This window comes from Vreelandella songnenensis, from assembly GCF_003002925.1.
Classification (GTDB): Bacteria; Pseudomonadota; Gammaproteobacteria; order Pseudomonadales; family Halomonadaceae; genus Vreelandella; species Vreelandella songnenensis.
The window spans coordinates 57672-114237 of the sequence record NZ_PVTK01000009.1; the positions used below are offsets into that span (position 1 = coordinate 57672).

The window sequence follows — 56566 nt, forward strand, 5'->3', positions numbered from 1 at the left end:
TGGCTTTCACCAAGGCTGACATGGCCGGTAAAGCGGTTGCAGCCATCAAAGCCTGACACCGTGCCGTCGCGTGAAATCGTAAAAAATGGCGCTTCCGCGAACGATAGCCGTTCATCGGTGCCTACCAGCAGCAGGTTCCAGCGCTGCTCGACTACCGGGCCTGACAGACCTGAGTGGCGCGGCGTATCGTTGAGCTGCGGCGTCTGCGGCGTACTGCTACAGGCGCTGAGCAACAAGGCACTCAGTGCTAGAAACGGCAGCAGGCAGGCCCGGGTGCGGTATTTTTTCATGAGCATATCATTCCCCTTACCAGCTGCCGCTGTTTTCCATGGAGGCCCAGGGCTCCTGGGGCGGCAACGCATCGCCTTTCTGGAGAAGTTCTATCGAGATACCGTCCGGCGATTTAACAAACGCCATATGACCATCGCGAGGCGGCCGGTTGATGGTGACGCCATTATCCTGAAACGTCTGGCATAGGGCGTAGATGTCGTCGACGCGATAGGCCAGATGACCAAAATTGCGCCCACCGGTGTACTCCTCCGGGTCCCAGTTGTAGGTCAGTTCAAGCTCCGGGGCCGTCAGCCGAGTCGAGCGTGCCTCATCGTCAGGCGCGGCCAGAAAGATCAGCGTAAAGCGGCCCTTTTCGCTCTCCTTGCGGCGTACCTCTTTAAGCCCCAGCAGGTCGCAGTAAAAGCGTAGCGAAGCGTCTATATCCTTGATGCGCACCATGGTGTGTAAATATTGCATGCCAACTCCTGTCATAACGATCGGGTCGATTCAACGCTCATCATATCGCGGGAAGAGAGAAATTGCCCAGTTGCCAAACCTGCCTGCCCTGCCGAATCTGACCGGCCTTTTTTTTACAGCGCTGTGACAAAGGGGAACAAAACCAATAACCCTGTATAATAAAAATCAAGTCATCATCTTAGCGGGCAACCCCCCAAGGAGACACCAGTGGATTCAATCACGCAGGCGGCACTGGGCGCGGCGGTGGGGGGAGTGGTATTGGGCCGACGTCTGGGGCGCAAGGCCGTATTGATTGGCGCCCTGCTCGGCACCCTGCCCGACCTGGATGTTGCGCTGGATTATGGCGACGCCATTGCCAACGTTACCGAACACCGCGGTTTTTCCCATTCGCTGTTTGTACTCACCGGCCTTGCCACGCTTCTGGCACTTTCATGCAAGCGCTTTGCCCCGGCACGGGATATTTCACTGCTTCACTGGTGGGGCTTTTTTACGCTCTGCCTGATCACCCACCCGCTGCTGGATGCACTGACAACCTACGGCACGCAGCTTTTCTGGCCACTGGATATGCTGCCCGCGGCCTGGCCGATTATCTTTATCATCGACCCGGTATATACCCTGGCACTGCTGATTGGTCTGGGCATCGCGCTTGCATCAAAGCGAGTGCGCAAGTACTGCGCGTGGGGGCTTATGGCGTCGAGCCTTTATTTGATGCTGGCGGCAGGCGCCAAGTGGAACGTGGAGCAGCGCCTTGCCCCGGCGCTGGCGGCGCAAGGGCTGAGCCAGGCCCCGGTGCTGATCCAGCCAACGCCGTTCAATATTCTGCTATGGCGCGCCACGGTGGTAAATGAGGACCGCTACTACGAGAGCTTGATCAGCGTACTGGATGCGCCACGCCTGCCTCAACTGGAGGCGCTATGGCGCAATGCAGGCCTTGAAGAGCATGCGCTCGCCGGGGCACTGGGCCAGCGCCTGGCGTGGTTTAGCGGGCCATTTCTGCGCTACGACGTGCGTTTGCTCAACGGCCGGCAGACCCTGATAGCAACCGACATCCGCCTGGGCTTTCCCGGCTTTCATCCTTTCAGCTTTACGCTGGCAACGCTTGAGGATGGACGCTGGGTGCCGGTAGCCACCAGCGAGGCGGTCGAGTCGCCCCGAGGCATTAGCCTGGCGACGCTGTCACGACTTGCCGAACGCGCCACCGGTAACGTAACGGCCCTTTGCGCCAGCGACTTTGTGGCTTCGCACTGGCGGGTCGAGCGCTTTACGTACCGCTGCTAGGCTCGGCTTGATACTAAGGCGCGATGCCCTGCCCGCAGCCGCTGTACTGCTCGCCGGCATAGTTGAGCGTGACGCGGGCGGGGTAGGGTTGCCCACTCATGTTGTCGAAGCAGGCAGCGGCTTCGATGCGCAGCCGGAAGAAAGGCTCCACGCGGGAATTTTCAAGCACGACCCGGCCCGCGTCGTTATCCATGACGCTGATGATGTAGGGAAGCTCGATACGCTCGTCGCCGTAGTTGAGCTCCATCTTCAGCGTGGGCGCGTCGTGGGCGAGCGCAATCGTCCAGCCGGGCTCGTTGCCCTGGCCGAAGAACATTACACCCGGCTGCTCGGCGCGTGTCAGCGCTGTTCTCTGATCGCTCAGCGTGCACTGCAGCTGGCCACGCGGCGTTTCCACCATGGCTTGATCGCCACGGTTCCAGAAGCTGATCTCGCCATTCTGATAGCGTGCGCCGCTGGCAACCACGGCCTGAGGCAGGCGCCAGGCGCCGTGCAGCGACCACAGACGCAGATCCTGCGCGTTGGTGGCACTCACCAGATGCTGATTGGCTGGCGTGCAGTGCCAGCCCTGAAAGCGCTCGGCGGTGCCTGCAAACAACACCGAGGGCAACAGCGGTGCGCTGCTGTTCACCGTGGTCTTGGCGGGTGTGGCGTCAGGCGCCTGCGTGGTGGCACAACCGGCCAGTGCCACGGCCAGAACGCCCGCCGCCGTTATCTGAATAAGGTGTAACCCCCGCGTCATTCCCTGCTCCCTATACCCATGGTTTATTGTTGACTATCGTTTTGCGTCAGCTTCGCTTGAAAGCCTGCAGATCCTGCGAGTCAAAGCGCTCGACCCGGGCAGGCAGCCCAAGCGCTTCGCGCTTTTCAGCCAGGTATTTCGCTTCGGCAAGCCAGGCGGCATCCTCGGGCGGCGTGCGGCCATTAAGAGTGGCAAGCTGCGCAACCCCTGCGTGGTAGAACGTCACGATATCCAGCGCCGCGCGGTTATCCTCTTCTACCGCGCCGCGCAGCGTGGGCAAAAAGCCGCTGATCTGCGACAGATGCTGCCTGAGTTGCCACACGTAGCGCATCTCCGCCATCCACGGGCGCTCGCGCAGTACTGCAAACAGGGCGCTGGTAGCAAGAAGCCCCAGCACGATGCCCAGTGCGTAAAACCACAGGCTGTTGCCAAAGGTCGATGTCAGCAGCATCGAGAACAGCATGCCGAAAATGACCAGCTGACCCGCCATGGCAATACTGATCATGCGCGCCTTGCGGCGATACTTGCTTGAATCGTGCTGTTCCAGCGTAAAAACCATGCCCAACCTCTCGCCTGAACCAGGTGTCATCGCTGCCTATGATACGGGGCTGGCCGGGGCAGGCAAGCCCTCCTTTGGGTATCAGCCCAATCGTTCGGCGGCGGTTTTCAACAGCCGTTCGGTAGCCTCCCAGCCGATACAGGCATCGGTCACGGAAACACCGTAGCGTAGAGCACTGGGATTCAACGGCTGCTTGCCCTCGAACAGGTGGCTCTCCAGCATCAGCGCGACCAGATTGGCGTTTCCGGCCTGGCGCTGGGCCAGTACGTCCAGCATGACTTCATTCTGACGGCGGTGATCCTTGCGCGCGTTGGCATGACTGCAATCGACCATGAGCCGCGGATTCTGACCCGCCTGAGCAAGAGCCTTGACGGCCGCCTGAACGTGCGACGCCTGGTAGTTAGGCTCGCCATGCCCGCCGCGCAGTACCACGTGGGTGTGCGGATTGCCGGCGCTCTGCTGCATCACCGGGCGCCCGTTGGCATCCTGAGCAAAGCGCTGATGACCATGAGCGGCGGCCTGCATGGCGTCAATGGCGATTTGAACATCGCCGCTGGTGGCATTCTTGAAGCCGACCGCAGCTGCCAGATCGCTTGCCAGCTCGCGATGCAGCTGGGACTCGGTGGTGCGTGCGCCGATGGCGACCCAGCTCAACAGATCATCCAGGTAAGGCGCGAGCATGGGCTGTAGAAGCTCGGTGGCGACCGGCAGGCCGCGGGCGGCCACGGCGTGCATCAATTCCCGCGATAGCGTAATGCCCTTCGCCATATCGCCGCTGCCGTCCAGGTCCGGGTCGTAGGCAAGCCCCTTCCAGCCCACCGTAGTACGCGGTTTTTCAACGTAGACGCGCATCACCGGCAGCAGCCGCTCGCTTACCTGCTCGCTCAGTACCGCCAGGCGGTCGGCGTATTCAAGCGCGGCGTCCGGGTCGTGTATCGAGCACGGGCCGACGACTACCAGCAGGCGATCATCCTGCCCGCTCAGAATATCGTGCACCGCTTTGCGCTGGCTGGATATCTGCCGCGCGAGTGCTGCCTCTATTGCTACGCTCTGGCGCAGCTGGGCGGGCGTGGGTAACAGCGTGGCGGTACTGGCTTCAGGGGCCGAGGCAGTACGTTTCATGTTCAGGGCTGGGCTTATGGGGGCGTTCATAAAGGATTCTCCGGACTCGCATGACATCGTTGACTGGCGTTACCACCCAGGCTGGCGCGGTCGGAGGTGGCAGCTTGCACCGACCGCGCGTCGCTAAATCGCCAGCCATAGCCCACATAGCCGGTTGCAGTAGCGTATTGATAAGCGCGATAAGTCATGGTGCCGCTCCTTGATGACGTTTCTATGGCGTTGAAAAGCCGATAGCATTGAACAAAGGGTGCTAAACGCAAAAACCCCGGCTGGGTTACCAACCGGGGTTCAGACATTCGGCAGGCAACCTAGTGGGTGTGCCTGGTGGCGCGACGTCAGACGTCGGCCGCGGGCACACCGCCGCTAAACCAATATCCAAAATAGGCAACACCACGCGCGCTCGCGCCAACCGCCGCCAAGGGCAGGCATTTAGCACGGTGAGCAAAGGCGAGTGTTGGCATATCAATCCTGGTTATTGGCAGGCCGGAAGCGCTGCGAAAATAAGCGTTCAACGTGACGTTTGATGCCACGCATTGGTAAAGCGTTGCTTTATCCTGCCTTCAAGCGTGACAAATGGCAACTGTTCGTCGCGAAACAGTGGCGCTATTCGATCTTGGCAGGACGTTTAATGCCCCAGGCGTGTTCAAGGACGCGGGGCGTAGGCAAACACATCCGAGAAGACGCGCTCGGCCGTGGCGCCTTTGGCCTCCAGCACGTCCAGACAGGCGTATACCATGCCAGGCGAGCCTGACAGGTAAATGTCGTAATCGCTGAATGCAAGGCCCGACTTTTCCAGCACCAGGTCAACTCGGCCCTGATGATGGTGAATGCGCTCACCGCTTGCCAGAGGCTCGGTCAGAGGGAACTCGGTCACTGCCTGGAAGCTTACCTGGGGGTAGCGCTGGGCCCAGTCAGAGGCCAGGTTCTCGGCGTAGATATCCCGATGCTCGCGGGTCGCCCACCAGAGCGCAATGGAGCGCTTCGGCTGGTCGCGCAGCGTTGCCTCAATGATGGCCTTCATCTGAGCAAAACCGGTACCGGCGGCAATCAACAGAAGCGGACGCTCGCTTTGCGGGTCCACTACGCACGCGCCGCTTGGCAGTCGCAGGGTAAGCTGGTTGGCCACCTGAAGCAGGTTGCGCAGACGTGCCGAGTTGTCGCGCTCGGGCCAGTGCTGGATATGCAGCTCGATCACCCCATCACCCTTCTCGGCGCTGGCAATCGAAAACGGCACCCAGGTATTTTCGTCCAGTTGAAGCTCAAGATACTGGCCGGGCGCATGGGCCATCGCTTCGGCGCGGCCTTCCAGGGTGACGCCAAACACATCGGGATTCAAATCCTCAACGGCCGTTACCTGGCAGGTTAACGTCCTGCACGGAGCAGTCTCTAGTAACGTCCTTGCGCTCATGAAAGCCTCTTTGTAGAAAATCGATCCGTATGGGCGGCCGCGTTAGCCGCCGTGCCGGGGCGCGGGCAGCGGGATATCGATACCCAGCTCTTCCCAGCGCTCGTTCACACGGTTTTTTACCGCTTCGTCCATCACAATGGGAGTGCCCCACTCGCGATCGGTCTCTCCCGGCCACTTGTTGGTCGCATCCAGGCCCATCTTGGAGCCAAGCCCGGATACCGGGGAGGCGAAATCCAGGTAGTCGATGGGTGTATTTTCGACCATGACAGTATCCCGGGCCGGGTCCATCCGCGTGGTGATGGCCCAGATCACGTCTTCCCAGTTGCGCGCGTCCACGTCGTCATCCAGCACGATCACGAACTTGGTGTACATGAACTGACGCAGAAAGCTCCATACCCCCATCATCACGCGCTTGGCGTGGCCGGGGTACTGCTTCTTCATGGTGACGACGGCCATGCGGTAGGAGCAGCCTTCCGGGGGCAGATAGAAGTCGACGATCTCCGGAAACTGCTTGCAGAGAATGGGCACGAACACTTCATTCAGCGCCAGGCCCAGCACCGCCGGCTCATCCGGGGGCCGCCCGGTATAGGTGGAGTGATAGATCGCATCCCGGCGCATGGTCATGCGCGTGACGGTAAACACCGGGAAGTGATCCACCTCGTTGTAGTAACCGGTGTGATCACCGTAGGGGCCTTCCGGTGCCATGTCATCAGGATGAATGAAGCCTTCCAGAATGATCTCGCTGGAGGCCGGCACTTCAAGGTCTGAATGGCCGCACTTGACGAGTTCGGTGCGCGAACCGCGCAATAGCCCGGCAAACGCGTACTCGGAAAGAGAATCGGGAACGGGGGTTACGGCGGCCAGGATAGTGGCGGGATCCGCCCCCAGAGCCACGGCGACCGGGAACGGCTCACCGGGGTGGGCCTTCTGGAACTCCAGGAAATCCAGCGCCCCTCCCCGATGGGAGAGCCAGCGCATGATCAGGCGGTTCTTGCCGATCTTCTGCTGGCGGTAGATCCCCAGGTTCTGGCGCTTTTTATGCGGCCCGCGGGTAATGACCAAGGGCCAGGTCACCAGGGGCGCTGCATCGCCTGGCCAGCAGTGCTGAATGGGCAGCCGGCCAAGGTCGACCTCGTCACCTTCGTACGCGACCTCCTGCACCGGGGCGCGCTTGACGCTCTTCGGCCCCATGCTCAGCACCTGCTTGAAGATCGGCAGCTTGTCCCAGGCGTCTTTCAAGCCCTTGGGCGGGTCCGGCTCTTTCAGAAACGCCAGAAGCTTGCCCACTTCCCGCAGCGCTTCGACCGACTCCTGCCCCATCCCCAGCGCCACGCGCTTCGGCGTACCGAACAGGTTGCCCAGAAGCGGCATGTCGTGACCCTTCACGTTCTCGAACAACAGCGCCGGGCCACCGGCACGCAGCGTACGGTCGCAGATTTCGGTGATTTCCAGGTAAGGATCGACTTCGGCCTGGATACGCTTGAGCTCACCGCGCGCCTCCAGCGCCGCTACGAACTCGCGCAAGTCGTTATACTTCAAGACACACTCCCCGGTAGGCCTACGCCGCAACGCCCGGTGGCGTTAGCGGCGCTTCATCGCATCAAAGAATTCGAGATTCGTCTTGGTATCCTTCAGACGATCGATCAGGAATTCCGTGGCAGCAGTATCTTCCATGGGGTTCAAGAGCTTGCGCAGAATCCACATGCGCTGCATCTCGTCCTCGGAGGCCAGCAGATCTTCACGACGCGTGCCGCTGCGGCGAATGTTGATCGCCGGGAAGACGCGTTTTTCCGCCAGCTTGCGGTCAAGGTGCGCTTCCATGTTGCCGGTACCCTTGAACTCCTCGAAGATGACTTCGTCCATCTTGGAGCCGGTATCGACCAGGGCCGTGGCGATGATCGTCAGGCTACCGCCCTCTTCGATGTTACGTGCGGCACCGAAGAAGCGCTTGGGCTTCTCGAGCGCGTGGGCGTCGACACCACCGGTGAGCACCTTGCCGGAGCTCGGAACTACGGTGTTGTAGGCACGCGCCAGGCGGGTGATGGAGTCCAGCAGAATCACCACATCCTTCTTGTGCTCGACCAGACGCTTGGCCTTTTCGATGACCATTTCGGCCACCTGAACGTGGCGCGCCGGCGGCTCGTCAAAGGTAGAAGCAACCACTTCGCCACGCACGGTACGCGACATTTCGGTCACTTCCTCCGGCCGCTCATCGATCAGGAGAACGATCAGATGACACTCGGGGTTATTGCGCGTGATCGAGGTGGCGATGTTCTGGAGCATCAGCGTCTTACCCGCCTTGGGCGGCGACACCAGCAGACCCCGCTGACCTTTACCGATCGGCGCGGTCAGATCGATGATACGGGCCGTCAGGTCTTCGGTCGAGCCGTTGCCGATCTCCATGCGCAGACGCTCATCCGGGAACAGCGGCGTCAGGTTCTCGAAGAGAATCTTGTGCTTGGCGTTTTCCGGACGGTCAAAGTTGATCTGACTGACCTTGAGCAGGGCAAAATAGCGCTCGCCCTCCTTGGGCGGACGGATCTTGCCGGAAATGGAGTCGCCTTTGCGCAGGTTGAAACGGCGGATCTGCGAGGGCGATACGTAGATGTCATCCGGACCGGCAAGGTAGGAGCTGTCGGCGCTGCGCAGGAAGCCAAAGCCATCCTGAAGAATTTCCAGCACACCGTCGCCGTAGATATCCTCACCGCTCTTGGCGTGTTTCTTGAGGATGGCGAAGATGATGTCCTGCTTGCGCGAACGGGCCAGGTTATCGATACCCATTTCGCGGGCGATATCGAGCAGCTCGGGAACGGATTTTTGCTTGAGTTCAGTGAGATTCATCGGTGTGTTAGAAAATTGCTCATGGAAGCTAGGCGCGAAGCGCCGGAATAAGACAGGAGGCGTAGCGCGTGAAGATAAGGCTAGGCGCCGTGTGATGCGTTCAGATTCCGATAAGGCACGTACTCGAATGAGGCACTAAGCACAGGTTGGCTCATGGTGGCATACAGTAAGACAATGAGTATTGCTCAGCTCGAGGGTGCTAGCAGTTGTTTGCTCTGATTGGCATAAGGAAAGAACCAATCAACGGGCTATCTGACGACTTGGAGTTCTGGCTGACGGTATGTGGACAGGTGGTATCTAGTCAACACTAATCATCTAATCGGCATCGAATCACTTAACGAAGCGGCGCCCGTGCTCAATATTCAGAAGCGCCTGAAACTAGATCGCCACAGGATGACCATCACCTGCCCTCTTTAGCGAGGCTATTTTAAAAAGATGATTTTAAAATGACAACGCAGTGCTGCGACAGGCTGAATCAAGCCAGTAGTCCGATGGTAGTCAAGCGCCGCTATAAACGCAAGCCTTTGCCAATTGACAATAACTACCCCGCGCCGCAACCTTGGCATAGCCAATACGAAGGATAGCTCATGCCCAAGGACATTTCGCCCTCTCTTACCCCCCCGGCCAGCGAGCCAGAAGGCGCCACACCCCAGCGTCTGGCCGCCATTGACCTGGGTTCCAACAGCTTTCACCTGCTGGTGGCCAACTACCAGAACGAGCGGCTTCAGGTGGTCGCGCGGCTAGGCGAAAAAGTCCAGCTGGCGGCGGGTCTGGACGAAGACGGCAGGCTCAATGAAGCGGCCATGCAGCGCGCCCTGGACTGCCTGAGCCGCTTTGCGCCTTTTCTAAGCGATATCGAAAGCGCCAACCTGCGCGTGGTGGGTACCAATGCGCTGCGCGATGCGCGTAACAGCCAAGCCTTTATCGAGCGCGCCGAGGCGCAGCTGGGCCATGCCATCGAGATTATCGCCGGCCGCGAAGAGGCCCGGCTCATTTATCTGGGCGCAGCCCACGCACTGGCGGAAAACGGCCGCCGCCTGATCGTCGATATCGGCGGCGGTTCAACGGAGTTCATTATTGGTGAAGCCTTTGAGCCCAAGGCGCTGGAGAGCCTGCGCATGGGCTGCGTCACCTTTACCAGCCGCTTCTTTGCCGATGGCGAGCTAAACGAGAAGCGCCTGCGCCGCGCCGAACTTGCCGCTCTTTCAGAACTTGCCAACATCCAGCGCCCCTACCAGCGCCTGGGCTGGGACGACCCGGTCGGCTCAAGCGGCACGATCAAGGCGGCGGCCAGCGTGCTGCTGGCCTACGGCGATACGCCCAGCGAAGGCGTGATCACCCGCAGCGGGCTGAAGAAGCTGCGCGAGCGGCTGCTCAAGTGCAAACATCTGGACAAGGTGGAGCTTGACGGCTTGAAACCGGACCGCGCGCGGGTATTCCCGGCCGGCATTGCCATTCTGGGGGCGATCTTTGAAGCCTTTGAGCTCGAGCAGATGCGCTTTGCCGACGGCGCCCTGCGCGAAGGCGTGCTTTACGACATGGCCGGGCGCAACAGCGCCGAGGACACCCGCTCAAAAAGTCTTGAAGCCTTGAAGCGCACCTACGATGTGGACACACGCCAGGCGGATAACGTGGCCGATACCGCCAAGCGGCTGTTTCAACAGGTCAAGCGCGCCTGGGCCTTGACCCGGGAACACGACCATTATCTGCAGTGGGCAAGCCATATGCACGAAATTGGCCTGGCGATTTCCCACAGCCAGTTTCATCGCCATGGCGCCTACCTGCTCGAGCACTCGGACCTCGCGGGCTTTTCACGCCCGGAGCAGCATCAGCTGGCGTTTCTGGTGCGCGCCCACCGGCGCAAGTTTCCGCTCAAGGAGTGGCAGGCGCTTCCCAAGAGCCAGCAGCCCCACACCGCCAAGCTCGCCCAGCTACTGCGTCTGGCGGTACTGCTCAACCATTCGCGCCCCGAGAACGCCCCCGCGCTACCCGAGATCAGCGCCAGCGCCACCGGCCTGACGCTGACCCTGCCCGTCAGCGAAGAGCCGACGCTGCTGAGCACCGATATCGAGCAGGAGCAGGCCTACATGGCGGCAGCCGGCCTCACTCTGAACGTCGTGCTGGAGAACGACACGACTACCCCGTAGCCCGCGAGATGATCACGCCAGCCGCCTGCCAGAGCACACGAGCAGGCGGCTGGATGACCCCCAGGCACGTCTGTCCCTGCATGATCATCACCAGCCGCTCGCGCTCCCAGGGCGGAATACCGGCTTCCTGAAGCAGCCTTTTCACATCGCGCCGCCCCCGCTTGGCAAGCGTGATGATTTCCCCGCCCTGACGCCAGCAAAGCGTCAGTGGCGCTCTGGCGTTCATGGCAAGCTCAAGCGTGCCAAGCGGCGTGACAAGCCCCGGTTGGCCGTTCCAGGTAGCTTGCCAGGCGGCTAACGGTTCCAGTGGCGCCATCAGGTAAAGCCGCCGACGCCATACCCGGGCCTCGGCCCCGGGCCAGGCAACGCATACGCTCGCATCGGCCGCCGCGCCGAGCTGCACGACAAGCGTTTCCAGCCGCCGGCGTGGCGGTGTCGGCAGGTGCAGGGCCTGACAGAAAGTACGTATCAATAATCGCTGACGCGGGTGAGCGTGCGCCGATAGCGCGGCAGCATCCAGGCACGCCTCGCCTAGCCGCAATGTTTCCAGTTCGGCCCTGGCATACTCACCGAGCAGCGCATCCGCCTCGCTGGCGTGAGCAGCACTTTGCGCCAGCGCATCGCCGGCCTTGGGCCAGCGCGCCTTGACCGCGGGCAGGACTTCATGGCGCAAGCGGTTGCGGTCAAAGGTAAGGTCACGATTGGTGGGATCTTCGCACCAGCGCAGGTCACGCTCACGAGCGCAGGTTTCAAGCTGCTCGCGACCGATCGACAGCCAGGGGCGAATAAAACAGAGCCCCTCGGATTCACGCCGATACGGCATGCCTGCCAGCCCCCGAAGGCCGCTGCCACGAAGTACAGCCAGCAGCAGCGTTTCTGCCTGGTCATCCTGATGCTGGGCAAGCCAGATGTCATCGCCTTTCGGCACCTGAGCGCGAAATGCCGCGTAGCGCGCCTCGCGGGCCGCGGCTTCAATACCGCCCTTGCCGGAATCGACCGCTACGTGCACTACCGTCAGCGGTACCTCGAGCGACTCGCAAAGCGTCTGGCAGTGCACGGCGAAATCATCCGCAGCGGCCTGCAGACCATGATGGACATGAATCGCGTGAAGCGGACGCCCGGCCTGCCGGCAGACCCGGCTTGCCAGCAGCAGCAGCAGAGAGGAGTCCAGACCGCCCGAAAGGGCTACCCAAATAGAGCGCCCCGGCGGGGTTTCCGCCAGGGCGTCGTTCAGCAAGCGTTCAAGCGGTTCAGGCGGCCGGGGCGCCATAGCTCATCAGGCGCTTGTAGCGGCGCTCGATCAGCGCATCGGTATCCAGCGCCTGCAGGCGCTCAAGGCTCGCCGTCAGGGTCTCCTTGACCCGCTCTGCGGTGCTGATCGGGTGGCGGTGCGCGCCGCCCAGCGGCTCCTTGATCAGCGTGTCCACAAAGCCCAGCTCCTTGAGGCGCTCGGCGGTGATACCCATGGCTTGCGCGGCGTCCGAGGCCTTCTCGGCGCTTTTCCACAGAATCGACGCACAGCCTTCCGGTGAAATCACCGAGTAGGTGGAGTACTGGAGCATGTTGAGCTCATCGCATACGCCAATCGCCAGCGCCCCGCCGGAGCCGCCTTCACCCACCACGGTGGAGATGATCGGCGTCTTGAGGCGCGACATGACCGCAAGATTGTAGGCAATCGCCTCGCTCTGACCGCGCTCTTCGGCATCGATACCCGGGTAGGCACCGGGCGTATCGATGAAGGTCAGAATGGGCATCTTGAAGCGCTCGGCCATTTCCATCAGGCGGCACGCCTTGCGGTAGCCTTCCGGGCGCGGCATGCCGAAGTTGCGGCGTACCTTCTCTTTGACATCACGGCCTTTCTGGTGGCCAATCACCATCACCGGCTTGTCGTTCAGGCGCGCAATGCCGCCAACCAGTGCAGCATCGTCGGCGAAATTGCGGTCGCCGTGCAGCTCGTCAAAATCGCTGAACACGTGCTCAAGGTAATCCAGCGTATAGGGACGCTGCGGATGACGCGACAGCTGGGAAACCTGCCAGGGCGTCAAATCCTTGAAGATCGATTCTGTCTGCTTGCGGCTCTTCTCCTCCAGCCGGGATATCTCATCGGAGAGGTTGACGCTGTCGGAGCTGACCAAACGCAGCTCCTCAATTTTTGCCTGAAGTTCGGCAATGGGCTGTTCAAAATCGAGATAATTAGGATTCATCGGCTTTGCCTGTAAGCTGCCTATTAAAAAAAGAAGCCTTCGAAACGAGCATCAATTGGGGCGTATTATCGCACCCTGGCCCTGCCACGCAAGTTAAGGCCCGTTCAATTCATTGCCTGAGCGCCGATAACGCCCAGGGTTAGCGATAGCGAAGCTGAACCCCCGCCTGCCCTTGCACATCGCGAAGCGCCAGCAGCAGGTCATCGCTGGGCGCGACTTTCCACTCATCAGAAAGCTCCAGCCAGCCCACCGCGTCAACGTGGCGATACTGTACCCGTACCGGCAAACCCTCGCTATCCCGGTAGGGGCTCAGGCTATCGCGCAGGCTTTCAACCAGCCGCCCGTTGATCTGGCTGGCATCCAGCGCAAGCTCCACGGCCTGGCCGTAGCGAGTGCGGGCGGTCACCATCGGTGTGACATCCTTGCCCCGCAGCTTGAGCCCGCCGGAGAAATCGTCGCTGGAGACTTCGCCTTCCACGATCAGCACCTGGTCCGAGGCTATCTGGCCGCGCAGCTGTTCGAACATTTCACCAAACAGCGAGGCTTCGATACGTCCGGTGCGGTCATCCAGAGTGATGAACGCCATGGTATCGCCGCGCTTGGACTTCATGGTGCGCATGGCCACCACCAGTCCGGCCACCCGCTGGGGCTCGCGGGAGGGTTTGAGATCGCTGATCCGGGTCGAGACAAAGCGCTTCAGCTCGCGTTCGTACTCGTCGATCGGGTGCCCAGTGAGATAGAGCCCGAGGGTGTCCTTCTCACCGGAAAGGCGCTCGCGATCGGTCCATTCGCGCACGCCCCGGTACTCGGCGTAGACATCGCTGTCCTCGACCTCGGAAAAGGCTTCGCCGAACATGTCGAGCATGCCCAGGCTCTGGTTAGTGTGGTTCTGGGCGGCCGCTTTCAGGGCATCCTCCATCGAGGCTGCCAGCACCGCCCGGTTGGGGCCGAGATTGTCCAGCGCGCCGGAGCGGATCAGCGCCTCGAGGGTGCGCTTGTTCATGCGCTTGGGGTCCATGCGGCGGCAGAAATCGAACAGGTCGGTAAACGGCCCGCCGGTTTCCCGCGCCTCGACGATCGCCCCGATCGGGCCTTCACCCACACCGCGAATCGCGCCCAGGCCGTATACCACGCGGCCTTCGGTATCCACGGTGAACTTGTAGCCGCCCACGTTGACATCCGGCGGCGTGACGGTGAGCTTGAGGTTGCGACACTCCTCGATCAGCGGCACGACCTTGTCCAGGTTGTCCATTTCGGTGGACATTACCGCGGCCATGAAGGGCCCCGGGTAGTGCGCCTTGAGCCACGCGGTCTGGTAGGAAACCAGCGCGTAGGCCGCGGAGTGCGACTTGTTGAAACCGTAACCGGCGAATTTCTCTACCAGATCGAAGATGTTACCCGCCAGATCCTTGTCGATACCGTTGGCCGCGCAACCCTCCATGAAGCCGTCGCGCTGCTTGGCCATCTCTTCGGGCTTTTTCTTGCCCATTGCCCGGCGCAGCATGTCGGCCTGGCCCAGCGTGTAGCCGGCCATCACCTGGGCGATCTGCATGACCTGCTCCTGGTACAGGATAATCCCGTAGGTCGGCGCAAGTACCGGCTTCAACAGCTCGTGCTGGTAATCCGGGTGTGGATAAGAGACTTCTGCGCGGCCGTGTTTCCGGTTGATGAAGTCGTCCACCATGCCGGACTGCAAGGGCCCGGGGCGGAACAGTGCCACCAGGGCGATCATGTCGTCGAGGGAGTCCGGCAACAGGCGCTTGATCAGCTCCTTCATGCCGCGAGATTCAAGCTGGAACACCGCGGTGGTTTCGGCGCGCTTGAGCATCTCGAACGTCTTGCCGTCGTCCAGCGGAATGGCGTCGATATTGAGCGGCGCCTGACCATGCACGTCGCGCACCTTGTCGACCATCTCCAGCGCCCAGTCGATGATGGTCAGCGTACGCAGACCCAGGAAGTCGAACTTGACCAGCCCCGCGTCTTCGATATCGTTTTTATCGAACTGAACCACCAGGCCGTTACCGTTTTCATCGCACAGAAGTGGCGAGAAGTCGGTCAGCTTTGTGGGTGCGATGACCACGCCCCCGGCGTGCTTGCCGGTACCCCGAGTGGTGCCCTCAAGCTTGAGCGCCATCTCCCAGATCTCTTCGGCTTCTTCGTCGGACTCGATGAACTCCTTGAGCGCCGGTTCCTGCTCGATCGCCTTGCCAAGGGTCATGCCCACTTCAAAAGGGATCAGCTTGGAGAGCTTGTCACCCAGCGAGTAGGGCCGCCCCTGAGCGCGTGCCACGTCACGCACCACGGCCTTGGCAGCCATGGTGCCGAAGGTGACGATCTGGGAGACCGCATCGCGCCCGTAGCGCTCGGCCACGTACTCGATGACGCGGTCGCGCTTCTCCATGCAGAAATCGACGTCAAAGTCGGGCATGGAAACACGTTCGGGGTTCAGAAAGCGCTCGAACAGCAGGTCGTAGCCGATCGGATCAAGGTCGGTGATCTTCTGGGCGTAGGCAACCAGAGAGCCGGCACCGGAGCCCCGCCCCGGGCCCACGGGTACGTCGTTATCCTTGGCCCACTGGATGAAGTCCATCACGATCAGGAAGTAGCCGGGAAACCCCATCTGGATGATGACGTTGAGCTCGAACTCCAGCCGGTCACGATAGCGCTGGTCGATGGCCTGGTATTCTTCGCTGTCGCGCGGGTAGCGATCAGCGGGAAACAGAAAGTCGAGGCGGTCGGTCAGGCCATCGTGGGAAACCTTGCGGAAGAATTCGTCCTGGGTCATACCCTCGGGAATTTCGAATTCGGGCAGGAAGATCTCGCCCAGGCGTACATCGACGCTACAGCGCTCGGCAATCATCACGCTGTTTTCCAGCGCCTCGGGAATATCCGAGAACAGCGCGGCCATTTCCTCGGGGCTTTTCAGGTACTGCTCTTCGGTGTAGCGGCGCTCGCGGCGCGGGTCATCCAGCGCCTTGCCTTCACCGATGGACACGCGCGTTTCGTGGGCCCAGAAGTCTTCCCGTTCAAGGAAGCGCACGTCGTTGGTAGCGACTACCGGCGTACCGGTCTCGAGGGCAAGCGAGACGCTTGCGTGTACGCAGGCCTCCTCCAACGGACGGCCAGTGCGGATAAGTTCGAGATAGAAGCGGTCAGGAAACGCCGACTGCCACTCCTCCAGCAGCTGGCGCGCTTCGCGTTCGTGATCCGATAGCAGGTGGCGACCGATATCCCCTTCGCGCCCGCCAGAAAGCGCAATCAGGCCGTCGCTCTGTTCGAGCACCCAGCGCTTGTCGAGAATCGCCCGGCCCTGGCGCTGGCCGTGGGTCCAGCCCTTGGAGATCAGCTCGGTCAGGTTGCGGTAGCCGTCGGCATTCATCGCCAGCAGCGTGATGCGATACGGATGAGCTTCGTCATGAGGATTGGCAAGCCACAGGTCGGAGCCGATGATCGGCTTCAACCCGGCGCCCTGGGCACCCTTGTAAAACTTGACCAGGCCGAACAGGTTCGTTTCGTCGGTCAGTGCCAGCGCCGGCATGCCGCGATCAAAGGTGGTACTGACCAAGGACTTAAGTTTTACCAAGCCGTCGACCAGGGAGTATTCACTGTGCAAACGTAGATGAACAAACGGTACCGTCATGACACTCTCGGCAAAATCTCGGTAAAAAGGAACGGGCTTACAGCAGTGCCAGCTGGCGCTGAACCGGCGCAAAGCTGCGGCGGTGCTCGGCTAGTGGCCCGTGCGCCGCCAGCGCTTGAAGGTGTTGTTTCGTGGGGTAGCCCTTGTGGCGTGCAAAGCCATACTCAGGATAGCGCATATCCAGCGCCATCATCTGGGCATCGCGGGCTACCTTGGCGATAATCGACGCCGCGGCAATGGCCGGATGGCGGGCATCGCCCTTAACCACCGCCTGACCGGGAAGCGCATGCCCGGGCATCCGGTTGCCGTCCACCAGCAGATATTCGGCACCCGGCGCCAGGCCATCGATCGCACGACGCATGGCCAGGTGCGTGGCGTGGTAGATATTGAACTGATCGACCTCGGCGGCGCTGGCCTCGGCCACTACAAACGCCAGCGCCTGCTCGCGGATCAGAGCATCGAGCGCTTCGCGCTTGCGCGCGGTCAGTTTCTTGGAGTCGGTAAGCCCTTCGATGGGGCGCGCCGGGTCCAGAATCACCGCCGCGGCCACGACGCTGCCGATCAGCGGGCCGCGGCCCACTTCGTCCACGCCGGCCAGGCGCTCGCCGGTATAGGCAATCTCCAGCGGCGGATAGTCGAGCGGCTTACTCGCCATGGTGCTGCTCCAGCGGCTGACCGGCGGCGATGGCGGTGACCGCCTCGGCGGCGCGGCGGCTGGCATCACGCTGAAGCCCTTCGTGCATGGCGGCAAAGCGCGCCTCAAGAGCGGTTCGAGCGTCGTGATCTACCAGCAGCGCATCCAGCTGATCGGCAATGGCGTCAGGTGTGGCTGCTTCCTGAATAAGCTCGGGCACCAGGCTCTGCTGGGCGATCAGGTTGGGTAGCGATACCCAGCGCGTCTTGACCAGCCGCTTGGCCAACCAGTGGGTCGCGGGCGCCATCTTGTAGGCCACCAGCATGGCGCGATGGCAAAGCATCGCTTCAAGAGCCGCCGTACCCGAGGCCAGCAGCACGGCATCACTTGCCACCATGGCCTCGCGCGCCTGACCATCGAGCAAATGCACCCTTGACGCCAGGGCCGGGTAATCGACCAGCAGTGCCTGGATCTCCGCATGGCGCTGCGCCGTGGCGGCCGGGATCACCACGCTGAGCGTGGCATGGCGCTGGCAGAGAAGCTCGGCGGCGGCGAGGAAGGTATGGCCCAGAAAGCGCACCTCGTTGCCACGCGAGCCCGGCAGCATGGCCAGCACCGGCGCATCCGGCTCGAGCTTGAGTGCCTGGCGAGCAGCCAGCCGGTCGTTTTCCAGAGGCAGCTCATCGGCAAGCGGATGACCAACAAACGCCACGGGCACCTGGTGTTCGCGATAGAAATCCGCTTCAAACGGTAAAAGCGTCAGCATGCCATCCACCGACTGGGCAATGCCTTTCACCCGGCCCTGGCGCCATGCCCACACCGAGGGGCTGACGTAGTGCGCCGTCTTGATGCCTTCACGGCGCAGCTGCTTTTCCAGGCCAAGGGTAAAGTCCGGGGCATCGATACCCACCATGATGTCCGGCTGCCAGGCAAGCGCCTCGCGGCGCAGCGTGCGGCGCACGCCCACCAGCTCCGGCAGATGCTTGATCACCTCGACCAGCCCCATCACCGAAAGTGTTTCCAGCGGAAAGCGGCTCTGCATGCCTTCGGCGATCATGCGGGGGCCGCCGATCCCCTGAAACTCGACACCGGGATGGCGCGCCTTCAGCGCGCGCATCAGGCCAGCGCCGAGAATATCCCCCGACAGCTCGCCGGCGACGAGGTATACGCGTTGCAACGTCATGAGAGAAACACGCCTAGCGGATGATGCCGCGAGTTGAACGCTCGATGGAAGCGGCAAAGTGGCCCACTTCTTCCAGGTCAAAACGCGCGCGCATCTCTTCAAGCGCCTGCTCAACGGTCAGACCCTGACGATAGACCATCTTGTAGGCGGCGCTCAGCGCATTGATGGCCTCACGACTGAAGCCGCGCCGCTTGAGACCGACCAGGTTGAGGCCCCGCGCTTCTGCGGGATTGCCGTTGATCATGATGTAGGCAGGCGTATCCTTGGTGATGATCGAGCCGCCGCCGGCCATGGCGTGATCGCCAAAATGGCAGAACTGGTGCACGGCGGACAGCCCGCCGAGAATGGCGTGATCACCCAGCGTGACATGGCCTGCAAGCGTGACCTGATTGGCCAGGATGCAGTCGTTGCCGATCACGCAATCGTGACCGACATGAACATAGGCCATGAACAGGTTGCGCGAACCGATAGTGGTTTCACCGCGATCCTGAACGGTGCCGCGATGCAGCGTGACGCCTTCGCGCACCACGTTGTCATCTCCCATTACCAGGCGAGTCGGTTCACCGGCGTACTTCTTGTCCTGGCAATCCTCGCCAACGGAGGCAAACTGGAAAATACGCGTGCGCTTGCCAAGCACCGTGGGGCCTTTGACCACCACGTGCGGACCAATGACGGAGCCTTCGCCGATCGTGACGTCTGGCCCGATGACGCTAAAGGGGCCAACTTCGACGTCATCGGCAAGCCGGGCTGCCGGGTCGATCAGTGCAGTAGGGTGTATCAAGCAACCTTCCTCTCGGCACAGATGATTTCTGCTTCGCAGGCCAGCTCACCGTCAACGGTGGCGCGACAGGCGAACTTCCAGATACCGCGCTTGCCGCGAATCACGTTGGCTTCCAGCGTCAGCTGGTCGCCCGGCATGACCGGGCGCTTGAAGCGAACGTTGTCGCTGCCTACCAGGTAGTAGACGTAGCCGTCGGCGGGCAGCTTGTTGACCGTCTTGAAACCCAGAATACCGCACACCTGGGCCAGCGCTTCCACGACCAGCACGCCGGGCATGATCGGATGATGAGGGAAATGCCCGTTGAAGAAAGGCTCGTTGATGCTAACGTTTTTAAACGCAACGATGGATTCACCTACGGTCAATTGCGTTACTCGATCCACCAGCAAGAACGGATAGCGGTGGGGCAAGTATTCGCGAATTTCGTTAATATCCATAACCATCGTAACGACCTCAAAAATGAAAAACGCCTGATAGTCATCAGGCAAATACCAGCGCCCCGGCTGGTTAAAAGGCAGGGAATTATAACCCGTGGCGATAACGCCTCAAGCTACCTACCCAGCAAATAATGTGACCTTTATGTATCACCCGTGTTTTTTTCCAGCCGCGACAAGCGCTTGGCAATATCGTCAAGCTGTTTAAAACGTACCGCATTTTTACGCCACTGGGTGTTGCCCATGGCGCCGGTGCCTGACGAGTACACCCCAGGCTTGTGAATCGAGTTGGTAACCAGGCTCATGCCGGTTACCTGCACGCCATCACACAACGTCAGATGCCCGGAAAGCCCCACGCCGCCGCCCAGCATGCAGTGCTTGCCCACCTTGGTCGAGCCGGCAATTCCCACGCATCCCGCCAGCGCGCTATGCGCACCTATCGTCACGTTATGGGCAATCTGGACTTGGCTGTCGATCTTGACGTCATCACCGATCACGGTATCGCCAAGCGCGCCCCGGTCAATGCTCGAACAGCTGCCGACTTCCACGTCATCACCCAGCACCACGCCGCCCAGCTGGGCGATCTTGTGCCAGCCTTCACCATCGTGAGCAAACCCGAAACCATCGCCACCAATCACGCAACCGCTTTGCAGAATGGCCCGCTTGCCGATCACGACGCCATGGCACACGGTGACGTTGGCATGCAGCCGTGTGCGCTCACCAATGATGCAGTCGGCACCAATCACGCTGCCCGCACCTACCACGACGTCATCGCCCAGGGTCACGCCCTCTTCCACCACGGCATGCGCCTGAATGGAGACGTTCTTGCCCAGGGTAACGCCGGGTGCCACTACGGCGGTGGAATGAATGCCGGGCTTGTCACGCGCGGGAAGCGGGTCGAATAACTGCGAGAGATGGGCATAACCCAGATAGGGGTTTTCGATCTCAAGGCGCGGCACCGGGCAGTGCTTGGCGTGCTCTGGGTGAAGCAGCACGGCGGCCGCCTGGGTCGTGGCCAGATCCTTCAGATAGGCCCGGTTCGCCAGAAAGGCCACCTGGTCCGGCGTGGCCTCCTTGAGCGTTGCCAGGCCGCGGATAGGTTGGTCTGCATCACCTTCGAAGGTGATGTCCAGATGGCGAGCGATGTCCGCAAGAGTGAGATGGTCAGGTGCGTGCGTCATGGGAGCCCAGGAAACAGTGGTGCGGCAGCGCCGCACCGGCATTCATTGAGAATTAGTTACATTGAATCAAAGATTTGCGTAACCTCTTCGGTCACGTTGGGCAAATCCATTGACGAGTGGAGCACGCCTTGCGGCTCAACCAGCACGTCGATGTTGTGGCGCGCGAGCACCTGTTCGACCGCCTGCTCAAGCTTCGACTCGGCGCTTTCCAGGAACTGCTGCTCTGAGCGCTGCTGCGCCTGAATCACTTCACGGCGCAGTTGCTCAAAGCGGCTACCCTTCTGCTGAAGCTCGGCAATCAGCGAGTCGCGCTCGGACTGCGCCATGGACTGCCCATCGCGCTGCAAACGTTCCTGCAGCTGCTGCAACTCGTTCCCCAGGCTCTGGGCTTCCTGCTGCTGGCTGCCGATCTGGCCTTCCAGCTGGCTTAGCGAGGATTGGGCGGACTGGGTATTCATCAGTGCGGCACGCCAGTCGAGCACGGCCACTTCTGCAGCCTGGGCGGCATGAACCGGTAACACCATAACACCGAAAAGGCACACCGCCGCTGTCAGTTTACGCATCAAGTCAACTCCTTGTCATTCAGGCTGGAGCGCACTTTCAGATGCGCTCGCTGGCAATATTAGAACGTTTGTCCCAGAGAGAACTGGAAGAACTGCGTATCATCGCCGCTTTCATCATTGAGCGGCTCGGCGATGCTGAAGGTCAGCGGGCCCACCGGTGTCAGCCAGGACAGACCAACGCCCACACTATACCGCAAGTCGCCCAGGTCTACCCCGGAGCTGCAGCGCTGACGCCCCTGGTCCTCTTCCAGCACATCGTAGCAGGAGCTCAGGAAGGTGTTACCCGCATCCACGAACAGCGAAGGCTGTACCGAGCGCTGATTCTCGACAAACGGCATCGGGAAGATGATTTCTGCGCTGCCTTCTACCTGGACGTTACCCCCCAGCGTACGGTCACGACCGCCCTCGACGGCAGGCGTGGTGCGCTGGCCCAGCGTATTGGAGGTAAAGCCACGTACCGAGCCCAGACCACCCGAGTAGAAGTTCTCGTAGAAGGGGTAAGGATCGCTCGAGTTCAGCGTATTGGCGTAGCCCAGGTTTCCGCTGAATTTCAGCGCCCAGGTTTCGTCGTCATTGATCGGGAACAGCTGCTGGGCACGCGCGCGCAGCTTGTAGTACTCGGCATCGCTGCCCGGCACGCCGGTTTCAAGCGAAAGACGCTGATAGTTACCAGCGGTAGGCATCACACCCCGGTTCAGGTTGTTGCGCGTCCAGCTGGCGGTCAGCTTGAGAGCCTGGGCATCTTCGCCTTCGTCATCGACGTAGCGGCGAATTTCCGAGGCCGTATCGTTATAGGTTTTTACCGAGATATCTTCAATGCTCGCCCCGAAGTTGAGCCTTGAGAGTTCGCTGATCGGGTAGCCAAAGTTGATACCCGCGCCGTAGGCATCCGTCGAGTAGGTCGAGATATCCGAGTCGGCGTAGTCGGTTTCGCGGTAGAACACGTTATAGCCGCGGGAAATGCCGTCAAGTGTCCAGTAAGGATCGGTAAAGGCAAAGTTGACGCTGGTGAAGGTATCACTGCGCTGGGCGCCGATATTCACGCGGTTACCCGTACCCAGGAAGTTGTTCTGGGCAAGGCCCACGCCGTAGATCACGCCGGCACTTTGCGAGAAGCCCACGCTTGCCGAAACCGAGCCTGAGGGCTGCTCTTCGACGTTATAGGTCACGTCCAACTGGTCGGGCTGGCCCGGCACCTGCTGGGTATCCACTTCGACCTGGCTGAAGAAGCCCAGGCGCTCCAGGCGCTGGCGCGACTGGGTAATCGACTCGGTAGACGCCGGGGCGCCTTCCATCTGGATCATTTCACGACGCAGCACTTCGTCCTGGGTCGTGGTGTTGCCGAAGAACTCGATCCGGCGCACGTAGGTACGCTGGCCCGGGTCGACGGCAATGACCAGATCGACGGTCTCACCATCGTCGGCCATTTCCGGGATGCCCTGAATATCGGCAAAGGCAAACCCTTCAGCGCCCAGGCGCAGACGCAGCGCTTCGGTCGACGCATTGACCTGTCCACGCGAGAAGATATCGCCGCTCTTGATTTCCAGAAGCTCGCGCGCTTCGCTTTCACTGATCTGCAGATCGCCGGCAAAGCGCACGTTGCCCACGCGGTACTGATTGCCCTCGTCGATATTGAGCGTCACGAAGATCTCGGACTTCTCAGGGCCGATGGACACCTGCGTGGAGGTCACGTCAAAGTTGACGTAGCCGCGGTCAAGGTAGAAAGAGCGCAGCCGCTCGATATCGCCGGAAAGCGCCTCGCGCGAGTACTCATCGCTTGAGAACCAGCCGAAGAAGCGTCCGGGGCGGTCGTTCAGCTCGAATACTTCGCGCAGCGTTTCATCGTCAAAGTCTTCATTACCCACGATGTTGATCTGGCGGATCTTGGCCACTTCGCCTTCGTTGATATTGATGTTGACCTGAACGCGGCCTTCGTCGATCTGCTCGACATCGGTCGAGATACGCGCGCTGTAGCGGCCCTGGGACTGATAGACGCCTTCCAGCTCGCGCTGAATTTCTTCAAGGGTGGAAAGCTGTAACACCTGGCCTTCGGAGAGACCGGACTGGCGCAGACCGTTGCGCAGGTCTTCTTCCTTGAGCTGCTTGTTGCCGGTAAGGTTCAGGCGGGCGATGGTCGGGCGCTCCACGACCTGAATCACCAGGACATCGCCTTCACGGGCAAGGGATACGTCTTCAAACAGGCCGGTGGCAAAGAGATCGCGGGCGGCAGACGCTAGCTGCTGTTCGCTAACGCGGTCGTTAGCACTGACAGGAAACGCATTGAAGACCGAGGCGGCGGATACCCGCTGTAGTCCTTCCACCCGAATGTCCGAAACATCAAAGGATTGTGCCTGGGCGCCGCCGGCAGCCGCCAGCAAGAGTGCCGCCATTCCAAGGGTCTTGATTTTCATGCAGTCAGTTCGCTCGCGTTGGTCTGCCTATCGTTCCAGATAGGCACCATATACATTTGTGCAGGCAGATGACAAGGCATCCTGCGCGCTACACGCGTCATTACCAAAGGCGCATCAGATCGAAATACAGGGCCATCGCCATCAAGCCACCTACCATGGCAAGCCCGATGCGCAGCCCAATTGCCTGGGTTTGTTCAGAAACCGGCCGCCCACGCACGATTTCTAAAAAATAGTAAAGTAAATGTCCACCATCGAGCACCGGAATAGGCAGAAGGTTGAGCACTCCGAGGCTGATGGAGAGATAGGCCAGAAAGCCGACAAACGCTTCAACGCCTGCCCGGGCCGAATCACCGGAAATCTGGGCTATCGTGATCGGCCCGGACAAGTTGGAGGGCGAGATCAGCCCCACCAGCATCTTGCGAATCGCATCAACGGTCAACACTACCATATTGCCGGTACGCGAAAGCGCCTGGCCTACTGCTTCAATCGGCCCATAGCGAATTTCACGCTGCATCGATTCGGGCCAGGAAACCGGCTCGACGCCTGCTCCAATGTACCCAACCTCGCCGCCACTCTCCAGCGCCGTGCTGCCGGGTGTCAACGAAAGCTCACCCTGCTGGTCACCGCGCTGATAGGCCACACTCAGCGTTTCACCTGCGCTGCGCCGGATCATGGTGACAAACTGCATCCAGTCCTCCACCGGCGTGGCGTCAATCGCCATAATACGGTCGCCTGGCTGCAGGCCAGCATTGGCCGCCGCTTCACCCTCGACCACCTGGCCCAATACGGCCGGGAACTCGGGTTGCCAGGGCGCCATGCCGAGTGTTTCCAGCGGCTGCGGCGGGTCCTGACGGGTCAGGTAATTATCGACCTCAAGGGCGTAGCTGCGTTCACTGCTGCTGCCTTCGGGCAGGGCATTGATGGTGAGCGTGCCGCTGAAGCCGATCATGGAAACCAGCTTCAGATTGATCTCTTCCCAGGAGCGCACCGGATCGTTCTGGATGGCGGTGATTTCATCGCCATGGGCAAGACCTGCTTCGGCAGCCGGTGAATCGGGCAGAACGTCACCCACCATCGGAATGATCGTGGTCGTGCCGGAGACGAACAGCGCCCAGTAGGCAACGATGGCGAGCAGGAAGTTGGCCAGCGGGCCAGCGGCAACAATCGCAATACGCCGCCAGACACTCTTGCGGTTAAAGGCCTGATCGAGCTGGTCATCGGGCACCGGCGCTTCGCGCTCGTCTAGCATCTTGACGTAGCCGCCCAGCGGAATGGCCGCCACGGCGTACTCCGTTCCCTGACGATCCACGGTTGACCACAGCGGCTTGCCGAAGCCCACGGAGAAGCGCAGCACCTTGACGCCGCAGCGCCGTGCCACCCAGAAGTGCCCAAACTCGTGGAAGGTGACCAGAAGCCCCAGCACGACGATGACCGCTAAAACGTTTTGTAACAGGCCCACACTGTACTCCTTGGCACCATACCTACCAGCCGCCGATGCTCAAGCGACCAACTCTGTACCCATTAATTCTGTACCCATTAACGCTGTATCCAGCGCTCATGACCGCGAATGCCTGCCTAGCTGCTCTACCGCCTGCTGACGCGCCCACTGATCCGCCGCCAGAACATTCTCGATGGTGTCTGCGTTACCCGCGTAGGGCAGCGCCAGCACCTGGGCCACGACCTTGGCGATCGCCTCGAAGCCCAGGGTACCGGCCAGAAACGCCTCGACCGCTATCTCGTTGGCCGCATTGAGAATGGCCGGCGCCGCACCGCCTGTCTGCATGGCCTCTCGGGCCAGGCGCAGGCAGGGAAAACGCGCCTCATCCGGCGCCTCGAAATCCAGCCGGGCTACCTGAAACAGATCCAGCGTTTCCACCCCGGCATCGATACGCTCAGGCCACGCCAGTCCGTAGGCAATCGGCGTACGCATATCCGGATTACCCAACTGGGCGATGACCGAGCCGTCGGTGTAAGCCGCCATGGAGTGAATCACACTCTGTGGATGCACTACCACCTGAATTTGTTCGGGCGTGGCATCAAACAGCCAGCACGCCTCGATCAGTTCCAGCCCCTTGTTCATCAGCGTGGCGCTGTCGACCGAAATCTTGCGCCCCATCGACCAGTTGGGATGCGCGCAGGCCTGATCCGGCGTGACCTTGGCAATCTCCTCTGCGCCCCAGGTCCGAAACGGGCCGCCCGAGGCAGTCAGCAGAAGCTGGCGAACGCCGTAACGCTCAAGCCCACCGCGATGGACCGCCGGCAGGCACTGGTAGATGGCATTATGCTCGGAATCAATCGGCAGCAGCGTAGCACCAGCGCGCTCGACAGCCTGCATGAACAGCGCGCCGCTCATCACCAGCGCTTCCTTGTTGGCCAGCAGCACACGCTTGCCGGCTTCTGCCGCGGCCAGCGCAGGCATCAGGCCGGCAGCACCTACAATCGCGGCCATCACGGCGTCAACGCACGCCTCGCGAGCCACCTGACAGAGCGCCTCGTGGCCTGCGCGCACCGCTGTTGACTGGCCGGCGCCTTCAAGCGCCCGGCGCAGCCATTCAGCGTCGGCGTCGCTATCGAGGACGGCGACTTGGGGGTGGTGCGCCAGGCATTGATCGAGAAGTGCTTCTTTCGAAGTGTGCGCAGTCAATGCATAAACCCGATAGCGCTCGGGGTGGCGGGCAATCACATCCAGCGTACTGACACCAATGGAGCCCGTCGAGCCGAGTACGGTAACCCACTGACGGGGCAAAGCACTCATAGCGGCGCTACCTGTGCCTGAAGCACCAGCAGGTAAAGCAGCGCAAACAGCGGGATGGCGGCGGTAAGGCTATCGATACGATCCAGCACCCCGCCGTGGCCCGGCAGAAGCTGGCTTGAGTCCTTGATGTCCCGGTAACGCTTGAGCATGCTTTCGAGCAGATCGCCCAGCACCGAGGTAAGCGTGACCACGGCCGTCATGACCACCAGGGTGATACCGCCGGTGAAGCCCAGCGACTGCCAAAAGGCAAAGATAACCGCCAGCAGCGTGGTCGCCACCAGCCCACCGATCACGCCCTCCCAGGACTTGCCGGGGCTGACGCGCGGCGCGAGCTTGCGCTTGCCAAAGCGGCGGCCGGCAAAATAGGCGCCGATATCCGCCGACCACACCAGCAGCAGCACGAACAGCAACCATACCGCGCCGCTTTCGCGCAGGATATTGAACCCGACCCAGCAGGGCAGCAGCACCCAAAGCCCCATCGCCAGCCGGCGTGACGTTGCCTGCCACTGAGCCCCCTTCTCCGGGTACTGGGTGACCCAGAAAAGATTAAGCAGCCAGCCAAGGGCGGCGCACCACAAGGGCCACACGGCAAACGCGGCGCCGCTAAGCCACATCAGCAGCATGATGACGCCAAGCGCGGCCACCAGCTGGATACGCGAGGCTTGGCGCATGACGCCGGAAAGATTCGTCCACTCCCAGGCGCCAAGCAGCACCATGACAGCGGTAAAAAGCGCAAATGCGCCGCCTTGCAAGCCAAACAGGCCAGCCAGCACCAGCGGTGCCAGCCAGGCTGCGGTGATAATCCGCTGTCTAAGCACCTTGCGCCTCTATTTGTTGGTCGGTCATACCAAAGCGCCGGCGTCGCTTGCAGAAATCGTTTAGCGCAACGTCCAGGGCTTCGGCGCCGAAATCGGGCCAGAGTAAGGGCGAGAAATGCAGCTCGGCATAGGCCAACTGCCACAGCATGAAGTTGGAAAGCCGCTGCTCGCCGCTTGTTCGAATACACAGATCAATGGGCGGCACGTTGCTGCTGCCCATTGCTTCATCAAAGCAGGTTTCATCGATCTCGTCAGGTTTGAGCTCGCCCCGGGCTACCTGTTCGGCCAGCGTTTGCGCTGCCCGGGCGATATCCCACTGCCCGCCATAGTTGGCGGCAATCACCAGATGCATGCCGGTATTGTTGGCGGTCAGTGCCTCTGCACGATGAATATACTTTTGAATCGCATGAGAAAAGCCGCGCTGTTCGCCAATGATCGACAGCCGGATATTGCGGTCGTTGAGCTTCTTGACTTCGCGCTTGAGCGCCATCAGGAAAAGCTCCATCAGCGCGTTGACTTCAGCCGCGGGGCGTCGCCAGTTTTCGCTTGAAAAGGCAAACAGGCTCAGGGTCTTTACCTGGCGTTCGGCGGCGCGCTGAATCACCGCTCTGACGGCTTCGACACCCGCGCGGTGACCGCGTACGCCGGATAGCCCACGGGCGCGGGCCCAGCGGTTATTGCCGTCCATGATGATGGCAACGTGCGACGGCATGACTTCCCCTGCGGTGAGAGGTGGCGTGCTGGCGTCGCTCGGCTGTTCTTCGGGAAGCTGCGGTGACGTCATGGGGTCTCGCACAAAAGCTCAGTCATAATAAAGCCATAGGCCCAGCGGGCAGCCTGGCTGCCCGCTGCTAAGTAAAAACAGGCGGTTTATACCTGCATCAGATCCTGTTCTTTTGCGACAAGCGCCTTGTCGATCTCGGCGATATATTTGTCGGTCAGCTTCTGGATTTCATCTTCACCCTGGCGCTGATCATCTTCGGTGATCTCTTTTTCCTTGAGCAGGTCCTTGAAGTCACCGTTGGCGTCGCGACGCACGTTGCGTACGGCCACGCGAGCGTGCTCAGCCTCAGAGCGCGCCTGCTTGATGTAGCCCTTGCGCGTCTCTTCGGTCAGCATGGGCATGGGTACGCGAATGACGTTACCGGCGCTTGACGGGTTCAGACCGAGATCGGCGATCATGATGGCCTTTTCGATCTTCGGCACCATGCTCTGCTCCCAGGGTGCCACGGCAAGCGTGCGCGCATCTTCAACGTTCACTGACGCGACCTGGTTCAGCGGCACCTGGCCACCGTAGTACTCAACGGTCACCGCATCCAGAATGCTGGGATGCGCGCGTCCGGTACGAATCTTGTTGAAGTTGCTTCCCAGCGCTTCAACGCTTTTTTTCATGCGAGATTCAGCATCTTTCTTGATATCGTCGATCACGTTATAACCCTCTGTCTATCAGCGTGCCTTCCTTGCCCCCTACTACCAGATTCAGCAGGGCACCAGGCTTGTTCATATCAAATACCCGCACCGGCATATTATGGTCACGTACCAGGCAGATAGCGGTCAAATCCATGATACCCAGTTTCTGATCCAGGGCATCATCGTAGGAGAGCTGGTCATATTTTACCGCGTCGGCATGCTTGACCGGGTCCTTGTCGTAGACACCATCGACCTTGGTGGCCTTGATGACAACGTCAACATCGACTTCGATGCCGCGCAGACAGGCGGCGGAGTCGGTGGTGAAGAAAGGATTGCCCGTGCCTGCCGAAAACAGTACCACGTCTCCCGACGTCAGATAACGGATGGCGGTACGGCGGTCGTAATGCTCGACCACGCCGCTCATGGGAATCGCTGACATGACCCGTGAGCGTATATTGGAACGCTCGAGGGCATCACGCATGGCAAGTGCATTCATCACGGTTGCCAGCATTCCCATGTGATCGCCGGTCACCCGATCCATTCCGGCCTCGTTCAGGGCAGCGCCACGGAACAGATTGCCACCTCCGATCACGATGCCTACCTGAACGCCGATGCCTACCAGCTGGCCGATTTCCAGCGCCATGCGGTCCAGCACTTTCGGGTCGATACCAAAATCGTGCTCGCCCATCAGCGCTTCGCCGGAAAGCTTCAGCAGAATACGCTTGTACTTTGACTTGGACTTGCCAATCTGGCTTCCGGCAGCAAGGGGGGTGGGCTCTTGAATATCACGTGACATGGCATCTCTCCTGAGGCAGACCTGGACACAGGTGGGCGAAGCGGCCCCAGGTTTAGCAGGGGCCGGATACACGAAGGCGTGCGCTTACGCGCACGCCATCTTCTGACTGAAACGTCTGACCTTAACGACGGCCAGCCTGTTCCATAACTTCCTTGGCGAAGTCGACTTCTTCTTTCTCGATACCTTCACCCACGACAAAGCGTGTGAAGCTGACCACTTCACCACCGGCTGCCTTGACGAACTCGGCAACGGTCTGGTTCGGGTCTTTAACGAACGGCTGCTCGGTCAGGCTGTTTTCCGCCAGGTACTTCTTCAGACGGCCTTGAACCATCTTCTCAGCGATCTGCTCGGGCTTGCCCGCCATGTCCGGCTGCGCCAGGATGATGGCTTTTTCTTCATCCAGCTGCTCCTGCGGCATCTCTTCAGGATGCGCAACCGCCGGATTGATGGCTGCCACGTGCATGGCAACGTCCTTGGCCGCTTCTGAAGTACCACCTTTCAGAACGGTCAGAACGCCGATGCGGCCGCCGTGGACGTATTCGCCCACCAGACCACCTTCGACCGCGTTGACAACAACGGCACGACGCACGCCGATGTTCTCGCCGATCTTCTGAACCAGCTGCTCGCGCGTGGATTCCAGATCGCCGGCCATGACGGACGCCACGTCTTCGCTTTTGGCAGCAAAGAAGGCATCGACAATCTTTTTGGAGAAGGCAATGAAGTTATCATCGCGAGCAACGAAGTCGGTCTCGGAGTTGATTTCAACCATTACACCGTAGCTGCCGTCTTCGGCAACACGCGTAACCACCGCGCCTTCAGCGGCGGTGCGATCGGCTTTCTTCGCGGCTTTTAGGCCCGAGCTCTTGCGCAGGTTTTCGATCGCGACGTCGATATCGCCGTCGGCTTCGGTGAGTGCTTTTTTACACTCCATCATGCCGAGACCGGTACGTTCGCGCAGTTCCTTGACCTGAGAGGCGCTGATAGCTGCCATGAGAATTCACCTCGGAAATGGTTCTATGAGAGTTAAACGCCCTACAGAGTATAGGCATGACAGATGACCATCATGTATCACTCCGAAGGCCGCTTGCCGGCATACATTGCCCGGCGCAATCGGCCCGCCAGGATGGGTTCATCCCAAGCGGGAAAAAGGGGGCACAGGCCCCCTCTTGTCACGATGCGGCCCAACTGCCCGCCGCATCCACTGCAACCTTACTCGGCAGCAGCGTCAGTCTCGGCGGAAGCAGCCTCGTCGGTCACTTCAACAAACTCGTCCGGACGACCTTCTTTGGCGCGACCACACGCGTCGGCAATGGCCTTCACGTAGATCTGGATAGCGCGAATGGAGTCATCGTTACCCGGGATCACGTAATCAACGCCATCCGGGTTTGAGTTGGTATCAACCACGCCAATGACCGGGATACCCAGCTTGTTGGCTTCGTTGATCGCGATGCGCTCGTGGTCAACGTCGATCACGAACAGTGCGTCCGGCAGGCCGCCCATGTTCTTGATACCACCGATAGAACGCTCGAGCTTCTCTTGCTCGCGAGTCGCCATCAAGACTTCTTTCTTGGTCAGCTTCTCGAACGTGCCGTCTTCGCGCATGGTTTCAAGATCACGCAGACGCTTGATGGACTGGCGGATGGTCTTGAAGTTAGTCAGCATGCCGCCCAACCAGCGATGGTTGACGAACGGCTGATTAACGCGATTCGCTTCTTCTTTGATGATCTTGCTAGCGCTGCGTTTGGTGCCAACAAACAGGATCTTGTTGTTGGATGCCGACATCTTCTCGACCACGTCGATCGCTTCGTTCAGCGCCGGCAGGGTGTGTTCGAGGTTGATGATGTGAATCTTGTTGCGCGCGCCGAAGATGAATTTGCCCATCTTCGGGTTCCAGTATTTGGTCTGGTGACCGAAGTGAGCGCCTGCTTTGAGCAGGTCACGCATATTGACGTGAGACATGGTAAAACTCCTGAAACTCGGGTTAGGCCTCCACGCACCCCATGGATCCGACCGTTGACCGCGTCTAGCGCTGCCAGCGGCACCCGGGACCATGTGCCGGTGCATGTGTGTTTTCAAGGCTTGCTATTAAGCAGCGCGCCCAAACAAGCGCACTGCAGGTTGTTCGCCTCGCCATGATCGCCGACTCACGTTAAAGAAGCGAGCGAGCGATTGCAGGAAAGCGCGCGGCTTTATACCATAGATCCTTGCCAAGATGAAGCCACAGCCTGCGTAACGCGCAATATTTGCCGCGTGATACGGCTAATCAAGACGGTTACCTGCATACTGTCATTTACTACCTGTCATTCACTACCTGTCATGTACGACGACAGTCTGAATCTGAACCCATATCGAGAATTCATGAACGTTCCTATCAAGACACCTTCAGAAATCGAGAAAATGCGCGAAGCTGGGCGCCAGGCCGTCAGTGTGTTCGAAATGATCACGCCTCATATACAGGCGGGCGTCAGCACCGGCGAGATCGACCGACTGTGTCATGAATATATTGTCAATGAACTGGGCTCCACTCCCGCCCCGCTCAACTACCACGGCTACACCCACGCTACCTGCATCTCCTTGAACCATGTCGTGTGCCACGGCTTTCCGGATTTCAATAAGATCCTTAAAAACGGCGACATCATGAACCTCGATGTCACCGTCAAGACGCCAGACGGCTACCACGGCGACTCCAGCATGATGTTCATCATCGGCGACACCATCCAGGGCGAGCGGCTGTGCCGGATTACCCAGGAGTGCCTTTACAAGAGCATCGCGCTGGTCAAGCCTGGCGTGCGCCTTTCCGAGCTTGCCCGCGTCATCCAGAAGCACGCCGAAGGTCACGGCTACTCGGTGGTTCGCGACTTCTGCGGCCACGGCATTGGTGCAGACTTCCATGAAGACCCGCAGTTTCTGCATTACGACGGCTACGCGCCCGATGCGGATATCGCGCTGGAAGCGGGCATGTGCTTTACCATCGAGCCGATGATCAACGTGGGCGGCTACAAGACCAAGGTACTGCGCGATGGCTGGACCGCCGTCACCAAGGACAAGAGCCTTTCGGCGCAGTGGGAGCATACTCTGCTGGTGACCGAGACCGGGGTTGAAGTGCTGACCGCGCGCAGCGATGAAGACTTCAGTTTCCTGAACGCCTGATGCTTCTCCACCACTACCGGTTCGAACCGGACACGTCGCTTTACGACCTCGACGCCTTTCGCGAGGAACTTTCCGGTTCGCGCTCACCCATTGCGCCCTTCAAGACGGCGCTGCGCGAGCTTCAGGCGCGTCTGGACGAGCGCTTTCGCGCAGGTGCGGACATCCGTGACCTGGTACGCGGGCGCGCCTGGTATCTGGACCAGCTGTTGGCGATTGCCTGGGCACGCCACGCCTGGCCGGACGACGGTATCGCGCTGGTAGCGGTGGGCGGCTATGGCCGCGGCGAGCTGCACCCTCATTCGGATGTCGATCTTCTGCTGCTGCTTGAAGATGACGACGACACCGCCTACCGCGAACCGCTGACTGCCTTTATCACCTTTTTGTGGGATATCGGCCTGGAAATCGGCCACAGCGTGCGTTCGCTGAACGACTGCGAGCGCGAGGCGCTGGCGGATGTCACGGTGATTACCAACCTGCTGGAATCACGCCTGATCGCCGGCCCCGAAACGCTGCGGGAAAAGATGCGCGAGCGCCTGAGCGCCGAGCACGTCTGGCCGGCCGATCGCTTCTTTGAAGCCAAGTGGCAGGAGCAGATCACCCGCCACTACCGTTACAACAACTCTGAATACCATCTGGAGCCCAATCTCAAGAGCTCCCCCGGCGGGCTGCGCGATATCCAGATGATCGGCTGGGTGGCCAAGCGCCACTTCGGCACCGAACAGTACGCTGACATCGTGGCCAACGGCTTCATGAACGATGCCGAGCTGCGCATCCTGAGCCAGGGTCAGGCGTTTCTGTGGCAGGTGCGCTACGCCCTGCACATGCTGACCGACCGCGCCGAAGACCGCCTGCTGTTTGATCATCAGCGCACCATCGCCGAGCTGTTCGGCTTTCGGGATACCCCCGAACGTCTGGCCGTCGAGCAGTTCATGAAGCGCTACTATCGCCATGTCACCGCACTTGCCGGGCTTAACGACATGCTGCTGCAGCACTTTGACGAAGTCATTCTGCGCGGCAAGCAAGCGCTTGAGACCGTGCAGCTCAACGAGCGCTTCGAGACCACCGGCGGCTACATTCAGGTGCGTTCGCGTTCGCTGTTCCGCGAACAGCCGGCGGCCATGCTGGAGCTTTTCCTGCTCATGGCCCGGCATCCGGAGATCGAGGGCGTGCGCGCTGACACCATTCGCCTGATTCGTGATCACCGCCACCAGATCGACGACCACTACCGTGACGACCCGCTTCACCAGCGGCTGTTCATGGAGATTCTGCGCGCCCCCGGCAACGTGCCACGCCAGCTGCGGCGCATGAACCGCTACGGCATTCTGGGCAAGTACCTGCCGGAGTTTGGGCGCGCGGTAGGGCTGATGCAGCACGACCTGTTCCATATCTATACCGTGGACGCCCACACCCTGCGCCTGCTCAAATTCCTCCACGGCTTTCGCAAGCCCGACGCCAAGGATGAGTTTCCGGTAGCTGCGGCGCTGATTCACCAGCTGCCCAAGCTGGATCTCTTGTGGATAGCAGGGCTTTTTCACGACATCGGCAAAGGCCGCGGCGGCGACCACTCGGAGATTGGCGCTCGGGACGTCGAGCAGTTCTGCCAGCGCCACCATATTTCCACCCACGACACGCGGCTGGTCAGTTGGCTGGTTGAGCATCACCTGCTGATGTCGATGACCGCACAGAAGCGGGATATCAGCGACCCGGACGTGATTCGCGATTTTGCCCTGGTGGTGCGCAACGAAGCCCGGCTTGACTACCTTTACGTGCTTACCGTCGCCGATATCAACGCCACCAACCCCACGCTCTGGAACGGCTGGCGAGCGTCGCTTTTGCGCCAGCTCTACGCCGAGACCAAGCGCGCCCTGCGACGCGGCCTCAAGAACCCGCCGGATCGCGACGCCTGGGTGCGGGAAACCCGCAGCGAGGCGCGCTCACTTCTGCGCAGCATCGGAATTGGCAGCGCCCAGATCGAACCGCTCTGGGAGTCGCTGGGCGAGGATTACTTCCTGCAGTACGCGCCCAGTGAAATCGTCTGGCAGACCCAGGGCATCCTGGCCCACAACGCTTCGCCGCTGCCGCTGGTGCTGATCAGTGCCCCCACCGCAGACATGGCCGAAGGCGGCACGAAGGTCTTCATCCATACCCGCTCGGTGGATGACCTGTTTGCCGCCACCGCCGCTGCCATGGAGCAGCTGGGACTCTCGATTCACGATGCGCGTATCGTCACCTCGCACAACAACTGGACGCTTAACACGTTCATCGTGCTGGATAGCCAGGGCCAACCGATTCGGGATCCAGAGCACATCGAGGAGATGCGCAGCCACCTTGTCGAGGAGCTGGACGACCCGGACGACTACCCGGAAATCGTTACCCGGCATACGCCGCGCCAGCTGAAGCATTTCAAGGTGCCTACCGAAGTGCTGATCGAGCAGGACCCGGCCAACGACCGCACCCTGCTGGAACTGACCGCACCGGACCGGCCGGGGCTTCTGGCCCGGGTCGGGCGCATCTTCATGGAGCAGGATATTGCTCTTTCGACCGCCAAGATCGCAACGCTTGGCGAGCGCGTGGAAGACGTATTCTTCATCACCACCAAGGCGGGAGAACCACTGACCGACCCCATGCGCCAGCAGCAGCTGCGCGAGCGGCTGATCGAAGTCCTCGGCGTGTAAACGCTTAAATACGCTTGTATGGCGCTTAAGTTTGAGCCCACTCCGGGGATTGTTATAATCGCTGCTTTACGCCTGCCGTTCTGAACACGCTTTGCAGGGCACGCTATCCAAAATGCGCTCAACGGACACACTATGAATCCTGATCTCGCCGCCCTACACCCCTATCCGTTCGAGAAGCTGGCCGCGCTGAAAGCCGAACTGACGCCTCCGGCACAGCTGACCCATATCCCGTTGACCATTGGCGAACCCCAGCATGCCCCCTACCCCGCAGCGCTTAAAGCCCTGACGGCCCATCAACTGGAGATGGCCCGCTACCCGGCCACCAACGGTCTGCCCGCACTGCGTGACACCCTGGCACAGTGGGCTACCCGGCGCTTTAACCTGGCAGGCCTTGATGCCGAACACCAGGTGCTGCCGGTGAACGGCACGCGCGAAGCCATTTTTGCGTTTGTGCAGGCCGCGCTGGACCGCACCCGCCCTGCCAAGGTCGCCGTGCCCAACCCGTTCTACCAGATTTACGAAGGCGCCACGCTGCTGGCCGGCGGCGCGCCCTTGTACCTTGACTGCACTGCCGAGAACGGCTTTCGCCCGGATTTCTCCACGATCAGCCCGGCCGCCTGGCGCGACGTACAGATCGTGTTCGTCTGCTCGCCGGGCAACCCGACCGGCGCGGTGAACTCGATCAGCGAGTTCAAGCAGCTGATTGCCCTGGCCGACGAGCACGACTTCATCATTGCTTCCGACGAGTGCTATTCGGAGCTCTATCTGGATGAAAGCGCACCGCCGCCCGGGCTCTTGCAGGCCTGCGCCGAGCTTGGCCGCGACGACTACCGCCGCTGCGTAGTGTTTCATTCGCTCTCCAAGCGCTCTAACCTGCCGGGCTTGCGCTCGGGCTTTGTGGCCGGGGACGCCGAGATTCTGGCGCCGTTCAAGCGCTACCGCACCTACCACGGCTGCGCCATGTCGCTGCCGGTACAGCACGCCTCCATCGCCGCCTGGCAGGATGAAGACCACGTGCGCGCCAACCGCGACGCCTACCGCGAAAAGTTCAGCGCGGTAACGGACGTGCTGACGCCGGTGATGGACTTCCCCACGCCGGAAGCGAGTTTCTACCTGTGGCCCGCCGTACCCAATGGTGACGATATCGCGTTTACCCAGCGTCTCTACACCGAGCAGCACGTGAGCGTACTGCCGGGCAGCTTGATGGGCCGGGCCGACGCTCAGGGCATCAACCCGGGCGCAGGCCGGCTGCGCCTTGCGCTGGTAGCCGAGCTGGCCCCCACTCTCGAGGCGGCCCAGCGTATCCGGCAGTTGATTGAACGCGGCTGACCGGGACGGGTTACCCCATACACTTGAGCATGCCGCTTACGGCACACAGCAAGCGAGTGAGGTTATATGTTCACGCTCTATATCATCGACACCTGCGATACGTGCCGCAAGGCGCGCAAGGCGCTGGAAGCAAACAGCATTCCCTTCAAGGCCCACGACCTGCGCAAGGACGGCCTGTCGGCCACCCTGCTGGAGCATATTCTGGAGCGCGTACCGCTTGCAGAGGCCATCAACAAGCGCAGCAAGACCTGGCGCGACCTTCCCCAGGAAGAGAAGGACGGCCTGGATGCAAACTCCGCTCGTCGACTGCTCATCGAGCACCCGACCCTGCTCAAGCGTCCGCTTCTGGATATGGGGGGCGATGCCATCAAGGTGGGCTACCGTGACGGCGATTACGATAATCTGAGCGCCTGACCGGGCGCTTTTACCTGATTTACTGCCATACACTGCTGGGCGCTGTTGACGCACCGCTGACAGCGCCATTAACCAAAGGATGAGATTTTATGCTGAGCTTTGCGCTTGGAATCGGCACGCAGAACACCCAGGGCGACTGGCTGGAAATTTACTACCCGGCACCGCTTTACAGCCCCCAGGAGAGCCTGGTGAGCGCCGCTCGCGAAGCGCTTGACGCGCCTGCCGGCAACGCGGCCGTCAGCTTCCTGCCGGAAGACTGCACTCGCCTTGCCAAAGCGCTTGAAGCCGCCGGCCACGCCGAGCAGGCCGAGCTTGCCGAATCGCTGGCGGAAAGCCAGCGCCCGCTGGTCGCCATGTTCCTGGAAAGCGACGAAGCGCCGCAAACTGCCCCCGAGGTGTACCTCAAGCTGCACCTGCTTTCGCATCGTCTGGTCAAGCCGCACGGCGTTGATCTGACCGGCATGTTTGGCCTGCTGCGCAACATTGCCTGGACCAGCGAAGGCGCCATCGATATCGAGGAGCTGCCCGCACGCCGCCTGAAAGCGCGCCTGGCAGGGCGTGCCCTGTCCGTCGACTGCGTGGATAAATTCCCCAAGATGACCGACTACGTCGTACCGACCGGCGTGCGCATTGCCGATACCGCGCGGGTACGTCTTGGCGCGCACCTGGGCGAAGGCACCACGGTGATGCATGAAGGTTTCGTCAACTTCAATGCCGGCACTGAAGGTCCCGGCATGATCGAAGGGCGCATCTCTGCGGGCGTCATGGTCGGCAAGGGCTCGGACCTGGGCGGCGGCTGCTCGACCATGGGCACCCTCTCGGGTGGCGGTAACATCGTGATCAAGGTAGGCGAAGGCTGTTTGATCGGCGCCAACGCCGGTATCGGCATTCCGCTCGGCGACCGCTGTACAGTAGAGTCCGGCTTGTACATCACCGCAGGTACTAAAGTGGCCTTGCTGGATGACCAGGGCAACGAAGTAAAAACCCTGGCGGCGCGTGAACTGGCCGGCCAAAACGATCTGCTGCTGCGCCGCAATTCTAAAAATGGCCGTGTCGAGTGTCTGACGAACAAGAGTGCGATTGCGCTGAACGAGGCGCTGCATGCCCATAACTGAGCCTGACACGCTGTCGCCCACGCTTCAGCTTGCCTTTGCGCTTTTAAGCCGTCCATCCGTCACGCCGGACGACGAAGGCTGCCAGGACGTCATGATCGAGCGCTTGAGTGCGCTCGGTTTTCATATCGAGCGTATGCCGTTCGGCGATATCAAGAACTTCTGGGCGGTACGCGGGCATCACGGCCCGGTCATCGCTCTGGCCGGCCATACCGACGTGGTCCCCAGCGGCCCCCCGGCTGGGTGGGAGTTTCCGCCGTTTTCGCCCTGTATCGACGAGCACGGCATGCTCTGCGGGCGCGGCGCGGCGGATATGAAAGGCAGCCTGGCAGCCATGGTCACCGCGGTCGAGCGCTTTGTCGAGCGCTACCCGGACCACGACGGCCGAATCGCCTTCTTGATCACCTCTGACGAGGAGGGCCCGGCGGTGGACGGCACTCGCGCAGTGGTCGAACAGCTTCGTGAGCGTAACGAGCGGCTGGATTACTGCATCGTGGGCGAGCCCTCCTCCACCGAGCGGCTGGGCGATGTGATCAAGAACGGCCGGCGCGGCTCGCTGGGCGGGGTACTGCATATTCACGGCATTCAAGGCCACGTGGCCTATCCGCACCTGGCGCGCAACCCGATTCATCAGGCGATGCCGGCACTCGATGCGCTGGTCAACGAGCACTGGGATGCGGGCAACGACTTCTTCCCGGCAACCAGTTTCCAGATCTCCAACCTGCGCGCCGGCACCGGGGCCACCAACGTGATCCCCGGCGATGTAGAAGTGGTCTTCAACTTCCGCTTCTCGACCGAAGTGACCCACGAGCAGCTCAAGGCGCGTACGGAAGCCATTCTGGCCCAGCACGGCCTCGAGTATCAGCTGGACTGGACGCTGAACGGCGAGCCGTTTCTGACCGCCGAAGGCGCGCTTGTAGAAGCGGCAATACGCGGCGTGGAGGCGGTGACCGGCAAGCGCCCGGCGCTTTCTACCAGCGGCGGCACCTCCGACGGGCGCTTTATCGCTACCCTGGGCGCTCAGGTGGTGGAGCTTGGCCCACTCAACGACACCATCCACAAGGTGAACGAGCGCGTACGCGCCAGCGACCTGGATGACCTGAGCCGCATCTACGAGGCAACGCTTCAGGCACTGCTGACAACCGATGAGGTAAGCGTTTGATGGATCGCTATCCGGATATTGAAGTGTATGTGGCAAGCGTCTCGCACGAGACGCTCAATGCCTGGCTTGCCGAGGCACTGCTGGCATCGCCGCTCTCCCCGGCGGGCAAGGGCAAGTGGAAGACCCGCGGCACACACCAGGGCGAGGAGGTGCCGGTACTGCTGGTGGAAAACGCCGCTGACGGCTTTTCAAGCCTCTGGTTCGATAGCGCACAGACGCCCTGGGCGACCGACCAGGAGTGCGCCCAGCACGCAGCCGTTGCCCTGCAAACGGAAATCCGCTGCTCGCTTGGCGGCTGGCACCCCGGTGCCGACCCCGACCGCTTCTGGCAGGTGCTGCCGGATGGCCGCGAAGGCGCTATCGAGTGGCCGGACTCAGGCCGTTAAACGCGCTAAACGAATCGACCCCGCCGGGGCGGGGTCGATGGGCATCACGCCAAAGGCGCTTTTGAACGTAGCGTTTTCTACTCGATGATACTGACGTCATCTGCCTGCAGACCACGGTCGTTCTTGATGACGTGGTAACGCACGATCTGACCTTCTGCCAACATGCGCGGGCCACGGCCGCGAATAGCGCGAAAGTGAACGAACACGTCTTCGCCGTTATCGCGGGTAATAAAACCGTAGCCCTTGTTGGTGTTGAACCACTTCACTTCACCCTCTTCCCGACCGTCATTGGGGTCGATGATATCTTCCTCTTCATCGTCCAGTTCTTCGACCGGCTGGGGGCGAGGTGCCGCCTTGGCACGAGCAGCCTCTGAACGCTCGACGCCGGCTGCGACGACCATTGGCGGTGCCAAAGCGGCAGAAGCCAATGTACCGATACACAAAACGATAAAACTTCCCAAGGCTACGGCGATATAGATACCGCTGACGCCACTGATGGCCAGTTCAGCCTGCCACAGTTCAGCCAGGGGTGCGTTGGTTAAATGAACAATCCCCGCCAGCAGAAGCGGCGTGGGGGCGGCTAGCAATACACTGATCAATAAACAGCGAAACACAACTTTTGGATTCATAGATGATAAAAGCTCTCTTGTTGTATGGGTAACAGACGAAGGACAATACCCGAACTGCCAGGCCCATTCCCGACAGTACCGGACATACTACACAAGGTTGCCATGTTACCATGACACAAGACTTTTCTCCTGCCGAGCTAACGCAACACCTTGAAGCGCTGGAAAGCCGGCTCGCCTACCAGGAACACTGGCTGGATACCCTTGATCAGGCGGTAGCCCAGCAGGAACGCCGACTTGAAAAACTCGAGCAGCTAAGCGTCCTGATGCGCGAACGCCTGCGCGAGCAGCACCAGGCCCTGCAGGATAACGATAGCCAGGGCGCAGGCCGCCCGGAAGACGAAGTGCCCCCTCACTATTAGAAGAGTCTGCTTCAACGTCAAGTATTAGCCAAGGGCACTTGCCGGGTCGTGGCACTCAAGGCCAAAGGCCTTTGCCACGGCCGGGTAGGTGATTTTTCCTGCGTGCACGTTAAGCCCCGGCAGAAAGTGGCGATCATCGCGCAGTGCCTGCTGCCAGCCCTGGTTGGCAAGGGCCAGCACGAAGGGCAGCGTGGCGTTGGTCAGCCCAAGCGTCGAGGTGCGTGCCACCCCGCCCGGCATGTTGGCCACGCAGTAGTGCACGATCCCATCCACCATGTAAGTAGGCTCAGCGTGAGTGGTGGGCCGACTGGTTTCAAAGCAGCCGCCCTGGTCGATGGCCACGTCCACCAGCACGCTGCCCGGCTTCATGTCGGCCAGCATGGCGCGCGTGATCAGCTTGGGGGCTGCGGCACCGGGAATCAGCACCGCACCAATGATCATGTCGGACTCGCGCACGGCGTGATCCAGCGCATCCGCCGTGGAGTAGACCGTCTTGATACGCCCCTGGTAGCGGTCATCCAGTACGCCCAGGCGTGCCAGTGACCTATCCAGAATGGTCACCTCGGCCCCCAGTCCCAGCGCCATGCGTGCAGCGTTCTCGCCGACCACGCCGCCGCCAATCACGGTGATCTTGCCAGGTGACACCCCCGGCACCCCGGGCAGCAGCACGCCGGAGCCGCCCTGAGCTTTCTCCAGGCTATGCGCTCCCGCCTGCACCGCCATACGCCCGGCCACGGTGCTCATGGGCGCCAGCAGCGGCAGACCGCCCTGGGCATCGGTGATGGTTTCGTAGGCGATGCAGGTCGCCCCGCTCTCCATCAGCCCACGCGTCAGCGCCTCTTCAGCGGCAAGGTGCAGATAGGTAAACAGCGTATGCTGCGGCGTCAATCGGGCGACCTCCTCCGGCTGGGGCTCCTTGACCTTCAGAATCAGCTCGGCACCTTGCCACAGCGCATCGATATCACCTTCGATCTGCGCGCCGGCCGCTTCAAAGTCGCCATCGCTGAAGCCTGCACCCTCACCCGCGCCAGCCTGCACAGTCACGGTATGGCCCTGGCCGACAAGTTCGCGCGCCCCGGTGGGGGTCAGCGCCACGCGGTACTCGTGGTTCTTGATTTCCTTGGGAACGCCAATCTGCATGGTGATCTCTCCTGAGCCAGAATATAAGTTCCTCTAGCATTACAGCACAGCGAGAGAGCGCCGCTAACGCATGGCCTTAAAACAGAAAAAACGCCTATAAAGGCGTTTTCATACAGCATTATTTAACGCGATGACACTCTTTAACAGGCATTTAGCTATCCTCTATCACCAGCACTGCGCCGTAGATTTTCTGATACTCATCGGGCAGACGCTTGGGCCGCCCGCTGGAAAGCGCGATGCAGGCAAACCGGGTGCGCGCGTTCAGCAGGGTCTTGCCATCCTCGCGCCGCTTGAGCTGAAAGCGGCGCGTCAGGGTAAAGCGCCCGTCGCATTCGACGATCCAGGTGGCGAGCGCCAGCTCGTCACCGGCAAACGCCGGGGCCAGGTAGTCAAGCTCGTGACGATGCACCGCCATGGCGCGATCCAGTTCGCGGTAGCGCTCGATGGAGAGCCCCAGCGCTTCAGAGTGAGCCCAGCTGATCTGCTCGACCCAGCGCAGATACTCGCTGTTGTTCACGTGCCCGTAGGCATCGATCGAGGCACGCTCGACGAGAATATCGATCACGTAGGGATCTGGCAGTGCCCACTCCATAAGCCTCTCCTGTATCGCGCGCCCGCCTATGCCAGCGCGGGCTTAGGCTTGGCGCTGATTAATCGCGAAACACTCGAACGCCCAATGCCTTCAGGTACGCGGTTTCCGGAATCGCCGGGTGTACCGGATGATCCGGCCCCTGATGGCCCTGGAAGATCACCTGGCCGTGGCGGTCCTGATGGCGTACCGCGCCGCGTACTACATCTACCAGACGATCGCTTGCCAGGTGCATGGAGCAGGATGCCGAGAGCAGCAGGCCGTCGCGGCCCAGCAGGCGCATGGCCTCGCGGTTCAGGCGTGCATAGGCGCGCTCGCCGTTGGGAATGTCCTTGCGCTTCTTGATGAACGCCGGCGGATCCAGAATCACCACGTCGAACTGTTCGCCGTCGGCTTTCAGAGCGGCCAGCGCTTCAAAGGCGTCGCCTTCGCCAATCGCCACCTGCTCGGCCACGCCGTTGAGTTCAGCGTTGCGGGCCACCTGCTCAAGCGCCGGGCCGGAAGCATCGATGCACAGCACTTCGCTTGCGCCGCTGGCCGCGGCCTGCACGCCCCAGCCGCCAACGTAGCTGAACACGTCCAGCACACGCTTGCCGGCCACCTGGTTGTTCAGCCACGCGCGGTTTTCGCGGTGATCGAAGAACCAGCCGGTCTTCTGGCCATTGAGCACCGGCACCACGAAGCGGGTACCGTTCTCTTCGATGATGACTTCATCAGGCAGCGTGCCCTTGACCACGTCAACGTGGGCTTCCAGGCCTTCCTGACGGCGCCCGCCGGTATCGTTACGGAAGACGATCACCTCAGGCTTGATGACTTTCTCGAGCGCATCGACGATTTCATCGGCCAGGGCCTGCATACCCGCGGTGTTGAGCTGCACGACCAGCACATCGCCAAAGCGGTCGATCACCAGCCCCGGCAGAAGATCACCTTCGCCGTGAATCAGGCGATAGAACGGCTTGGCGTAGAGACGCTCACGCAAGGCCAGAGCCTGGTTGAAGCGATGCACGAACAGTGAGCGGTCAAGGCGCATTTCCGGGTCGCGGGACATCACGCGCCCGGCAATCAGCGAATGCGGATTGATGTAAGCAACCCCCAGCGTTTTACCGTTGGACGCCTCCACCAGCGCGGCCTCGCCGGGGGTAAAGTTCTTGAGCGGCGTTTCCTTGATATCCACTTCGTTGGAGTAGATCCACAGATGGCCGGCTTTCAGGCGGCGATCGGCGTTTTTATTCAAGCGCAGGCGTTGGGTCACAACAGTCTCCAAAAACGTAGACAACAAAATAGGGGGTGCGGCCAGCGCTCATCGCTGGCAGACGGGGCAAAATACGCTGGCACGCTGGCCAAGCGTAATACGCTGAAGCGCTGCCCCGCAGCGTAGACAGGGCTCGCCCTGACGCCCATAGACATTCAGCCGCTGGGCAAAATAACCCGGCTCGCCCTGGCCGCTGACAAAATCGCGCAGCGTGGTGCCGCCCTGGGTAATCGCCGCCGCCAGCACTTCCTTGACGGCGGCGGCAAGCGCCTCATAGCGCGCCACGGAGATACGCCCGGCCGCGCGGCGCGGGTCGATACCCGCCATGAACAGCGCTTCCGACGCGTAGATATTGCCCGCCCCGACGACCACGCGGTTATCCATCAAAAAGGGTTTGACCGCCATGCGTTTACCGCGTGAAAGCGTATACAGCCAGCGGCCGTCGAACGCATCGTCCAGAGGCTCCGGCCCAAGGTGTACCAAACGGCGATCCGCCGTGCCATCGCCCAGCTGCCAGTCAACGAAGCCAAAGCGCCGCGGGTCGTGATAGCGCAGCACGTGTCCATTGGCGGTTACCACGTCAATATGGTCGTGTTTCTTGGGAATATCACCTACCTGGGCAATCCGCAGGCTGCCCGACATGCCCAGATGCCACAGGAGCGTGGCGTCACCGCTTGCCTGGTGCACCGGCACCTGAAGGTATTTGGCGCGCCGGGTCAGAGTACCGATGCGCGCGCCGATCAGGCGCTCGGCCAGATCGTCAGGCACGGGAATGCGCAGCCGCGGCTGGCGAACCAGCACCTCGGTGATTTCCTGGTCTTCAAGATAGGGGGCGACGCCGCGTTTGGTAGTTTCGACTTCGGGCAGTTCGGGCATGAAGGGGACCTGGTAACGATATCGGTACGTGCAGGGCGGGCAGGCAGGCACATCAAGTTCTTAAAAAGGTACTTAAAAAAGCCGCCTTGCGCAAAGCCCATACATGCAAAAACCCGGCGTGAGGCCGGGTTTTCAACAGGCGCTCGCCTGCGGTGAAAGCCGATCATCGCTTACGCGATTACTTGATCTTGGCTTCCTTGTAGATAACGTGCTTGCGGACCACCGGGTCGTATTTCTTGAATTCGAACTTGTCCGGGGTATTCCGCTTGTTTTTATCCGTGGTGTAGAAGTGGCCTGTACCGGCACTGGACACCAGCTTGATCTTATCGCGCATGGTTTAACTCTCCCAATAATGCTGTCTTAGATGGCGTCGCCGCGCTTACGGATATCAGCCAGAACCGTCTCGATACCTTTCTTGTCAATGATACGCATGCCCTTGGAAGAGACGCGCAGCTTGACGAAGCGGTTTTCGGATTCAACCCAGAAACGATGGGTGTGCAGGTTCGGCAAGAAACGACGACGTGTCTTACGCTGGGAGTGTGAAACGTTATTACCAGTTACCGGACGCTTGCCGGTAACCTGACATACTTTGGACATGAGAGCCTCCAACCGCTTGGCCAGGGTATAAGCCTGAGTGTTCAAAACTGTCGGGCAAACCGGAAGAGAGGGAGTCGACGCCGTTAACCGCCTAGCTGTGCCCAAATCCGTTATTCAACCCAAGTTTAAAGGTGGCACTTTATACCAGAGCACCCGGCCATCGACAAGCAAAACCATCCAAAAAGGCCAAAAAAAGCCGTTTTAGAGGCATTTGGTGGGTAAAGCCAACGCGATACGCCTGCTTTCCATCCACTGCTTATAGCCAGCCGCGCTCGGCAAAAGAGACCACGTCTCCATCTCCCACCACAAAATGATCCAGTACGCGCACGTCAAAGAGGCCAAGGGCCTCCTTCAAGCGTTCGGTGATACGACGATCAGCATCACTTGGCTCAGCCACACCGGAAGGGTGATTGTGAGCAAGGATAACGGCGCCAGCGCTAAGTTCTAATGCGCGCTTGGCAACTTCGCGGGGGTAAACGGATGCGCTGTCTAGGGTACCGCGAAACAGGGATTCATAGCGAATAATTCGGTGCTGTGTGTCCAAAAAAATTACCGCGAACTCCTCATGCCCCAAATGGCGCAGCTGAGAACTCAGGTAGTGGCGCACCAGCTCCGGCGAGGTTAGCGCGTTACCCCGAGCCAGCTGGCTTGCCAGATGACGCCGGGAAATCTCAAGCGTGGCCTGAAGTTGGGCAAACTTGGCGCTGCCAAGCCCGTGGGCGGCACAAAAGCTTGCCTGATCGGCTTCAAGCAGCGGACGCAGGCCGCCAAATGTACTCAGCAGGTCGCGCGCCAAGTCGACCGCCGAGCGCCCCTGCACGCCCACGCGCAGAAAAATCGCCAGCAGCTCAGCGTCTGAAAGCGTCTGCGCCCCCATGGTCAGAAGCTTTTCGCGTGGCCGCTCGCCCTCCGGCCAGTGATTGATCCCCATCTGCCCTCCTCACAGCATGAACGCCCTAAAAGCTCAGTAAACCTAGCTTAACCGTTATTCGCTTCAACATGCCAAATTAGCAGGACGGATGGTATGGTAAGCCTCCCAAAGAACGCTCATGTGGACTTCCTGCCATGGTTTCTGACACTCCATCGATAGCAACGCTTGCCGGCAAACGTATCCTTCTGGGCGTAAGCGCAGGTATTGCCGCGTACAAAAGCGCGCTGATCGTACGTCTGCTCAAGCAGGCGGGCTGCGAGGTACGCGTGGTGATGACCGATGGCGCCCAGGCGTTCATTACGCCGCTGACGCTTCAGGCCCTGTCCGGGGAGCCAGTGCGCACCTCGCTTCTCGACCCGGAGGCCGAAGCCGGCATGGGGCATATCGAGCTTGCCCGCTGGGCGGACCTGGTGCTGATTGCGCCCGCCACCGCCGACCTGATCGCCCGGCTGGTCAACGGCATGGCCGATGATCTACTCACCACGCTGTGCCTGGCCTGCGAAGCGCCCAAGCTGATTGCCCCCGCGATGAACCAGGCCATGTGGCGCCACCCGGCCTCCCAGCGCAATGCCCAGCAGCTGGCGCTGGATGGCTGGCAGTTGATCGGCCCGGCTTCGGGGGATCAGGCCTGCGGCGACGTCGGCCCCGGGCGCATGAGCGAACCCGAGACGATCGTTGACGCAGTGGCGAGCCACTTTACACGCGCCCTTGCCCCCAGCCGTGGCCCCCACGTGGTAATTACCGCAGGCCCCACCCGCGAAGCGCTGGACCCGGTACGCTATCTCTCCAACCACAGCTCGGGAAAGATGGGCTACGCCCTGGCCGCTGCGGCCGTGGCCCAGGGCGCCCGGGTGACCCTGATCAGCGGGCCGGTGGGCCTGCCCACGCCCCAGGGCGTCACGCGTATCGACGTTGAATCCGCGGTGCAGATGCATACCGAGGCTCTACGCCTGGCACCGGACGCCGCGCTGTTCATCGGCTGCGCGGCGGTCGCGGATTACCGCTCGGCCTCACCTGCAGAACACAAGCTTAAAAAACAGGAAGATAGCGACACACTGACGCTCACATTGATCAAGAATCCGGATATCATTGCCGAGGTCGCGGCGCTGCCTGCCGATAGCCGTCCGCTGGTAGTGGGATTTGCTGCGGAAACTCAACAGATCGAGCGCTACGCCGCCGACAAGCTCGCGCGCAAGAACCTGGACATGATCGTCGCCAACGACGTCTCACAGGCCGGCCTGGGCTTTGGCAGCGACGAAAACGCCGCGCTGCTGCTGTGGCGCACCGCCACGGGCATCGAGCAGCGCAGCGAGCCACCACAGCCAAAGACCCAGCTGGCCCAAGGCATCGTTCGCCAGGCGCTGACGCTACTCTCTGTTTAACCTACCGTTTTTAACACCCCTGCTTAATCCTGGAGTTTCTTCATGACGACCCGCCCCCGCCTGCAGTGCAAAGTGCTCGACGAGCGCCTGCGTGATCACATGCCGCACTACGCCACCGAAGGCTCCGCCGGCATGGACCTGCGCGCGCTGCTCGACGCGCCGCTGACGTTGCAGCCCGGCGAATGCCAGCTCGTACGCACGGGGCTTGCCATCTATATTGAAGATCCAGGCCTTGCGGGCATGATCCTGCCGCGCTCGGGCCTGGGTCACAAGCACGGCATCGTGCTGGGCAACCTGGTCGGCCTGATCGACTCGGATTATCAGGGCGAGCTGATGATATCGGTCTGGAACCGTGGGCAGGATGCCTTCACGCTTTCGCCCTTCGAGCGTCTGGCCCAGTACGTGCTTGTGCCCGTGGTGCAGGCCGAGCTTTCCATCGTTGACGCCTTTACCGATTCCACCCGGGGCAGCGGCGGTTTTGGCAGCACCGGCCGCCAGTAGCCCGCGCGACCCGTTTGACAGGACATAGCCCATGGACGTACCCGCTTCGATTTTTCGTGCCTACGATATCCGCGGCATCGTGGACAAGACGCTGAGCGAGTCCACCGCCGAATGGATAGGCCGAGCCATTGGCGCCGAGGCCGCGGCCCGCGGCGAGCAGAGCGTGATTGTTGCCCGCGATGGCCGGCTGTCCGGACCGGCCCTGCAAGCGGCGCTCATCCGTGGCCTGACGGCGGCCGGGCGCGACGTCATCGATATCGGCATGGTGCCTACCCCGGTGCTCTACTTCGCCACTCATACGCTGTCCGAGAGCCGCTCAGGCGTAGTGGTCACCGGTAGCCACAACCCGCCGGACTACAACGGCTTCAAGATCGTGCTGGCCGGCGAGACGCTATCCGGTGAGGCGATCAGGGCGCTCTTTACGCGCATCGAATCCAATGACTTGACCAGCGGCCAGGGTAGCGTGCGCACACTGGATATACGCGCGACCTACCTTGCCCGCATTCTGGATGACGTTCACGTCAAGCGCCCCTTGAAGGCGGTGGTGGACTGCGGCAACGGCGTGGCGGGCGAACTTGGCCCGCAGCTGATCGAACAGCTGGGGGTCGCCACCACCGCCCTGTTTGCCGAGATCGACGGCAGCTTTCCCAATCACCACCCGGACCCCGGAAAACCCGAAAACCTTCAGGACCTGATCAACAAGGTGCAGGAAACCGGCGCCGATATCGGGCTTGCCTTTGACGGCGACGGCGACCGCGTAGGTGTGGTCACGCCGCGCGGGCGGATGATCTACCCTGACCATCTGCTGATGGCGTTTGCCACGGACATGCTCTCGCGCAACCCGGGCGCCCGGGTGATCTTTGATATCAAGTGCACCGGCAATCTGGCCCGGGTCATCGAAGAGGCGGGCGGCGAACCCGAAATGTGGCGCACCGGCCACTCGCTCATCAAGGCACGCATGCAGGCGACCAATGCGCAGCTTGCCGGGGAAATGAGCGGACATATTTTCTTCAAGGAGCGCTGGTACGGTTTTGATGACGGGCTTTATGCCGCCGCACGTCTGTTGGAAATATTGGCGCTTTACCATGAAGATGCCGATGCGTTTTTCGACCGTTTCCCCCAGGATCCCAGCACGCCGGAAATCAATATCCCGGTCAGCGATGAAGAGAAGTTTGGCCTGATAGAAGCGCTTGCCCGCGAGGGCGACTTCGGCGAAGGTATCAAGACCACGCTGGACGGCATCCGGGTCGATTACCCCGATGGGTGGGGCCTGTGCCGGGCCTCCAACACGACCCCGGCCCTGGTACTACGGTTTGAAGGCAAGAGCATCGAAGCCCTGGCGCGTATAAGGGAGCGCTTTGCCGCCGCGCTGGCACGCGTGGCGCCAACGCTGGAGATTCCCGTCACGCCGATTCAGGCGCCGGCCACGATACGATAACAAGCGCCGTTCGCCGCGCGCCCTCCGGGTAAAAGAAAACAGCAAGCAAGGGACAACATCATGAATTCAGCCAGTCGCGACCCCAAGGTCGTTGTCGAAGTGCTTTCCGAAGCGCTTCCCTATATTCAACAGTTCTCCGGCAAGACCGTGGTGGTCAAGTACGGCGGCAACGCCATGACCGAAGATACGCTGATCAATTCGTTTGCACGCGATATCGTGCTGATGAAAGAGGTCGGCATCAACCCGGTAGTGGTACACGGCGGCGGCCCCCAGATCGGCAGCCTGCTGGAAAAACTGAACATCGAATCACGCTTTGTGAACGGCATGCGGGTCACCGACTCGCAAACCATGGACGTCGTGGAAATGGTGCTTGGCGGCCTGGTCAACAAGAGCATCGTGAACCTGATCAACCAGAGCGGCGGCAAGGCCATTGGCCTGACGGGCAAGGATGGCGCCCAGATCCGCGCCCGCCAGCTCAAGGTGGAACACCAGAGCCCCGAGATGACCGTGCCCGAGATCATCGATATCGGCCATGTCGGCGAAGTGGAGTCGATCTCCACCGACCTGATCGAAATGCTCGCTGCGCGTGATTTCATTCCCGTCATCGCACCGATCGGCGTGGACGGCGAAGGCCACAGCTACAATATCAATGCCGACCTGGTCGCCGGCAAGCTTGCCGAAGCACTCAACGCGGAAAAGCTGATGCTCTTGACCAACGTGGCGGGCCTGATGAACGGTGAAGGCGAGGTACTCACCGGCCTCAGCACGCTTCAAGTGGACGCCCTGATCGCCGACGGCACCATCTACGGCGGCATGCTGCCCAAGATCCGTTGCGCGCTCGACGCGGTGAAAGGCGGTGTCAACAGTGCGCATATTGTGGATGGGCGCGTTCCTCACGCAGTGTTGCTGGAAATCTTCACCAACGCTGGGGTAGGTACTCTTATCACTGACGCGAGCTAACCGCGACGGAGGGCTAACGTCATGAGTGACGACCGTAAACCTCGCCGCCGCGAGCAGATTCTTCAGGCGCTGGCCTTGATGCTGGAAGAAGACAGCGGAAAGCGCATCACCACGGCGGCCTTGGCCCGCCAGGTCGGCGTTTCCGAAGCCGCGCTTTATCGCCATTTTCCCAGCAAGGCGCGCATGTTCGAGGGTTTGATCGATTTTATCGAAGAAAGCCTGTTTGCGCGTATTACGCGGATTCTGGAAGACGTGCCCGACGCCACGGCGCGCTGCGGCACGATTCTGGCGCTATTGCTGGGCTTTGCCGAAAAGAATCCCGGGCTTGCCCGGGTCATGGGCGGCGATGTGCTGACCGGCGAAACCGCCCGCCTGCGCCAGCGCGTCCATCAGCTGTTCGAGCGCATGGAAACGCAGCTCAAGCAGATCATTCGCGAAGCCGAATTACGCGAAGGCCGCCGCCCCAGCATTCCCGCCTCGGCGGCGGCCAATTTGCTGATCGCCCAGGCCGAAGGGCGTATTTCCCAGTACGTGCGCAGCGACTTCAAACGCGCACCCACCGAGTACTGGGAAGATCAGTGGGCGCTGCTGGCAGGGCAATTATTGAGCGAAGCGCCTCAGCCTGCCTGACTCTGCAAGGTGGCCGACAGGCGGTCAGCCACCTTCCAGACCATGCCCCCATAGCCAAAGGACGGCGCTTTTGAACATTACCCACCTTGAACACACGGTTATCGCCCTGCTCTTTCAAGCCTTGTTCTGGCCATTGGTGGGCCGCTGGGTGGCGGGGTCGTTGATTGTCGCGGTCTTTCTGGGCCGCGAAATCGCTCAGCACGAGTACGCGGGCGGCGGCGCCAACGAAGTGTGGTACCTCTACGGGCTGTTCAATCACTGGTCGCTGGATTCGGTGCTGGATGTGCTGACACCGGCCATCGCTTGCACGGTGCTGGCGCTGCTGATGCCCGGCAGCCCGCTCTGGAAGCGGGTTAAAGCGCGCCGCTAGGCGCGCCATGCAGGTTATAAAAAAACCGGCGCTGCCAAGGCAGCGCCGGTTTTTTTTGAAGTACGCCAATCGTGCTTAGGCGGCGAGAGCGTCGCCCATCTTCTGACGCAGCTTCTTCATGGCGTTCTTTTCAAGCTGACGGATACGCTCGGCGCTTACGCCGTAAACATCGGCCAGATCGTGCAGCGTAGCCTTGTTATCGGTCAGCCAGCGGCGCTGAAGGATGTCCCGGGAGCGCTCGTCCAGATCCTTTAGTGCCAGCTGCAGACGGCGCGTCGAATCTTCTTCAAAGTCACTGTCTTCAAGCTTGGTCGCCGGGTCAGCCGAGGCGTCGTCCAGAAAGTAGGCCGGCGCCTGGTAGGTGCTCTCTTCGTCGTCGCTTGGCGAAGCATCGAAACCTGCATCGTAAGCCGAAAGGCGCCCTTCCATGTCACGCACGATCTCGGGCTTGACGTCGAGGTCCTTGGCAATTGCCGCGACTTCATCGTTGTTCAGCCACGCCAGGCGCTTCTTGGCACTGCGCAGGTTGAAGAACAGCTTGCGCTGAGCCTTGGTCGTGGCAATCTTGACGATGCGCCAGTTGCGCAGCACGAACTCGTGAATCTCGGCCTTGATCCAATGCACCGCAAACGACACCAGACGCACGCCCTGATTGGGGTCAAAGCGCTTGACGGCCTTCATCAGGCCCACGTTGCCTTCCTGAATCAGATCGGCCTGAGGGAGCCCGTAGCCTGAGTAGCTTCGGGCGATGTGTACCACAAAGCGCAGGTGCGAAAGCACCAGGCGGCGCGCAGCCTCTAGGTCGCCTTCATCGTACAGGCGGAACGCAAGCTCGCGCTCTTCTTCAACACTCAGCACCGAAATGCCGTTAACCGCTTGAATATAGCCGCCCAGGTCGTGACCTGGAGAAAGCTGTCCCACCGGTAGAAGACTAGTGCTCATGTGCAAACGGTCTCCCTATTGATCTGCCGTGACGGGCGAACGTGGTTGAAATCACACATTACGCCTCAATTAATCTGTAAGACCTTGTCTGCGTGACAAGGTTCACTTGTTTGCAGGCTTACTTGTTACCTTGAATGTGCCTGGACGACTGCGTCTCTCTCAGCTTAACCCGGTAGTGTTACCGTTAGCGGACACCCTGCTGAAACCTAGCGCGGGCGAATACTGGTCAGGTGACGCGTAACGGCAAGCCAGGCGCCCAGCCAGCCCAGCAGTGTACTGCAGGATAGCAAAATTGTGGCGCCTGTCATATCCAACTGCGGCAATGAGAAGCTTGCACCGTAGCTTGCCGCCAGTGCGGCTACGGGCAGCGACAGCCAGTGATTGCCCAGCCCAAGCAGGCCAAGGGCTAACAGTCCCCCGCCCAGGCCGTACCAGGCACCGCTGTACAGAAACGGCCGGCGCACGAAGGCATGGGTGGCACCAATCAGCATGACCACCTCGATTTCCCGCCGCCGGCTTTCCACTGCCAGGCGAATGGTATTGCCGACCACCAGCAGCACTCCGAGCCCGAACAGAACACCAAGCGCCAGCGCCACGCGCCGCCCAAGAGCTGCCAGATGCCGCAAGCGCTCGACCCAGGCCAGATCCACGCGCACTTCATCGACGCCGGCCAGAGCCTCCAGCGTACCGGCCAGCTGCTGCATGGCCGCGGGTTCCACACTTTGCGGGCGCACCACGATGCTGGCAGGCAGTGGATTATCGTCAAGTCCAGCCAGCGCGTCGTCCAGCCCCAGCGACTGCTGAAACTCCGCCATGCCCTGCTCGGCGCTGATCATACGGGTATCGAGCACCGCCTCTTCGGCGCTAACCGCCTGCTCGATACGCTCCGCCTGGGCAGTATCCACGGCGGTTTGCAGATACACCGTGAGCGTGGCGCTCTCATCTAGCTCGGCATCCAGCAGGCGGGCGCTATCCAGGGTCAGCCACAGGGCGGCGGGTAGCACCAGGGCAATCGCGATGGCAAGCATCGTCAGCAGATTGCCCACCGGGTGGCGCACCAGGCGGTAAAAGCTGTCCCAGCTCATGGCCCGGTGATGGCGACCCCAGGCACGCAGCCGGCTTGAAAAGCGCGTCTGATGGCTGTTGGCGCCCCCCCGCGACCGGGGTTTGGTTGCTTCCTGGCGAACAGGTGCGCGGGCCTTGGCCCTGGACGCCTTGGGTGCGGCCCCCTTGGGGCGCTTGGGCGTGGCTGAAGGCTTCATACGGCTCCCTCGTCGGCCACCAGGCGGCCATCGCGCAGGCGTAGAATGCGGTGGCGCAGGCGGGCAATCAGCGCCAGATCGTGGCTTGCAATCATCACCGTGGTGCCGATGCGATTGAAGTCTTCGAAAAGCCCCATGATGTCGGTGGAAAGCTGCGGGTCAAGGTTGCCCGTGGGCTCGTCGGCGAGCAGTAGCGAGGGCTTGTTGACCACCGCGCGGGCAATGCCCACCCGCTGCTGCTCGCCACCGGAAAGCTCGACAGGCAGCGCCTTTTCACGATGCAGCAGGCCGACCTTGTCGAGCGCGGCACGCACCCGGCGCGCCGTTTCACGCGGCTCGATTCCCTGAATTTCCAAGGGCAGCGACACGTTGTGAAACACGCTTCTATCAAACAGCAGCTGATGGTCCTGAAACACCACGCCGATCTGGCGGCGGTAAAACGGCACCTGGCTTGCGTGCAGCTGGGCAATATCGTGCCCGGCCACCATGACACGACCGCGACTGGGTTTTTCAAGGCGCATGATCAGGCGCAGAAGCGAGCTTTTTCCTGCCCCGGAGTGGCCGGTCAAGAACACCATCTCGCCGCGTTCGACGCGAAAATCCAGATGAGCCAGAGCTTCAAAACGCCCGCCGTAGCGCTTGCCCACATGCTCGAAAGCGATCATGCGCGGCCGTCATCCCCTTGGCGGTCAAACAGTGCGTTGACGAAGTCTTCCGCCTCGAAGGGACGCAGGTCGTCCAGGCCTTCGCCCACGCCGATAAAGCGAATGGGCGTTTTCAGCTGCTTGGCCAGGGCAAAGATGATCCCGCCCTTGGCAGTACCGTCGAGCTTGGTCAGCGTGATGCCGGTCACCGGCACGGCTTCGTTGAAGGTGCTGGCCTGGGAGATGGCGTTCTGCCCGGTGCCCGCATCCAGCACCAGCATCACTTCATGAGGCGCGGTATCGTCGAGCTTCTTCATCACCCGATGGACCTTTTTCAGCTCCTCCATCAGGTGGCTCTTGTTGTGCAGACGCCCGGCGGTGTCGGCGATCAGCACATCCACCCCACGCGCCTTGGCCGCCGCCACCGCGTCATAGATGACCGAGGCGCTGTCGGCACCGGTGTGCTGGGCAATGACCGGCACCTTGTTGCGCTCGCCCCACACCTTGAGCTGCTCGACCGCCGCCGCCCGGAAAGTATCACCGGCGGCGAGCATGACGCTCTTGCCTTCGCGCTGAAAACGCTGAGTGAGCTTGCCGATGGTAGTGGTCTTGCCCACGCCGTTGACCCCGACCACCAGAATGACGAAGGGTCCGTCCGCCTGGCGGTTCAAGTCCAGCGGTGTCGCCACCGGACCCAGCATGGCGGCAAGCTCCTCCTGCAGGCCACGGTAGAGCGCCTCGGGGTTGTTGAGCTCCTTGCGCGACACTCGCGCCTCGAGCCGCTCGATGATCTCGCTGGTCGCTTCGATGCCCACGTCCGCCATCAGGAGCTGGGTTTCCAGGTCTTCCAGCAGCTCGTCATCGATCTGCTTTTTACCCAGAAACAGATCGGCGATGCCGTCGGTCAGGTTGGCGCGGGTCTTGCCCAGGCCCGACTTGATACGCGCAAACCAGCCCTTCTTCTCAGCTGTCTCGGCAACCGGCTTCTCCTGCAAGGCAGGCTTGGTGCCGGCCTCTGCTACCAGAACAGGGGTGGGCTTTAGCTCCGGCTCGGGGTCGGGTGTCGGCTCGGACTCGGGTTCACTCTCTGGCGCTGACTGAATTTCCGGCTCAGGCTCAGGTTCGGGGGCAATCTCGGGCTCGGGCTCGGGCTCAGGGACTATTTCAGGCTCGGGCTCACTGTCAGGCTCAGGCGCCAGCTCAGGCTCAGGAGCGGGTTGAAGCGCTTGCTCGGAGGCCTTTTCAGCCTCGGGTGCCGGGATGGCGGCGTCTGCGTCACGCGCGGAGGTTTCCGGCGCTATCACCGGCTCCGGGGCGGGGAGTTCTTCGCCTGCTGGTGCCTGCGCGTCCTGGTCCTGCGGCGCTTGCTTGTTTACATCTTCCTGGGAGTCATGCTTTTTCTTACGCTTGAAAAAACCAAACATGGGGGCATCCGACTAAAAAGGTGAACATTGTGACCATCCTACCACCGCCAACCAAGACTTTGGATAAGCAGCCCGCTACAATCCACGATATGACACGACAACGCTCCTCTCGCTCCTCTTCTCGACCAGGCACTCGCCCAACTGCTGCGCGCGGCACACCCGCCAAGCCGCCGGGCAAGCTGCGTATTATCGGCGGTGATTACCGGCGCCGCCAGCTGCCCGTGCTCGACCGCCCCGGCCTTCGTCCCACGCCGGACAGAGTTCGCGAAACGCTGTTCAACTGGCTGGGCCAGGCCCTTTACGGCCAGCGCGTGCTGGACCTGTTTGCGGGTACCGGCGCCCTCGGCATAGAAGCGCTCTCGCGCGGTGCCGCTCAGGTCGACTTTGTCGAACGCGACAGCAGTGTGGCTGCGTATATCACTCAAAACCTGGCGACCCTTGGCGCTGCCCGTGGCCAGGTAGCCCCACGCGATGCGCTTGCGTTTCTCGAACAAGGCGCAAGCCCTTATGACCTGGTATTTCTCGACCCGCCCTTTCATCAAGCGCTTGCCGAACCCTGCTGCAACGCGCTGGAAGCCAAAGGGTGGCTTGCGCCTGACGCCATGATTTACCTGGAAACCGAGCGCTCGCTCACACCCAGGGTACCCGCCAACTGGCAACTGCATCGTGAAACCCAGGCGGGCGAAAGCACCGCCCGTCTCTACCGGCGGCAAACACCCTAAACAGCGCTTGCCGACAGCGGCTGCGAGCGTTACGCTCGC

55 protein-coding genes (1 of these 55 running past the window's edge) are annotated in these 56566 nt (G+C 61.2%); 17 read left to right on the forward strand and 38 right to left on the reverse strand.

From position 1 onward, the window contains the following. Positions 1-296 carry the 5' portion of an META domain-containing protein gene (locus tag B0H98_RS14075; RefSeq protein ID WP_106375700.1) on the reverse strand. The gene continues 175 nt to the left of window position 1, outside the view, so only the first 296 of its 471 coding nucleotides appear in the window; the start codon lies at positions 294-296; its stop codon lies off the left edge, out of view. 10 nt (positions 297-306) lie between these two features. Then, a complete protein-coding gene (gloA, locus tag B0H98_RS14080) occupies positions 307-747 on the reverse strand; it encodes a lactoylglutathione lyase (protein WP_106375701.1) in 441 nt (146 codons plus the stop codon). A gap of 207 nt (positions 748-954) precedes the next feature. Here gloA and B0H98_RS14085 point away from each other — a divergent pair, with 207 nt between their 5' ends. Beyond that, positions 955-2025 (forward strand): metal-dependent hydrolase, encoded by a 1071-nt coding sequence (locus B0H98_RS14085; RefSeq protein ID WP_106375702.1) that lies wholly within the window; start codon positions 955-957, stop codon positions 2023-2025. A 13-nt stretch (positions 2026-2038) separates the two neighbouring features. Here B0H98_RS14085 and B0H98_RS14090 read toward each other — a convergent pair whose 3' ends face one another. The 6 genes from B0H98_RS14090 to rho all read right to left on the reverse strand — a co-directional run bounded on the left by B0H98_RS14090 (position 2039) and on the right by rho (position 8697). Next, positions 2039-2767 (reverse strand): MliC family protein, encoded by a 729-nt coding sequence (locus tag B0H98_RS14090; protein WP_106375703.1) that lies wholly within the window; start codon positions 2765-2767, stop codon positions 2039-2041. A 46-nt stretch (positions 2768-2813) separates the two neighbouring features. Then, entirely contained in the window at positions 2814-3326 is a 513-nt protein-coding gene (locus B0H98_RS14095; protein ID WP_106375704.1) for a DUF3087 family protein, read from the reverse strand. 81 nt (positions 3327-3407) lie between these two features. Further along, complete coding sequence (locus tag B0H98_RS14100) at positions 3408-4478, reverse strand: 3-deoxy-7-phosphoheptulonate synthase (protein ID WP_106375705.1); 1071 nt, start codon at positions 4476-4478, stop codon at positions 3408-3410. 613 nt (positions 4479-5091) lie between these two features. Beyond that, positions 5092-5856: an FAD-binding oxidoreductase gene (locus B0H98_RS14105; RefSeq protein ID WP_106375706.1), complete on the reverse strand. Its 765-nt coding sequence runs from the start codon at positions 5854-5856 to the stop codon at positions 5092-5094. Positions 5857-5898: 42 nt separating this feature from the next. Then, positions 5899-7395 (reverse strand): 4-hydroxy-3-polyprenylbenzoate decarboxylase, encoded by a 1497-nt coding sequence (ubiD, locus tag B0H98_RS14110; RefSeq protein ID WP_106375707.1) that lies wholly within the window; start codon positions 7393-7395, stop codon positions 5899-5901. Positions 7396-7437: 42 nt separating this feature from the next. Beyond that, complete coding sequence (gene rho / locus B0H98_RS14115) at positions 7438-8697, reverse strand: transcription termination factor Rho (RefSeq protein ID WP_106375708.1); 1260 nt, start codon at positions 8695-8697, stop codon at positions 7438-7440. Between the two features lie 587 nt (positions 8698-9284). Between rho and ppx the strand changes: the two genes are divergently transcribed. Beyond that, a complete protein-coding gene (gene ppx / locus B0H98_RS14120; RefSeq protein WP_106375709.1) occupies positions 9285-10844 on the forward strand; it encodes an exopolyphosphatase in 1560 nt (519 codons plus the stop codon). Here the strand turns inward: ppx and tilS are convergent. The 18 genes from tilS to rpsB all read right to left on the reverse strand — a co-directional run bounded on the left by tilS (position 10834) and on the right by rpsB (position 31610). Next, on the reverse strand, positions 10834-12114 hold the full coding sequence (gene tilS, locus B0H98_RS14125) for a tRNA lysidine(34) synthetase TilS (protein ID WP_106375710.1): 1281 nt from the start codon (positions 12112-12114) through the stop codon (positions 10834-10836). The genes ppx and tilS overlap by 11 nt on opposite strands. Beyond that, a complete protein-coding gene (gene accA, locus B0H98_RS14130; protein WP_106375711.1) occupies positions 12095-13048 on the reverse strand; it encodes an acetyl-CoA carboxylase carboxyl transferase subunit alpha in 954 nt (317 codons plus the stop codon). The genes tilS and accA overlap by 20 nt, the downstream gene beginning before the upstream one ends. Positions 13049-13187: 139 nt before the next feature. Then, entirely contained in the window at positions 13188-16688 is a 3501-nt protein-coding gene (gene dnaE / locus B0H98_RS14135) for a DNA polymerase III subunit alpha (RefSeq protein WP_106375712.1), read from the reverse strand. Between the two features lie 37 nt (positions 16689-16725). Beyond that, complete coding sequence (gene rnhB / locus B0H98_RS14140) at positions 16726-17343, reverse strand: ribonuclease HII (RefSeq protein WP_106375713.1); 618 nt, start codon at positions 17341-17343, stop codon at positions 16726-16728. Beyond that, positions 17333-18505, reverse strand: a complete 1173-nt coding sequence (lpxB, locus tag B0H98_RS14145) for a lipid-A-disaccharide synthase (RefSeq protein ID WP_106375714.1) — start codon at positions 18503-18505, stop codon at positions 17333-17335. The genes rnhB and lpxB overlap by 11 nt, the downstream gene beginning before the upstream one ends. A gap of 13 nt (positions 18506-18518) precedes the next feature. Beyond that, complete coding sequence (gene lpxA / locus B0H98_RS14150; RefSeq protein WP_106375715.1) at positions 18519-19286, reverse strand: acyl-ACP--UDP-N-acetylglucosamine O-acyltransferase; 768 nt, start codon at positions 19284-19286, stop codon at positions 18519-18521. Further along, the gene (gene fabZ / locus B0H98_RS14155) at positions 19283-19726 is read right to left on the reverse strand and encodes a 3-hydroxyacyl-ACP dehydratase FabZ (protein ID WP_106375814.1); all 444 of its coding nucleotides are present in this window, start codon (positions 19724-19726) and stop codon (positions 19283-19285) included. Before fabZ ends, lpxA begins: the two co-directional genes overlap by 4 nt. A 134-nt stretch (positions 19727-19860) precedes the next feature. Continuing rightward, positions 19861-20898: a UDP-3-O-(3-hydroxymyristoyl)glucosamine N-acyltransferase gene (gene lpxD, locus B0H98_RS14160; RefSeq protein WP_106375815.1), complete on the reverse strand. Its 1038-nt coding sequence runs from the start codon at positions 20896-20898 to the stop codon at positions 19861-19863. A gap of 56 nt (positions 20899-20954) precedes the next feature. After that, positions 20955-21461: an OmpH/Skp family outer membrane protein gene (locus tag B0H98_RS14165; protein ID WP_106375716.1), complete on the reverse strand. Its 507-nt coding sequence runs from the start codon at positions 21459-21461 to the stop codon at positions 20955-20957. Positions 21462-21520: 59 nt separating this feature from the next. Further along, complete coding sequence (gene bamA, locus B0H98_RS14170; RefSeq protein ID WP_422822157.1) at positions 21521-23872, reverse strand: outer membrane protein assembly factor BamA; 2352 nt, start codon at positions 23870-23872, stop codon at positions 21521-21523. A gap of 100 nt (positions 23873-23972) precedes the next feature. After that, a complete protein-coding gene (gene rseP, locus B0H98_RS14175) occupies positions 23973-25331 on the reverse strand; it encodes an RIP metalloprotease RseP (protein WP_106375717.1) in 1359 nt (452 codons plus the stop codon). A 96-nt stretch (positions 25332-25427) separates the two neighbouring features. Then, positions 25428-26627 carry a 1-deoxy-D-xylulose-5-phosphate reductoisomerase gene (gene ispC / locus B0H98_RS14180; protein ID WP_106375718.1) on the reverse strand — a complete coding sequence of 400 codons (1200 nt, stop codon included), beginning with the start codon at positions 26625-26627 and terminating at the stop codon, positions 25428-25430. After that, positions 26624-27445 carry a phosphatidate cytidylyltransferase gene (locus B0H98_RS14185; protein ID WP_106375719.1) on the reverse strand — a complete coding sequence of 274 codons (822 nt, stop codon included), beginning with the start codon at positions 27443-27445 and terminating at the stop codon, positions 26624-26626. The genes ispC and B0H98_RS14185 overlap by 4 nt, the downstream gene beginning before the upstream one ends. Then, positions 27438-28229 (reverse strand): polyprenyl diphosphate synthase, encoded by a 792-nt coding sequence (uppS, locus tag B0H98_RS14190; protein WP_106375720.1) that lies wholly within the window; start codon positions 28227-28229, stop codon positions 27438-27440. Before uppS ends, B0H98_RS14185 begins: the two co-directional genes overlap by 8 nt. 86 nt (positions 28230-28315) lie before the next feature. After that, positions 28316-28873: a ribosome recycling factor gene (frr, locus tag B0H98_RS14195; RefSeq protein WP_106375721.1), complete on the reverse strand. Its 558-nt coding sequence runs from the start codon at positions 28871-28873 to the stop codon at positions 28316-28318. Between the two features lies 1 nt (position 28874). Beyond that, the gene (gene pyrH, locus B0H98_RS14200) at positions 28875-29651 is read right to left on the reverse strand and encodes a UMP kinase (protein ID WP_106375722.1); all 777 of its coding nucleotides are present in this window, start codon (positions 29649-29651) and stop codon (positions 28875-28877) included. Positions 29652-29772: 121 nt separating this feature from the next. Next, the gene (gene tsf / locus B0H98_RS14205) at positions 29773-30642 is read right to left on the reverse strand and encodes a translation elongation factor Ts (RefSeq protein WP_106375723.1); all 870 of its coding nucleotides are present in this window, start codon (positions 30640-30642) and stop codon (positions 29773-29775) included. Positions 30643-30860: 218 nt separating this feature from the next. After that, positions 30861-31610, reverse strand: coding sequence for a 30S ribosomal protein S2 (gene rpsB / locus B0H98_RS14210; protein ID WP_106375724.1), 750 nt, complete (start codon positions 31608-31610; stop codon positions 30861-30863). Positions 31611-32009: 399 nt separating this feature from the next. Between rpsB and map the strand changes: the two genes are divergently transcribed. From map to B0H98_RS14245, 7 genes are all read left to right on the forward strand, one after another. Next, positions 32010-32801 (forward strand): type I methionyl aminopeptidase, encoded by a 792-nt coding sequence (gene map / locus B0H98_RS14215; protein WP_106375725.1) that lies wholly within the window; start codon positions 32010-32012, stop codon positions 32799-32801. Then, the gene (locus tag B0H98_RS14220; RefSeq protein WP_106375726.1) at positions 32801-35476 is read left to right on the forward strand and encodes a [protein-PII] uridylyltransferase; all 2676 of its coding nucleotides are present in this window, start codon (positions 32801-32803) and stop codon (positions 35474-35476) included. The genes map and B0H98_RS14220 overlap by 1 nt, the downstream gene beginning before the upstream one ends. Before the next feature lie 132 nt (positions 35477-35608). After that, positions 35609-36805, forward strand: a complete 1197-nt coding sequence (gene dapC, locus B0H98_RS14225; protein WP_106375727.1) for a succinyldiaminopimelate transaminase — start codon at positions 35609-35611, stop codon at positions 36803-36805. 66 nt (positions 36806-36871) lie between these two features. After that, entirely contained in the window at positions 36872-37219 is a 348-nt protein-coding gene (locus B0H98_RS14230) for a Spx/MgsR family RNA polymerase-binding regulatory protein (RefSeq protein ID WP_106375728.1), read from the forward strand. Positions 37220-37308: 89 nt separating this feature from the next. Continuing rightward, positions 37309-38334, forward strand: coding sequence for a 2,3,4,5-tetrahydropyridine-2,6-dicarboxylate N-succinyltransferase (dapD, locus tag B0H98_RS14235; protein ID WP_106375729.1), 1026 nt, complete (start codon positions 37309-37311; stop codon positions 38332-38334). Continuing rightward, entirely contained in the window at positions 38321-39493 is a 1173-nt protein-coding gene (gene dapE, locus B0H98_RS14240) for a succinyl-diaminopimelate desuccinylase (protein ID WP_106375730.1), read from the forward strand. Before dapD ends, dapE begins: the two co-directional genes overlap by 14 nt. Then, entirely contained in the window at positions 39493-39879 is a 387-nt protein-coding gene (locus tag B0H98_RS14245; RefSeq protein WP_208623622.1) for a hypothetical protein, read from the forward strand. The genes dapE and B0H98_RS14245 overlap by 1 nt, the downstream gene beginning before the upstream one ends. A 77-nt stretch (positions 39880-39956) precedes the next feature. On the opposite strand, the gene B0H98_RS17275 is transcribed toward B0H98_RS14245, so the two are convergent. Then, entirely contained in the window at positions 39957-40508 is a 552-nt protein-coding gene (locus B0H98_RS17275; protein WP_106375732.1) for a cold-shock protein, read from the reverse strand. Between the two features lie 110 nt (positions 40509-40618). Between B0H98_RS17275 and B0H98_RS14255 the strand changes: the two genes are divergently transcribed. Beyond that, positions 40619-40867, forward strand: a complete 249-nt coding sequence (locus B0H98_RS14255; protein WP_106375733.1) for a SlyX family protein — start codon at positions 40619-40621, stop codon at positions 40865-40867. Between the two features lie 24 nt (positions 40868-40891). On the opposite strand, the gene ald is transcribed toward B0H98_RS14255, so the two are convergent. The 7 genes from ald to radC all read right to left on the reverse strand — a co-directional run bounded on the left by ald (position 40892) and on the right by radC (position 46252). Continuing rightward, positions 40892-42007 carry an alanine dehydrogenase gene (ald, locus tag B0H98_RS14260; protein WP_106375734.1) on the reverse strand — a complete coding sequence of 372 codons (1116 nt, stop codon included), beginning with the start codon at positions 42005-42007 and terminating at the stop codon, positions 40892-40894. A 151-nt stretch (positions 42008-42158) separates the two neighbouring features. Then, positions 42159-42599, reverse strand: a complete 441-nt coding sequence (locus B0H98_RS14265) for an acyl-CoA thioesterase (RefSeq protein WP_106375735.1) — start codon at positions 42597-42599, stop codon at positions 42159-42161. Between the two features lie 58 nt (positions 42600-42657). Continuing rightward, on the reverse strand, positions 42658-43848 hold the full coding sequence (locus B0H98_RS14270; protein ID WP_106375736.1) for a class I SAM-dependent rRNA methyltransferase: 1191 nt from the start codon (positions 43846-43848) through the stop codon (positions 42658-42660). A 48-nt stretch (positions 43849-43896) separates the two neighbouring features. Then, entirely contained in the window at positions 43897-44724 is an 828-nt protein-coding gene (mutM, locus tag B0H98_RS14275; protein WP_106375737.1) for a bifunctional DNA-formamidopyrimidine glycosylase/DNA-(apurinic or apyrimidinic site) lyase, read from the reverse strand. Between the two features lie 178 nt (positions 44725-44902). Beyond that, complete coding sequence (rpmG, locus tag B0H98_RS14280) at positions 44903-45058, reverse strand: 50S ribosomal protein L33 (protein WP_009098622.1); 156 nt, start codon at positions 45056-45058, stop codon at positions 44903-44905. A 26-nt stretch (positions 45059-45084) separates the two neighbouring features. After that, complete coding sequence (gene rpmB / locus B0H98_RS14285) at positions 45085-45321, reverse strand: 50S ribosomal protein L28 (protein WP_038481085.1); 237 nt, start codon at positions 45319-45321, stop codon at positions 45085-45087. Positions 45322-45577: 256 nt separating this feature from the next. Beyond that, positions 45578-46252 (reverse strand): RadC family protein, encoded by a 675-nt coding sequence (gene radC, locus B0H98_RS14290; protein WP_106375738.1) that lies wholly within the window; start codon positions 46250-46252, stop codon positions 45578-45580. Between the two features lie 134 nt (positions 46253-46386). Here radC and coaBC point away from each other — a divergent pair, with 134 nt between their 5' ends. From coaBC to B0H98_RS14320, 6 genes are all read left to right on the forward strand, one after another. Continuing rightward, the gene (coaBC, locus tag B0H98_RS14295) at positions 46387-47634 is read left to right on the forward strand and encodes a bifunctional phosphopantothenoylcysteine decarboxylase/phosphopantothenate--cysteine ligase CoaBC (RefSeq protein ID WP_106375739.1); all 1248 of its coding nucleotides are present in this window, start codon (positions 46387-46389) and stop codon (positions 47632-47634) included. 42 nt (positions 47635-47676) lie between these two features. Beyond that, entirely contained in the window at positions 47677-48135 is a 459-nt protein-coding gene (dut, locus tag B0H98_RS14300) for a dUTP diphosphatase (RefSeq protein WP_106375740.1), read from the forward strand. A 31-nt stretch (positions 48136-48166) separates the two neighbouring features. Continuing rightward, on the forward strand, positions 48167-49573 hold the full coding sequence (locus B0H98_RS14305; RefSeq protein WP_106375741.1) for a phosphomannomutase/phosphoglucomutase: 1407 nt from the start codon (positions 48167-48169) through the stop codon (positions 49571-49573). A 60-nt stretch (positions 49574-49633) separates the two neighbouring features. Further along, positions 49634-50533, forward strand: coding sequence for an acetylglutamate kinase (gene argB / locus B0H98_RS14310; RefSeq protein WP_106375742.1), 900 nt, complete (start codon positions 49634-49636; stop codon positions 50531-50533). 21 nt (positions 50534-50554) lie between these two features. After that, entirely contained in the window at positions 50555-51163 is a 609-nt protein-coding gene (slmA, locus tag B0H98_RS14315; RefSeq protein WP_106375743.1) for a nucleoid occlusion factor SlmA, read from the forward strand. A gap of 70 nt (positions 51164-51233) precedes the next feature. Next, the gene (locus tag B0H98_RS14320; protein ID WP_106375744.1) at positions 51234-51533 is read left to right on the forward strand and encodes a hypothetical protein; all 300 of its coding nucleotides are present in this window, start codon (positions 51234-51236) and stop codon (positions 51531-51533) included. Between the two features lie 75 nt (positions 51534-51608). On the opposite strand, the gene rpoH is transcribed toward B0H98_RS14320, so the two are convergent. The 4 genes from rpoH to ftsY all read right to left on the reverse strand — a co-directional run bounded on the left by rpoH (position 51609) and on the right by ftsY (position 55805). Continuing rightward, positions 51609-52475 (reverse strand): RNA polymerase sigma factor RpoH, encoded by an 867-nt coding sequence (gene rpoH, locus B0H98_RS14325; protein WP_106375745.1) that lies wholly within the window; start codon positions 52473-52475, stop codon positions 51609-51611. A 206-nt stretch (positions 52476-52681) separates the two neighbouring features. Next, complete coding sequence (ftsX, locus tag B0H98_RS14330; protein WP_106375746.1) at positions 52682-53737, reverse strand: permease-like cell division protein FtsX; 1056 nt, start codon at positions 53735-53737, stop codon at positions 52682-52684. Beyond that, positions 53734-54402, reverse strand: coding sequence for a cell division ATP-binding protein FtsE (ftsE, locus tag B0H98_RS14335; protein WP_106375747.1), 669 nt, complete (start codon positions 54400-54402; stop codon positions 53734-53736). Before ftsE ends, ftsX begins: the two co-directional genes overlap by 4 nt. Then, on the reverse strand, positions 54399-55805 hold the full coding sequence (ftsY, locus tag B0H98_RS14340; protein WP_106375748.1) for a signal recognition particle-docking protein FtsY: 1407 nt from the start codon (positions 55803-55805) through the stop codon (positions 54399-54401). Before ftsY ends, ftsE begins: the two co-directional genes overlap by 4 nt. Positions 55806-55894: 89 nt before the next feature. Between ftsY and rsmD the strand changes: the two genes are divergently transcribed. Then, positions 55895-56527, forward strand: a complete 633-nt coding sequence (gene rsmD / locus B0H98_RS14345; RefSeq protein ID WP_106375749.1) for a 16S rRNA (guanine(966)-N(2))-methyltransferase RsmD — start codon at positions 55895-55897, stop codon at positions 56525-56527. Positions 56528-56566: the final 39 nt, after the last annotated feature.

Excerpts from the sequence above, each read along its gene's own strand:
- rpmB (WP_038481085.1), bottom strand. The coding sequence starts at position 45,321 with ATGTCCAAAGTATGTCAGGTTACCGGCAAGCGTCCGGTAACTGGTAAT.
- B0H98_RS14305 (WP_106375741.1), top strand. The coding sequence starts at position 48,167 with ATGGACGTACCCGCTTCGATTTTTCGTGCCTACGATATCCGCGGCATC.
- pyrH (WP_106375722.1), bottom strand. The coding sequence starts at position 29,651 with ATGTCACGTGATATTCAAGAGCCCACCCCCCTTGCTGCCGGAAGCCAG.
- B0H98_RS14095 (WP_106375704.1), bottom strand. The coding sequence starts at position 3,326 with ATGGTTTTTACGCTGGAACAGCACGATTCAAGCAAGTATCGCCGCAAG.
- B0H98_RS14245 (WP_208623622.1), top strand. The coding sequence starts at position 39,493 with ATGGATCGCTATCCGGATATTGAAGTGTATGTGGCAAGCGTCTCGCAC.
- dapE (WP_106375730.1), top strand. The coding sequence starts at position 38,321 with ATGCCCATAACTGAGCCTGACACGCTGTCGCCCACGCTTCAGCTTGCC.
- accA (WP_106375711.1), bottom strand. The coding sequence starts at position 13,048 with ATGAATCCTAATTATCTCGATTTTGAACAGCCCATTGCCGAACTTCAG.
- rpmG (WP_009098622.1), bottom strand. The coding sequence starts at position 45,058 with ATGCGCGATAAGATCAAGCTGGTGTCCAGTGCCGGTACAGGCCACTTC.
- gloA (WP_106375701.1), bottom strand. The coding sequence starts at position 747 with ATGCAATATTTACACACCATGGTGCGCATCAAGGATATAGACGCTTCG.
- rnhB (WP_106375713.1), bottom strand. The coding sequence starts at position 17,343 with ATGGCGAGTAAGCCGCTCGACTATCCGCCGCTGGAGATTGCCTATACC.
- ald (WP_106375734.1), bottom strand. The coding sequence starts at position 42,007 with ATGCAGATTGGCGTTCCCAAGGAAATCAAGAACCACGAGTACCGCGTG.
- dut (WP_106375740.1), top strand. The coding sequence starts at position 47,677 with ATGACGACCCGCCCCCGCCTGCAGTGCAAAGTGCTCGACGAGCGCCTG.
- lpxD (WP_106375815.1), bottom strand. The coding sequence starts at position 20,898 with ATGACGCACGCACCTGACCATCTCACTCTTGCGGACATCGCTCGCCAT.
- fabZ (WP_106375814.1), bottom strand. The coding sequence starts at position 19,726 with ATGGTTATGGATATTAACGAAATTCGCGAATACTTGCCCCACCGCTAT.
- B0H98_RS14105 (WP_106375706.1), bottom strand. The coding sequence starts at position 5,856 with ATGAGCGCAAGGACGTTACTAGAGACTGCTCCGTGCAGGACGTTAACC.
- ispC (WP_106375718.1), bottom strand. The coding sequence starts at position 26,627 with ATGAGTGCTTTGCCCCGTCAGTGGGTTACCGTACTCGGCTCGACGGGC.
- B0H98_RS14255 (WP_106375733.1), top strand. The coding sequence starts at position 40,619 with ATGACACAAGACTTTTCTCCTGCCGAGCTAACGCAACACCTTGAAGCG.
- uppS (WP_106375720.1), bottom strand. The coding sequence starts at position 28,229 with ATGACGTCACCGCAGCTTCCCGAAGAACAGCCGAGCGACGCCAGCACG.
- dnaE (WP_106375712.1), bottom strand. The coding sequence starts at position 16,688 with ATGACGGTACCGTTTGTTCATCTACGTTTGCACAGTGAATACTCCCTG.
- ftsY (WP_106375748.1), bottom strand. The coding sequence starts at position 55,805 with ATGTTTGGTTTTTTCAAGCGTAAGAAAAAGCATGACTCCCAGGAAGAT.
- rpsB (WP_106375724.1), bottom strand. The coding sequence starts at position 31,610 with ATGTCTCACGTCAATATGCGTGACCTGCTCAAAGCAGGCGCTCACTTC.
- B0H98_RS14265 (WP_106375735.1), bottom strand. The coding sequence starts at position 42,599 with ATGGAGTGGGCACTGCCAGATCCCTACGTGATCGATATTCTCGTCGAG.
- ftsX (WP_106375746.1), bottom strand. The coding sequence starts at position 53,737 with ATGAAGCCTTCAGCCACGCCCAAGCGCCCCAAGGGGGCCGCACCCAAG.
- bamA (WP_422822157.1), bottom strand. The coding sequence starts at position 23,872 with ATGAAAATCAAGACCCTTGGAATGGCGGCACTCTTGCTGGCGGCTGCC.
- B0H98_RS14165 (WP_106375716.1), bottom strand. The coding sequence starts at position 21,461 with ATGCGTAAACTGACAGCGGCGGTGTGCCTTTTCGGTGTTATGGTGTTA.
- tilS (WP_106375710.1), bottom strand. The coding sequence starts at position 12,114 with ATGGCGCCCCGGCCGCCTGAACCGCTTGAACGCTTGCTGAACGACGCC.
- tsf (WP_106375723.1), bottom strand. The coding sequence starts at position 30,642 with ATGGCAGCTATCAGCGCCTCTCAGGTCAAGGAACTGCGCGAACGTACC.
- B0H98_RS14090 (WP_106375703.1), bottom strand. The coding sequence starts at position 2,767 with ATGACGCGGGGGTTACACCTTATTCAGATAACGGCGGCGGGCGTTCTG.
- rsmD (WP_106375749.1), top strand. The coding sequence starts at position 55,895 with ATGACACGACAACGCTCCTCTCGCTCCTCTTCTCGACCAGGCACTCGC.
- radC (WP_106375738.1), bottom strand. The coding sequence starts at position 46,252 with ATGGGGATCAATCACTGGCCGGAGGGCGAGCGGCCACGCGAAAAGCTT.
- rho (WP_106375708.1), bottom strand. The coding sequence starts at position 8,697 with ATGAATCTCACTGAACTCAAGCAAAAATCCGTTCCCGAGCTGCTCGAT.
- map (WP_106375725.1), top strand. The coding sequence starts at position 32,010 with ATGAACGTTCCTATCAAGACACCTTCAGAAATCGAGAAAATGCGCGAA.
- lpxB (WP_106375714.1), bottom strand. The coding sequence starts at position 18,505 with ATGACGTTGCAACGCGTATACCTCGTCGCCGGCGAGCTGTCGGGGGAT.
- argB (WP_106375742.1), top strand. The coding sequence starts at position 49,634 with ATGAATTCAGCCAGTCGCGACCCCAAGGTCGTTGTCGAAGTGCTTTCC.
- dapC (WP_106375727.1), top strand. The coding sequence starts at position 35,609 with ATGAATCCTGATCTCGCCGCCCTACACCCCTATCCGTTCGAGAAGCTG.
- B0H98_RS14220 (WP_106375726.1), top strand. The coding sequence starts at position 32,801 with ATGCTTCTCCACCACTACCGGTTCGAACCGGACACGTCGCTTTACGAC.
- dapD (WP_106375729.1), top strand. The coding sequence starts at position 37,309 with ATGCTGAGCTTTGCGCTTGGAATCGGCACGCAGAACACCCAGGGCGAC.
- slmA (WP_106375743.1), top strand. The coding sequence starts at position 50,555 with ATGAGTGACGACCGTAAACCTCGCCGCCGCGAGCAGATTCTTCAGGCG.
- B0H98_RS17275 (WP_106375732.1), bottom strand. The coding sequence starts at position 40,508 with ATGAATCCAAAAGTTGTGTTTCGCTGTTTATTGATCAGTGTATTGCTA.
- B0H98_RS14230 (WP_106375728.1), top strand. The coding sequence starts at position 36,872 with ATGTTCACGCTCTATATCATCGACACCTGCGATACGTGCCGCAAGGCG.
- coaBC (WP_106375739.1), top strand. The coding sequence starts at position 46,387 with ATGGTTTCTGACACTCCATCGATAGCAACGCTTGCCGGCAAACGTATC.
- rpoH (WP_106375745.1), bottom strand. The coding sequence starts at position 52,475 with ATGAGCACTAGTCTTCTACCGGTGGGACAGCTTTCTCCAGGTCACGAC.
- ppx (WP_106375709.1), top strand. The coding sequence starts at position 9,285 with ATGCCCAAGGACATTTCGCCCTCTCTTACCCCCCCGGCCAGCGAGCCA.
- B0H98_RS14100 (WP_106375705.1), bottom strand. The coding sequence starts at position 4,478 with ATGAACGCCCCCATAAGCCCAGCCCTGAACATGAAACGTACTGCCTCG.
- ftsE (WP_106375747.1), bottom strand. The coding sequence starts at position 54,402 with ATGATCGCTTTCGAGCATGTGGGCAAGCGCTACGGCGGGCGTTTTGAA.
- mutM (WP_106375737.1), bottom strand. The coding sequence starts at position 44,724 with ATGCCCGAACTGCCCGAAGTCGAAACTACCAAACGCGGCGTCGCCCCC.